The sequence below is a fragment of the Serratia sp. LTN-2 genome, assembly GCF_059740205.1.
The window spans coordinates 153,684-208,805 of record NZ_JCAXDO010000010.1; the positions used below are offsets into that span (position 1 = coordinate 153,684).

At 60.9% G+C, this 55,122-nt stretch carries 57 protein-coding genes (1 of these 57 cut by a window edge); 30 read left to right on the top strand and 27 right to left on the bottom strand.

Annotation, left to right across the window (positions count from 1 at the left end):
- Nucleotides 1–485: ATP-binding protein (locus tag AC6BYQ_RS18805; protein ID WP_498057349.1), on the top strand; the 485-nt coding region annotated here is incomplete at its 5' end.
- Between the two features lie 34 nt (nt 486–519).
- Here the strand turns inward: AC6BYQ_RS18805 and AC6BYQ_RS18810 are convergent.
- The 7 genes from AC6BYQ_RS18810 to AC6BYQ_RS18840 form a co-directional block, all read right to left on the bottom strand.
- Entirely contained in the window at nt 520–999 is a 480-nt protein-coding gene (locus AC6BYQ_RS18810; protein ID WP_019455155.1) for a type II toxin-antitoxin system VapC family toxin, read from the bottom strand.
- A complete protein-coding gene (locus AC6BYQ_RS18815; RefSeq protein ID WP_004930730.1) occupies nt 996–1,259 on the bottom strand; it encodes a FitA-like ribbon-helix-helix domain-containing protein in 264 nt (87 codons plus the stop codon). The genes AC6BYQ_RS18810 and AC6BYQ_RS18815 overlap by 4 nt, the downstream gene beginning before the upstream one ends.
- A 126-nt stretch (nt 1,260–1,385) precedes the next feature.
- A complete protein-coding gene (pckA, locus tag AC6BYQ_RS18820; protein ID WP_025159902.1) occupies nt 1,386–3,005 on the bottom strand; it encodes a phosphoenolpyruvate carboxykinase (ATP) in 1,620 nt (539 codons plus the stop codon).
- A gap of 194 nt (nt 3,006–3,199) precedes the next feature.
- Complete coding sequence (gene hslO / locus AC6BYQ_RS18825; protein ID WP_015379307.1) at nt 3,200–4,078, bottom strand: Hsp33 family molecular chaperone HslO; 879 nt, start codon at nt 4,076–4,078, stop codon at nt 3,200–3,202.
- 25 nt (nt 4,079–4,103) lie between these two features.
- A complete protein-coding gene (hslR, locus tag AC6BYQ_RS18830) occupies nt 4,104–4,511 on the bottom strand; it encodes a ribosome-associated heat shock protein Hsp15 (RefSeq protein ID WP_025304547.1) in 408 nt (135 codons plus the stop codon).
- Nucleotides 4,508–5,188: a GMP/IMP nucleotidase gene (yrfG, locus tag AC6BYQ_RS18835; RefSeq protein WP_019456170.1), complete on the bottom strand. Its 681-nt coding sequence runs from the start codon at nt 5,186–5,188 to the stop codon at nt 4,508–4,510. Before yrfG ends, hslR begins: the two co-directional genes overlap by 4 nt.
- A gap of 98 nt (nt 5,189–5,286) precedes the next feature.
- On the bottom strand, nt 5,287–7,422 hold the full coding sequence (locus AC6BYQ_RS18840) for an intracellular growth attenuator family protein (RefSeq protein WP_498057350.1): 2,136 nt from the start codon (nt 7,420–7,422) through the stop codon (nt 5,287–5,289).
- 446 nt (nt 7,423–7,868) lie between these two features.
- Between AC6BYQ_RS18840 and nudE the strand changes: the two genes are divergently transcribed.
- A complete protein-coding gene (gene nudE, locus AC6BYQ_RS18845; RefSeq protein ID WP_015379304.1) occupies nt 7,869–8,423 on the top strand; it encodes an ADP compounds hydrolase NudE in 555 nt (184 codons plus the stop codon).
- Nucleotides 8,424–8,474: 51 nt separating this feature from the next.
- Here the strand turns inward: nudE and mrcA are convergent, their stop codons facing one another.
- Nucleotides 8,475–11,033: a peptidoglycan glycosyltransferase/peptidoglycan DD-transpeptidase MrcA gene (gene mrcA, locus AC6BYQ_RS18850; protein WP_025159904.1), complete on the bottom strand. Its 2,559-nt coding sequence runs from the start codon at nt 11,031–11,033 to the stop codon at nt 8,475–8,477.
- Between the two features lie 121 nt (nt 11,034–11,154).
- On the opposite strand from mrcA, the gene pilM reads away from it, so the two are divergent.
- From pilM to trpS, 12 genes are all read left to right on the top strand, one after another.
- Nucleotides 11,155–11,988, top strand: coding sequence for a type IV pilus biogenesis protein PilM (gene pilM / locus AC6BYQ_RS18855; RefSeq protein WP_154747841.1), 834 nt, complete (start codon nt 11,155–11,157; stop codon nt 11,986–11,988).
- Nucleotides 11,988–12,527, top strand: coding sequence for a PilN domain-containing protein (locus AC6BYQ_RS18860; RefSeq protein WP_498057351.1), 540 nt, complete (start codon nt 11,988–11,990; stop codon nt 12,525–12,527). The genes pilM and AC6BYQ_RS18860 overlap by 1 nt, the downstream gene beginning before the upstream one ends.
- On the top strand, nt 12,520–13,020 hold the full coding sequence (locus AC6BYQ_RS18865; RefSeq protein WP_498057352.1) for a hypothetical protein: 501 nt from the start codon (nt 12,520–12,522) through the stop codon (nt 13,018–13,020). The genes AC6BYQ_RS18860 and AC6BYQ_RS18865 overlap by 8 nt, the downstream gene beginning before the upstream one ends.
- Nucleotides 13,013–13,375: a HofP DNA utilization family protein gene (locus tag AC6BYQ_RS18870; protein WP_025159905.1), complete on the top strand. Its 363-nt coding sequence runs from the start codon at nt 13,013–13,015 to the stop codon at nt 13,373–13,375. Before AC6BYQ_RS18865 ends, AC6BYQ_RS18870 begins: the two co-directional genes overlap by 8 nt.
- The gene (gene hofQ, locus AC6BYQ_RS18875) at nt 13,372–14,616 is read left to right on the top strand and encodes a DNA uptake porin HofQ (RefSeq protein WP_498057353.1); all 1,245 of its coding nucleotides are present in this window, start codon (nt 13,372–13,374) and stop codon (nt 14,614–14,616) included. Before AC6BYQ_RS18870 ends, hofQ begins: the two co-directional genes overlap by 4 nt.
- A 349-nt stretch (nt 14,617–14,965) precedes the next feature.
- Entirely contained in the window at nt 14,966–15,487 is a 522-nt protein-coding gene (gene aroK / locus AC6BYQ_RS18880) for a shikimate kinase AroK (RefSeq protein WP_004391482.1), read from the top strand.
- Nucleotides 15,488–15,593: 106 nt separating this feature from the next.
- The gene (gene aroB / locus AC6BYQ_RS18885; protein WP_019456162.1) at nt 15,594–16,694 is read left to right on the top strand and encodes a 3-dehydroquinate synthase; all 1,101 of its coding nucleotides are present in this window, start codon (nt 15,594–15,596) and stop codon (nt 16,692–16,694) included.
- A 156-nt stretch (nt 16,695–16,850) separates the two neighbouring features.
- Nucleotides 16,851–17,861 (top strand): SPOR domain-containing protein, encoded by a 1,011-nt coding sequence (locus AC6BYQ_RS18890; RefSeq protein ID WP_154747835.1) that lies wholly within the window; start codon nt 16,851–16,853, stop codon nt 17,859–17,861.
- Nucleotides 17,862–17,945: 84 nt separating this feature from the next.
- Nucleotides 17,946–18,758, top strand: a complete 813-nt coding sequence (gene dam, locus AC6BYQ_RS18895; protein ID WP_004930319.1) for an adenine-specific DNA-methyltransferase — start codon at nt 17,946–17,948, stop codon at nt 18,756–18,758.
- 50 nt (nt 18,759–18,808) lie between these two features.
- Nucleotides 18,809–19,486, top strand: coding sequence for a ribulose-phosphate 3-epimerase (gene rpe / locus AC6BYQ_RS18900; protein ID WP_019456160.1), 678 nt, complete (start codon nt 18,809–18,811; stop codon nt 19,484–19,486).
- A complete protein-coding gene (locus tag AC6BYQ_RS18905) occupies nt 19,479–20,177 on the top strand; it encodes a phosphoglycolate phosphatase (RefSeq protein WP_019456159.1) in 699 nt (232 codons plus the stop codon). Before rpe ends, AC6BYQ_RS18905 begins: the two co-directional genes overlap by 8 nt.
- 2 nt (nt 20,178–20,179) lie before the next feature.
- Complete coding sequence (gene trpS / locus AC6BYQ_RS18910) at nt 20,180–21,187, top strand: tryptophan--tRNA ligase (protein ID WP_063918397.1); 1,008 nt, start codon at nt 20,180–20,182, stop codon at nt 21,185–21,187.
- Nucleotides 21,188–21,237: 50 nt separating this feature from the next.
- Here the strand turns inward: trpS and cysG are convergent, their stop codons facing one another.
- The 4 genes from cysG to nirB are packed head-to-tail and all read right to left on the bottom strand — an operon-like array spanning nt 21,238 to nt 26,381.
- Nucleotides 21,238–22,641 carry a siroheme synthase CysG gene (gene cysG, locus AC6BYQ_RS18915; RefSeq protein ID WP_019456157.1) on the bottom strand — a complete coding sequence of 468 codons (1,404 nt, stop codon included), beginning with the start codon at nt 22,639–22,641 and terminating at the stop codon, nt 21,238–21,240.
- Nucleotides 22,642–22,691: 50 nt separating this feature from the next.
- The gene (gene nirC / locus AC6BYQ_RS18920; protein ID WP_498057354.1) at nt 22,692–23,492 is read right to left on the bottom strand and encodes a nitrite transporter NirC; all 801 of its coding nucleotides are present in this window, start codon (nt 23,490–23,492) and stop codon (nt 22,692–22,694) included.
- A gap of 16 nt (nt 23,493–23,508) precedes the next feature.
- A complete protein-coding gene (nirD, locus tag AC6BYQ_RS18925) occupies nt 23,509–23,835 on the bottom strand; it encodes a nitrite reductase small subunit NirD (RefSeq protein WP_019456155.1) in 327 nt (108 codons plus the stop codon).
- Nucleotides 23,832–26,381 carry a nitrite reductase large subunit NirB gene (gene nirB, locus AC6BYQ_RS18930; RefSeq protein ID WP_498057355.1) on the bottom strand — a complete coding sequence of 850 codons (2,550 nt, stop codon included), beginning with the start codon at nt 26,379–26,381 and terminating at the stop codon, nt 23,832–23,834. Before nirB ends, nirD begins: the two co-directional genes overlap by 4 nt.
- 303 nt (nt 26,382–26,684) lie before the next feature.
- Between nirB and AC6BYQ_RS18935 the strand changes: the two genes are divergently transcribed.
- Nucleotides 26,685–27,953 carry a cytosine deaminase gene (locus AC6BYQ_RS18935; RefSeq protein WP_275507223.1) on the top strand — a complete coding sequence of 423 codons (1,269 nt, stop codon included), beginning with the start codon at nt 26,685–26,687 and terminating at the stop codon, nt 27,951–27,953.
- On the opposite strand, the gene AC6BYQ_RS18940 is transcribed toward AC6BYQ_RS18935, so the two are convergent.
- The 7 genes from AC6BYQ_RS18940 to AC6BYQ_RS18970 all read right to left on the bottom strand — a co-directional run bounded on the left by AC6BYQ_RS18940 (nt 27,950) and on the right by AC6BYQ_RS18970 (nt 32,932).
- The gene (locus AC6BYQ_RS18940) at nt 27,950–28,300 is read right to left on the bottom strand and encodes a type II toxin-antitoxin system ChpB family toxin (protein ID WP_019456151.1); all 351 of its coding nucleotides are present in this window, start codon (nt 28,298–28,300) and stop codon (nt 27,950–27,952) included. The two genes, AC6BYQ_RS18935 and AC6BYQ_RS18940, sit on opposite strands and share 4 nt — an antisense overlap.
- Complete coding sequence (locus tag AC6BYQ_RS18945) at nt 28,294–28,542, bottom strand: AbrB/MazE/SpoVT family DNA-binding domain-containing protein (RefSeq protein WP_025159908.1); 249 nt, start codon at nt 28,540–28,542, stop codon at nt 28,294–28,296. Before AC6BYQ_RS18945 ends, AC6BYQ_RS18940 begins: the two co-directional genes overlap by 7 nt.
- Nucleotides 28,543–28,652: 110 nt before the next feature.
- The gene (gene tsgA, locus AC6BYQ_RS18950) at nt 28,653–29,837 is read right to left on the bottom strand and encodes an MFS transporter TsgA (protein ID WP_004930336.1); all 1,185 of its coding nucleotides are present in this window, start codon (nt 29,835–29,837) and stop codon (nt 28,653–28,655) included.
- A 188-nt stretch (nt 29,838–30,025) separates the two neighbouring features.
- Nucleotides 30,026–31,006, bottom strand: coding sequence for a LacI family DNA-binding transcriptional regulator (locus AC6BYQ_RS18955; RefSeq protein WP_019456149.1), 981 nt, complete (start codon nt 31,004–31,006; stop codon nt 30,026–30,028).
- Between the two features lie 72 nt (nt 31,007–31,078).
- Nucleotides 31,079–32,386, bottom strand: coding sequence for a 6-phospho-beta-glucosidase (locus AC6BYQ_RS18960; RefSeq protein WP_019456148.1), 1,308 nt, complete (start codon nt 32,384–32,386; stop codon nt 31,079–31,081).
- Nucleotides 32,383–32,721 carry a PTS lactose/cellobiose transporter subunit IIA gene (locus tag AC6BYQ_RS18965; RefSeq protein WP_019456147.1) on the bottom strand — a complete coding sequence of 113 codons (339 nt, stop codon included), beginning with the start codon at nt 32,719–32,721 and terminating at the stop codon, nt 32,383–32,385. Before AC6BYQ_RS18965 ends, AC6BYQ_RS18960 begins: the two co-directional genes overlap by 4 nt.
- 13 nt (nt 32,722–32,734) lie before the next feature.
- Nucleotides 32,735–32,932, bottom strand: coding sequence for a hypothetical protein (locus AC6BYQ_RS18970; protein ID WP_019456146.1), 198 nt, complete (start codon nt 32,930–32,932; stop codon nt 32,735–32,737).
- A gap of 142 nt (nt 32,933–33,074) precedes the next feature.
- Here AC6BYQ_RS18970 and ppiA point away from each other — a divergent pair, with 142 nt between their 5' ends.
- The 3 genes from ppiA (at nt 33,075) to btsR (ending at nt 36,211) form a co-directional block, all read left to right on the top strand.
- A complete protein-coding gene (gene ppiA, locus AC6BYQ_RS18975) occupies nt 33,075–33,644 on the top strand; it encodes a peptidylprolyl isomerase A (protein ID WP_019456145.1) in 570 nt (189 codons plus the stop codon).
- A gap of 156 nt (nt 33,645–33,800) precedes the next feature.
- Entirely contained in the window at nt 33,801–35,486 is a 1,686-nt protein-coding gene (locus tag AC6BYQ_RS18980) for a sensor histidine kinase (protein WP_019456144.1), read from the top strand.
- Nucleotides 35,486–36,211 carry a two-component system response regulator BtsR gene (btsR, locus tag AC6BYQ_RS18985; protein WP_019456143.1) on the top strand — a complete coding sequence of 242 codons (726 nt, stop codon included), beginning with the start codon at nt 35,486–35,488 and terminating at the stop codon, nt 36,209–36,211. The genes AC6BYQ_RS18980 and btsR overlap by 1 nt, the downstream gene beginning before the upstream one ends.
- Here btsR and AC6BYQ_RS18990 read toward each other — a convergent pair whose 3' ends face one another.
- A complete protein-coding gene (locus tag AC6BYQ_RS18990; protein WP_015379287.1) occupies nt 36,212–36,490 on the bottom strand; it encodes a type II toxin-antitoxin system RelE/ParE family toxin in 279 nt (92 codons plus the stop codon). It abuts the gene before it with no gap.
- A gap of 17 nt (nt 36,491–36,507) precedes the next feature.
- On the bottom strand, nt 36,508–36,777 hold the full coding sequence (locus AC6BYQ_RS18995) for a hypothetical protein (protein ID WP_004930356.1): 270 nt from the start codon (nt 36,775–36,777) through the stop codon (nt 36,508–36,510).
- 210 nt (nt 36,778–36,987) lie between these two features.
- Here AC6BYQ_RS18995 and AC6BYQ_RS19000 point away from each other — a divergent pair, with 210 nt between their 5' ends.
- The 3 genes from AC6BYQ_RS19000 (at nt 36,988) to argD (ending at nt 40,510) form a co-directional block, all read left to right on the top strand.
- Entirely contained in the window at nt 36,988–38,514 is a 1,527-nt protein-coding gene (locus tag AC6BYQ_RS19000; protein WP_019456142.1) for a helicase HerA-like domain-containing protein, read from the top strand.
- 72 nt (nt 38,515–38,586) lie between these two features.
- Nucleotides 38,587–39,162 carry an aminodeoxychorismate synthase component II gene (locus AC6BYQ_RS19005; protein WP_063918426.1) on the top strand — a complete coding sequence of 192 codons (576 nt, stop codon included), beginning with the start codon at nt 38,587–38,589 and terminating at the stop codon, nt 39,160–39,162.
- Between the two features lie 130 nt (nt 39,163–39,292).
- Nucleotides 39,293–40,510, top strand: a complete 1,218-nt coding sequence (gene argD / locus AC6BYQ_RS19010) for a bifunctional acetylornithine/succinyldiaminopimelate transaminase (RefSeq protein ID WP_498057356.1) — start codon at nt 39,293–39,295, stop codon at nt 40,508–40,510.
- 40 nt (nt 40,511–40,550) lie between these two features.
- Here argD and AC6BYQ_RS19015 read toward each other — a convergent pair whose 3' ends face one another.
- A complete protein-coding gene (locus AC6BYQ_RS19015) occupies nt 40,551–42,629 on the bottom strand; it encodes a YccS/YhfK family putative transporter (protein ID WP_498057357.1) in 2,079 nt (692 codons plus the stop codon).
- A 49-nt stretch (nt 42,630–42,678) separates the two neighbouring features.
- The gene (gene crp, locus AC6BYQ_RS19020; protein WP_004090925.1) at nt 42,679–43,311 is read right to left on the bottom strand and encodes a cAMP-activated global transcriptional regulator CRP; all 633 of its coding nucleotides are present in this window, start codon (nt 43,309–43,311) and stop codon (nt 42,679–42,681) included.
- 382 nt (nt 43,312–43,693) lie between these two features.
- Here crp and AC6BYQ_RS19025 point away from each other — a divergent pair, with 382 nt between their 5' ends.
- Nucleotides 43,694–44,101 (top strand): OsmC family protein, encoded by a 408-nt coding sequence (locus AC6BYQ_RS19025; RefSeq protein ID WP_004930372.1) that lies wholly within the window; start codon nt 43,694–43,696, stop codon nt 44,099–44,101.
- Nucleotides 44,102–44,139: 38 nt separating this feature from the next.
- Here the strand turns inward: AC6BYQ_RS19025 and AC6BYQ_RS19030 are convergent, their stop codons facing one another.
- From AC6BYQ_RS19030 to AC6BYQ_RS19040, 3 genes are all read right to left on the bottom strand, one after another.
- Nucleotides 44,140–45,009 (bottom strand): phosphoribulokinase, encoded by an 870-nt coding sequence (locus tag AC6BYQ_RS19030; RefSeq protein ID WP_004930374.1) that lies wholly within the window; start codon nt 45,007–45,009, stop codon nt 44,140–44,142.
- A gap of 151 nt (nt 45,010–45,160) precedes the next feature.
- The gene (locus AC6BYQ_RS19035) at nt 45,161–45,394 is read right to left on the bottom strand and encodes a YheU family protein (RefSeq protein ID WP_019456138.1); all 234 of its coding nucleotides are present in this window, start codon (nt 45,392–45,394) and stop codon (nt 45,161–45,163) included.
- Complete coding sequence (locus AC6BYQ_RS19040) at nt 45,391–46,371, bottom strand: hydrolase (RefSeq protein WP_498057358.1); 981 nt, start codon at nt 46,369–46,371, stop codon at nt 45,391–45,393. The genes AC6BYQ_RS19035 and AC6BYQ_RS19040 overlap by 4 nt, the downstream gene beginning before the upstream one ends.
- A gap of 119 nt (nt 46,372–46,490) precedes the next feature.
- Here AC6BYQ_RS19040 and AC6BYQ_RS19045 point away from each other — a divergent pair, with 119 nt between their 5' ends.
- The 6 genes from AC6BYQ_RS19045 (at nt 46,491) to tauD (ending at nt 51,451) form a co-directional block, all read left to right on the top strand.
- Nucleotides 46,491–47,093: a LysE family translocator gene (locus AC6BYQ_RS19045; protein WP_063918409.1), complete on the top strand. Its 603-nt coding sequence runs from the start codon at nt 46,491–46,493 to the stop codon at nt 47,091–47,093.
- 10 nt (nt 47,094–47,103) lie between these two features.
- A complete protein-coding gene (locus AC6BYQ_RS19050) occupies nt 47,104–47,886 on the top strand; it encodes a PhzF family phenazine biosynthesis protein (RefSeq protein ID WP_197668290.1) in 783 nt (260 codons plus the stop codon).
- A 114-nt stretch (nt 47,887–48,000) separates the two neighbouring features.
- A complete protein-coding gene (gene tauA, locus AC6BYQ_RS19055; protein WP_154747832.1) occupies nt 48,001–48,996 on the top strand; it encodes a taurine ABC transporter substrate-binding protein in 996 nt (331 codons plus the stop codon).
- A gap of 9 nt (nt 48,997–49,005) precedes the next feature.
- Complete coding sequence (gene tauB, locus AC6BYQ_RS19060; RefSeq protein WP_019456133.1) at nt 49,006–49,773, top strand: taurine ABC transporter ATP-binding subunit; 768 nt, start codon at nt 49,006–49,008, stop codon at nt 49,771–49,773.
- On the top strand, nt 49,770–50,606 hold the full coding sequence (gene tauC, locus AC6BYQ_RS19065; RefSeq protein WP_019456132.1) for a taurine ABC transporter permease TauC: 837 nt from the start codon (nt 49,770–49,772) through the stop codon (nt 50,604–50,606). Before tauB ends, tauC begins: the two co-directional genes overlap by 4 nt.
- A complete protein-coding gene (tauD, locus tag AC6BYQ_RS19070) occupies nt 50,603–51,451 on the top strand; it encodes a taurine dioxygenase (protein WP_063918410.1) in 849 nt (282 codons plus the stop codon). Before tauC ends, tauD begins: the two co-directional genes overlap by 4 nt.
- A 3-nt stretch (nt 51,452–51,454) precedes the next feature.
- Here tauD and AC6BYQ_RS19075 read toward each other — a convergent pair whose 3' ends face one another.
- Nucleotides 51,455–53,368: an ABC transporter ATP-binding protein gene (locus AC6BYQ_RS19075; protein WP_019456130.1), complete on the bottom strand. Its 1,914-nt coding sequence runs from the start codon at nt 53,366–53,368 to the stop codon at nt 51,455–51,457.
- A 129-nt stretch (nt 53,369–53,497) separates the two neighbouring features.
- Here AC6BYQ_RS19075 and kefG point away from each other — a divergent pair, with 129 nt between their 5' ends.
- A complete protein-coding gene (gene kefG, locus AC6BYQ_RS19080; RefSeq protein ID WP_025159909.1) occupies nt 53,498–54,049 on the top strand; it encodes a glutathione-regulated potassium-efflux system ancillary protein KefG in 552 nt (183 codons plus the stop codon).
- A gap of 2 nt (nt 54,050–54,051) precedes the next feature.
- A protein-coding gene (kefB, locus tag AC6BYQ_RS19085) for a glutathione-regulated potassium-efflux system protein KefB (RefSeq protein ID WP_019456128.1) crosses the window boundary here: on the top strand, nt 54,052–55,122 show its 5' portion. 738 nt of this gene lie beyond the right edge of the window; 1,071 of the gene's 1,809 nt are visible here — the first part of the coding sequence; the start codon lies at nt 54,052–54,054; its stop codon lies beyond the right edge, outside the window.

Sequence of the window (55,122 nt, forward strand, 5' to 3'; positions counted from 1 at the left end):
CCGAAAGCAGCGATCTGAACGCCATTTTGGGCGAGGTGGTCGCGGCGGAGAGCGGTTATGAGCGGGTGATTGAAACCGCGCTGTCGCCGGGCGAGCTGATGATGAACGTACACCCGCTGTCGATTAAGCGGGCGGCGGTGAATATGGTGGTGAATGCGGCGCGTTACGGCAACGGTTGGATCAAAGTCAGCAGCGGCCGCGAGCTGCAGCGCGGCTGGTTCCAGGTCGAGGATGACGGCCCGGGCATCAAGCCGGAAGAGTTGAAGCACCTGTTGCAGCCGTTCGTACGCGGCGACAGCGCGCGCAGTACCAGCGGCACCGGTCTGGGGCTGGCGATCGTGCAGCGTATTATCGATGCGCACGACGGGGCGCTGGATATCGGCACCAGCGAACGCGGCGGGTTGTTGATCCGCGCGTATATCCCGCTGCCGATGGAGAAAAAAGAGTCGGCCAACGGCCATCAAACGGCCAGGGAAAACGCCTGACCCTCCTGGCGCGGGCTGCCTCGCTGCGGCCCCGTCAGGACTTCCTGCTCATCACGTAATATTCCGCCGCATCCTCATGCAACCGACGGCCGGTCGGCGCCTGCCACGGATCGATGAGCTCGATGCCGCAGTGGAGGAAGGCTTTGGTATTGCGGGTGGCCAGGACGGCACCGTAATGCAGGCAGGTGGCGGCGATTTGGGTATCCGGCATGCTCATCGCTTTACCCAGAAGCCGATTCCTTGCCGTCAATTCCGCGTATTGCATCGCGCACAGCCCATCAAACGGCAATATCTGCCCCTCGAACTTCAATTCAATCGCGTCCGCCAATTTGAGCTTGAGATCCCGCTGGCGCTTGCCGTCAGGCATGCAGGCGACGCCGCTGAACAGTTCGGCCAGGACAATGGCGCTCAGATAGAGCTTGTCATTGTCCTTTTCATTTAACCAGTTAATGACGTTGTAGTACGGACTGGGGCGCAGCGTTTCTGAAATGACGTTGGTGTCGAGAATAATCATGCGTTGTCATCTTCATCGTCAAAGGTGACGATGCGCGGTGGCACGGCGTCACGTGGTGGGATCTCCAGCTCGACGCCACCGAACTCGGCGAAGTGCTGATGCATCCAGGTACCCAATCCATAGCGTGGCGGCTTTTTCACCAGCGCCTGCTTCAGGATCATGCGCGCTTCCTCTTCCATGGAATGGCCGTTTTTCGCCGCTGAAATACGCAGCAGTTCTTTGATTTCGTCGTCCAGATTTCTGACGGTGATAGTAGCCATTGAAACCTCCTTTGCTATCAATGATTGCATTGACTTATTTTCTCGTCTCACTGGTTAAAAAGCAATCACGAAAAATGAAAAAAGGCGCGGGATCCGCGCCTTAGCTGAAGAGGTAATGCTACCGAATTACAGCTTCGGGCCGGCGCTGACCAGCGCGGCGCCTGCCGGCGTATCGGTGTATTTGTCGAAGTTGGTGATGAAACGCTCGGCCAGATCCTGCGCTTTTTCCTGCCACTGCTCGAGGCTGGCGTAGGTATTGCGCGGATCGAGGATCTCTGGATTCACGCCAGGCAGCGCGGTCGGCATCGCCAGATCGAAGATCGGCAGGGTTACGGTTTCCGCCTTGTCGATCTCACCGCTCAGGATGGCGTCGATGATGCCACGCGTGTCTTTGATTGAGATGCGCTTGCCGGTGCCGTTCCAGCCGGTGTTGACCAGGTAAGCCTGGGCGCCGGCGGCCTGCATGCGTTTCACCAGCACTTCGGCGTACTGCGTCGGGTGCAGCGACAGGAACGCGGCGCCGAAGCAGGCGGAGAAGGTTGGCGTCGGCTCGGTCACGCCGCGCTCGGTGCCGGCCAGCTTGGCGGTGAAGCCGGACAGGAAGTGGTACTGCGTCTGGTTGGCGGTCAGGCGCGATACCGGCGGCAGCACGCCGAAGGCGTCGGCGGTCAGGAAGATCACCTTGGTGGCGTGACCTGCCTTGGACACCGGTTTGACGATGTTCTGGATATGGTAGATCGGGTAAGAAACGCGGGTGTTCTCGGTTTTCGAACCATCGTTGAAGTCGATGGTGCCATCGGCCAGCACGGTGACGTTTTCCAGCAGCGCATCGCGCTTGATGGCGTGATAGATATCCGGCTCGGCTTCTTCAGACAGTTTGATGGTCTTGGCGTAGCAGCCGCCTTCGAAGTTGAACACGCCATCGTCGTCCCAGCCGTGTTCGTCATCGCCGATCAGTTGGCGTTTAGGATCGGTGGAGAGGGTGGTCTTGCCGGTACCGGACAGGCCGAAGAACACCGCTACGTCGCCTTTCTCGCCCACGTTGGCCGAGCAGTGCATCGAGGCGATGCCTTTCAGCGGCAGCAGGTAGTTCATCATCGAGAACATGCCTTTCTTCATTTCGCCGCCGTACCAGGTGCCGCCGATCAGCTGCATGCGCTCGGTCAGGTTGAAGGCGACGAAGTTCTCCGAGTTCAGGCCTTGCTGCTGCCAGTTCGGGTTGGTGCATTTGGCGCCGTTCATCACCACGAAGTCCGGTTCGAAGTCAGCCAGCTCTTCGTCGCTTGGGCGGATGAACATGTTTTTCACGAAGTGCGCCTGCCAGGCCACCTCGGTGATGAAGCGCACTTTCAGGCGCGAGTCGGCGTTGGCGCCGCAGAAGGTATCCACCACGAACAGGCGCTTGCCGGACAGTTGCTCAGTGACCAGGTGTTTCAGATCGGCCCATACTTCCGGGCTGAGGGGTTTGTTGTCGTTTTTGCCTTTGCCCTGATCGGCCCACCACACGGTATCGCGGGTGATGTCGTCGCGGACGATGTATTTGTCTTTCGGCGAACGACCGGTGAAGATGCCGGTATCGACGGAGACGGCACCCAGCTTGGTGACTACCCCACGCTCAAAACCTTCCAGAGATGGGTCTGTTTCTTCCTTAAACAGCAGTTCATAGCTCGGGTTGTGAACGATTTCGCTAACGTCGTGAATGCCGTAAGCGGCCAGATCCTGAGGGGTTATACCTTTAACGCGCATGTTACTACTCCTTGGTCACAGAATTTCTGGCGGCAATTGTAGGGATCTAACGGTGCGTAACCGCGATGGGTATCAAATATTTAACGTTTTAGGCGGTATTTCGTTACGATCTGAGAGATAGCACACGGAAAAAAGCAAACGTGCAAACGGCGGGCGTTGGCGGGCGCCGGGCGCGCCCGCCGGGAGGGTGTAACTTAGTGCAACTGGTCGCTTTCGCCGGTGTTACCCGCATACAACGCGGCAACATCAACCGGGTCAAAGACATAGTGGCTGCCGCAATAGTCGCAGTGCATGTCGATATTGCCGTCCTGCTCCAGCATGTCCGCCACTTCGTCGGTCGGCAGGGTCAGCAGCGCGTCGGCGCAACGCTGGCGTGAACAGGTGCAACGGAACTGTACGTCCTGCGGTTCGTACAGGGTGACTTCTTCCTGGTGGTACAGACGGTACAGCACCTCGTTGGCCGGCAGGCCGAACAGCTCTTCGCTTTTGACCGTGTTGGTCAGTTGCACCAGGTGATCGAAATCATCGAGGTTGCCGTCCTGCGCCGGCAGCACCTGCAGCAGCATACCGGCCGCCGCGGCGTTGCCTTCCGCTTCGCCGGTGCGGATGAACAGGCGGGTTGGCAGCTGCTCAGACTGGCGGAAGTAGGCTTCCAGGCATTCGGCCAGGGTTTCGCCTTCCAGGCCGACCACGCCCTGATAGCGCTCGCCTTCCGTCGGGGAAATGGTGATGACCATGACGCCGTTGCCGATCATCTGATGCAAGGTGCTGTCGTCGGCGATAGGCGCCTGGGTGCGCGCAACGCCGCGCATCTCCTGACGGTTGTTGCCGTTGATCACCGCCAGCTTCAGCGGGCCGTCGCCTTGCAGCTGAACGGTAATGTCGCCGTCGAACTTCAGGGTGGCGGTCAACAGACTGGTGGCGACCAGCAGCTCGCCCAGCAGTTTTTGTACCGGCGCCGGGTAGTCGTGGTTATTCAGGATCTGCTGATAGGTTTCGCTGACGGTAACCAGCTCGCCGCGCACCGCGTAGTTTTCAAACAGGTAACGGTGCAATTGGTCATGGTTGGACATAATCTTCTCTCATTGCGGTGAGGGGTTATTCCGGCTCACCAAATTTAAATTTCATCAGGTCGCGCCGCTCCTTTTTGTCCGGACGGCGGTCCGGATGCGGCATGGTCAACGCGTTCATCTTGCGCGCCAGCGCCATTTTTTCGCGGTTGGCGATGCTGGCTTCGGTTTCCTGATACATTTGCTGCGCCTCGTTGGCGCCGCGGCGTTGGCTGGTCAGCGCCAGCACGATCACCGTACGTTCTTCGTTGCCCTGCCGCAGCTTGAGCTCGGCGTTGAGTTCGACAATCTTGCTCGGCTTGCCGCGCTGGCCGTTGTAATGCACCTTGCCGCCGTCGATCATTTCGCGCGCCAGTGCGCGGGTCTTATAGAAGCGTGCGGCCCACAGCCACTTATCCAGTCGGACCGCGTCGTCGCGCGTCGCTTTTTCCTTCATGCTTCCCCCTTGGCCAGCGCCGGTATCAGCAGGCGATAGTCGCGCATCGACGGATGGCGCTGGAAGCTTTTCTCCGCCGTGCTGGAGTCCGGGTTTTGCACGCCCAGGCAGTAACGAATGCCGAAAGTGCGCGCCGCGTCCAGGATCGGCTCGCCGTCGTCGACAAACAGCGTGCGCTGCGGATTGAATCCGGTGTGCTGCTGCACCGCCTGCCACAGACGCTGATCTTCTTTCGGATAACCAAATGTGTGGGTGGAAAACAATAAATCAAGGTGCCGATCGAGACCGGTATGCTCGATTTTGACTGCCAGGCTGTGCGGATGGGCGTTGGTCAACAGAATGGTTTGCAGGCCGGCGTCGCGCAGCGCCCGTAAAAACGGCTCGGTGTCTTCGCGCAGCCGGGCGCGGCTGCCCACTTCGCTGGTCATGCGGTAGATGTCCAGATCCAACCGCTCGCTCCAATAATCGAAGCAGTACCAGTTCATGGTGTGCTGCACCGCCTGATATTCCCGCTGAATGATATCACGGGCTTCGTCGAACGGAATGGCGCGCCTCTCGCTCAGTGCCTGCGGCACCAGGCTGAGCCAAAAGTGGCTGTCGAACTCCAGATCCAGCAAGGTGCCGTCCATATCCAGCAGCACGGTATCGATCTGCGGCCAGTCAAACTCAGGGACCATAAAAACTCCACGGGCGGACCGACGGACGGTCCGCAGATGAGAATAATAGCGTTAGCGTAGCATAAGCAGATGACAGGGCGGAGGCCCCGGAGTCAGGATCAGGCCATCGGCCGCATCGACATCGGATTGAGCTGCGGGTTGAAGCAGCTATCGTAGTAGCGCTGAATATCGGCGACGCGGTGCTGGTTGATGCGCCGACGCTGCACCAGCCGCCAGGCGTTATAACCCAGGCTGACGACCACCGCCAGCAACAGCAGGCTGGTGCCGAGATAGCGCCACAGGGTGATCATGTCCGGTTCGCTGTGCAGCGCCACGTGGCGAGTGCCGTTGGCATCAACGCTGAGGCTGGTGATAACGCCCTGCGCCTGGAACGGGGTGTGCAGCAGCAGATTGGAAAGGCGTTGCAGCTCGTTCCACTGGTCGAGGGCGTTGTATTCGCTCTGCGGCGTCTGCGGCTGCGGGTGACTGACCAACTGACGGCCTTCGTCGCTGCTGATCAGGAAACCGCCCGGCGGCGGGCTGTTGAGCGCCGCGGCGGCCAGCCGCGTTTCATTGAAGATGAACGATGACGTGGCCACCTTGGTCAAACTGTCCAGCGATTCGGCGCTTACCGGGCGCAGCAGGACGTTGACGCCCTGCAGCGCACCAGACTTGGCGCGTTTCACCAGGCCGTTCCAGTTTTTGGCGTTACCCAGATTGACCAGCGCGTTTTTCAGCCGCACGCAGTCGCTTTCAGCCTGGCACAGATCCTGCGTTTTCAGCACGATATCGGAGAAGTCGTCCAACAGGATCATGCCGGATTTCTCGATGGCGCTGGCCAGTTGCGGGTTGACCTTCTGATCGGCGCCGCTTGGATGCAGCTGGCTGTTGACCGTAGCCAACAGGGCCGTCGCTTTGTCGATGACTTCCGATTCCGGCGGCGGCAGTGGAGCGGCGTTGTTCCAGTAGATGCCGGAGCAGTCGAACGGCGCAAAGTTGACGGCGCCGCCACCGTTGGCCGGCGGCGGCACATAGCACATGCCGCTGCCGCGCACCTTCAGCGTATCGCCGATGCGCAGCGGCGTGGCTTCCAGCGCTTGCACGCTGGTCACTTCCACTTTTTGCGCGCCTTGCAGCCAGGCCATGCTGAGGGTCAATGGCAGGTTGAGCGGGATATAGACCAGCAGCAGCAGCAGCACCAGCGCCGAACTGGCGACCAGCACCGCATTGCGCCCCCACTGCTGAAGCGGGAAATTCTTCACTTCGTCATGCAGCGAGAGGAAGCGCCCCTGGCGCACCACCTGCCGATTGAGGTAGACATCCACATCGGTGGTTTTGCCCAGGTCCTGCGTCAGGTAAGGCTGCCAATGCGGCGGATAGATCAGATCGATAATGCCGAGCGAAATATTGCTGATCTGCCCTTGGCCGGATTCACCGAACAGGCCCCAGCGCTTTGGCGTGCCGCGCAGGCAGTGGATCTCTTTCAGTTCGCGCGGCGCCGGGCGGCGGAACAGGTTCCAGCAGCCCCAGGCGATCATCAGCACCGCCACGAAGATCATCCAGGGGATCACCAGCACCGGGCTGATCAGGCTAAAGAACAGCAACAACAGCGCGGCGGAGATGATGACGGCTTCACGGATGCCGTTCGGCCGATTCAGCGCATGCTCTTCCGGCGTTTCTTTGCGAATGTTCACCAGCTCGACATGTTCGCTCTCCTCCTTGCGGATAGAGGCGTTTTTAGTCGGTGCGGCGGTCACTACCGGCGGCTGCGGCCGATCGTGGATATGATCTTTCAGCGAGTGTCCGTTGAGCGAAATCACCAGCGGCAACGTCTGGGTCCTGATCACTTCCACATGGTTGTCTGCGGTGATATAAGGTTCCCAAAACGGCGGCAGGTGCACCTCTTCGGCGTCGAGATAGTAGCGCCATTTATTGGGATCGTCGCTGGCCAGGCCGTAGCGGGTGATGGCGTGCGTCACGGGATACACGCTATCGCTTTGCGGCGTGAGCGCCAGTTTGGCGTTGGGCTGCATCGCGCTGCCGCCGGGCAACAGTTTGTTGCTCAGCTTGTTTTGCTGATTGAGATAGAACTCGACTGCGGCGCGCTCTTCGTCGGTCAGCTTGCGATGGGCGGGTTTGATAAACGGCAACGTGTGCGTCAGCGCCGACGGGTGGCGGGCCTTGAACCACAGATACAGGCCGGCGGCGATCAGGCAGACAAGCACTAAGGCCAATATCAACACTATTGTGCTCATGCAATCCCCATCTCACACCCGTGAATTTCGCCAACCTGATGAAAAGCTGAATATTATACGGAGTAAACCGCCAGGAGGCACCCAGAACTAATGAGGGAACAAACAGATTCTCGCTTTGGATCTCATTCCTTCATGACGCAAGGCCATTTTATCACTGATTCTTGCCTGCGTGATACTAGCAGCCGGCCTGTGCCGTCGATATCGGTATTATCCTATTTTCATGCGTGCTGTTTGCTGAATCAGTACGGAAAATCGCCCGCCGCTGGCTACGCTTGTTAAAAGAAAGTAAATTACTGTTCATGCTCGTTGCGGCGAAGCTTGCCCTTAACGCACAATGTGATCAAGATCGAATTTGGTCAGCGTTTGAGCGCCAACGAGCCGTGCGCTACGCCAATCATTATTTCGGTTGCCCCCGTCTGCGCCTGGGTAACCTCTTTGAGGCAATCATGGATAAACACCTGCAAAAACCTAAAATTCTGAAAGTGGAAACGGTCGCGCGTTCGCGTTTGTTTAACGTCGAGTCGGTCGATTTGGAATTCAGCAACGGTGTTCGGCGGGTGTATGAGCGTATGCGGCCTTCGGATCGCGAAGCGGTAATGATCGTGCCGGTGATTGGCGATGACCTGCTGCTGATCCGCGAGTATGCGGTGGGCACTGAATCCTATGAGCTGGGTTTCCCGAAAGGGTTGATCGATCCCGGTGAAGGGGTGCTGGAGGCGGCCAACCGCGAGCTGATGGAAGAGGTGGGATACGGGGCGAAGCGCTTTGACTTCCTCAGCAAGCTGACGATGGCGCCATCCTACTTTTCCAGCAAAATGAATATCGTGCTGGCGCACGATCTCTATCCGCAGAGCCTGGAAGGGGACGAGCCGGAGCCGCTGCCGCAGGTGCGCTGGCCGATCGCCAACATGATGGCGCTGCTGGCAGAACCGGATTTCCGCGAGGCGCGCAACGTCAGCGCGCTGTTCCTCTCCGAGGCATTTCTGCGCGCTTCGCGCTGAGACGCTGCGCGCCGCATAAAAAAAGGGCCAGATTTCTCTGGCCCTTTTCGATCAGAACAGCTCGTGGCTTTCGCCGCCCGGATCGGTCAACGTGGTGCCGGTATCGCGCGATGGGTAGTCCGTCGGCTGCGTTCCTTCGATGAAGTACTCGGAACGGCTGCCGCCGCCACCGCCGGAGAGCTTGCCGCTGCTCTTGTCGATGGTGACGCTGATGATGCCCGGCGGCGGCGTGACTTTCTGCTCAGGAATGCCTTCCAGCGCGGTCTTCATGAAGTCGTCCCACGCCGGCTGGGCGCTCTTGGCCCCGCCTTCACCGCCGGAAATCTGATCCGGGATGGCGCCGGACACCGTCGAACGGCCCAGGTCGCGGCGGTGATCGTCGAAGCCGATCCACACCGACGTCACGGTATCCGGACCATAACCGGAGAACCAGGCGTCTTTGGAGCTGTTGGTGGTGCCGGTTTTGCCGCCGATATCATGACGTTTCAGATCGCGCCCGGCGCGCCAGGCGGTGCCCATCCAACCCGGTTCACCGAAGATGTTGCTGTTCAGCGCATCGTGGATCAGGAACGCCAGCTGTGTGCTGATCACGTGCGGCGCATACTGTTGATCGCCGTCCTGCTGTACCTGAGCCGGGGTGACCTGCTCCAGCTGCGGCATCGGCACCGTGCTGTTGTTGCCTTCCTGCGAAGTGGCGACGTTTTCGATGTTGTCATCGGACAGTACCGCCGAGCGGCGAGTGTCACCGTAGATAACCGGCAGATTACAGCTGCTGCACACCACTTTTGGCTTGGCTTCGAACACCGTATTGCCGTTATCGTCTTCGATCTTGGTGATGAAGTACGGGTCGACCAGGTAACCGCCGTTCGCCAGCACCGCATAGCCGCGCACCAACTGCATCGGCGTGAAGGAGGCGGAACCCAGCGCCAGCGATTCGGTATGCACGATGTTCTGCGCCGGGAAGCCGAAGCGCTGCAGATATTCCGCCGCGTAGTCGACGCCCATCGCGCGCATCGCGCGCACCATCACCACGTTCTTCGATTGCCCCAGCCCCTGACGCAGGCGGATCGGGCCGTCGTAGGTCGGCGGCGAGTTTTTCGGCCGCCAGTCGGTGCCGGCGCCGGCATCCCAACGGGTGATCGGCAAATCGTTCAGGATGGTGGCCAGCGTCAGGCCTTTATCCATCGCGGCGGTGTACAGGAACGGTTTGATGTTCGAGCCGACCTGACGCAGGGCCTGCGTGACGCGGTTGAACTTGCTCTGGTTGAAGTCGAAGCCGCCGACCAGCGCTTTTACCGCGCCGTCGTTCGGGTTGATGGAGACCAGCGCCGAGTTGACGTCCGGCACCTGCGACAGCCACCAGGCTTCGTTCACTTTACGCACCCACACTTGCTGGCCGGCCTGCACCACGTCGGTGACGCGTTTCGGCGTTGGGCCCTGCTGCGTGTCTGAACGGTATGGCCGCGCCCAGCGCATGGTGGCCATCGGCAAGGCAATGCTGCTGCCGTCGGCCAGCATCGCCGTCGCTTCCTGCGGGTTGGCGGCGGTGATCACTGCCGGCGCCAGCGGGCCGTAGTTCGGCAGGTTTTTCAGCGAATCGATAATCTGTTTGCGATCCCAGGCCGCTTCGCCGACTTTCCACAGCACGTTGGACGGGCCGCGATAGCCGTGGCGCATGTCATAGGCCAGCACGTTGTTGCGCACCGACTCCTGCGCCGCCAGCTGCAGCCGCTTGGTGACGGTAGTGTAAACCTTGTAGCCGTCGGTATAGGCGTTTTCACCGTAGCGCTTGATCATCTCCTGGCGCACCATCTCGGAGAGATACGGTGCGGAGAAGCTGATTTCCGGCGCATGGTAGTTGGCGACCAAATCTTCACTACGAGCCTGATCGTACTGCGCCTGCGTGATGTAATGCTCGTCCAGCATGCGCGACAGCACCACATTGCGACGGGCAACGGCGCGATCGTGCGAATAGAGCGGGTTAAAGGTGGACGGCGCTTTCGGCAGACCGGCGATGGTCGCCATTTCGCTCAGGGTGAGCTGGCTGACGTCTTTGCCGAAATAGACCTGCGCGGCGGCGCCCACGCCGTAGGCGCGGTAACCCAGATAGATCTTGTTCAGATACAGCTCAAGGATTTCATCCTTGGTGAGCATCTGCTCGATGCGCACCGCCAGGAAGGCTTCCTTGATTTTACGCATCAGGGTGCGTTCCGGGCTTAAGAAGAAGTTACGCGCCAGCTGTTGGGTAATGGTACTGGCCCCCTGTGAAGCGTGGCCGGAGACCAACGCGATGGAGGCGGCACGGAAGATACCGACCGGATCCACGCCGTGGTGATCATAGAAGCGGCTGTCTTCGGTGGCGATAAACGCGTGCACCATTACCGGCGGAATTTGATCCAGTTTCAGCGGAATGCGGCGCTTCTCGCCGTACTGGGCGATCAGTTCGCCATCGGCGCTGTAGACCTGCATCGGTATCTGCAGCCGCACGTCTTTCAGCGTTGCAACGTCGGGCAGCTGCGGCTCGACATATTTGTACAAGCCGAAAATCGAGGCTGCTCCCAGCACGATGCAACATACTGCAAGGATTAGTAAATACTTTACGAACTTCACCTGAGATTTCCCATTTCTTAGTCATTTGGGCAGTTTATAAACAACCGCGCGGTAGTATAAAGGCAAGCCTGCGACATGGATATGTTCTTTTATCATCTGATGTTATGGAGGCTTGCGAAACATGTTCCCTCAAGCATGGCAGGTGGGGCTGGATATACAAATCGACTGCGTGCGGGCGATGGCGGTTCAGCGTCGCCGCAATGGCTGGCAGTTGCGTCACTGGTGGCAACAGGCGCTGCCGCAGGCGGTTTTACGCGACGGCTGCCTGGCACCTTCAGAATTCCTTACCCGTGCGCTGCGGCAATGGCGCGTTCAACTGCCGCGACATATTTCCTTACGCATTGCCCTGCCGGCGCAACGAGTGTTGCAGCAGCGCATGGCGCAGCCGGACGCGCGACTGCGCGAGCCGGAGCGCAGCGACTATATCTGCGGCCACGGTTTAAAACAGTTTCCGCTCGATGGCCAGACGCTGGCGCTCGATTATCGCGCCGCGCCGGCGGATGAGGCGGCGTTGTTGTTGACCGCCGCGCGGCGGCAGGAGCTGCAGCAGTGGCTGCATTGTCTGCGCCAGGCTGGTCTGCATCCGCAAGCGGTCGATATCACGCCCTGCGCGCTGCGAATGATGGCGACGGCGGCGGGCGTGCCGATCGCTGCGGGGCTGATGCACCGTCTCGAACGAGAATGGCTGTGGGTGGCGCCGGCCGACGGCGCGTTCGCCTTTGGCCTGGCGCCGGGCGACGATGGCGCGCAGGCGTTGCGGGCGCTGCAATCCCAGTCGCCGCCAGGCGACGATCGGCCGATCTATGCCGGCGGCGTGCTGGCGGGATCTCTGCCCGCCGGCTGTCTTTCCTGGTCACCGCTCAGCGCCTTCACGCAGCTGCGTCCGCCGTTGCCTGCGCATCCCCCGGCGTTCGCGTTGGCCGGCGGTCTGGCGCTGCGCGAGGAGGACCGCTGATGTATCAGGTCAACTTTCTGCCCTGGCGGCAACGCCGTGACCGACAGCGCGGCTATTTCTGGCTGTGCGTGTTGCTGTTGCAGGTTACGGTGCTGCTGTTGGCGGGATTCCTCGTCACCGGCCAGCAGCGCCATCAACAGGCGCAGCGGCAAGAGCGATTGGCGACGTTGGATGAAGAGCTGGCGGCATTGACGCTGCTCGCCCGTCAACAGCAACAAGAGCGGGCTCAGCAGGCACGGCACCGCGCCCTCGCCGAACGGCAGGCGAACAATGCCCAACATAACCGGCGTTATTTACAGCTGCTGCAACATTTGTCCTCCTGCGTTCCCCCTCCGCTGTGGCTCACGACGTTGGACAGCGATGCGGCGAACGGCCTGCGGCTGCATGGGCTGAGCGGTTCTCCTGCGGCCATCTCGCAGTTCGAACGGCGATTGGCGAAGATGCCCGCGCTGCCGCGGCTGCGTTTGGCGGAGGTGGTGCAGCGCGAAGACGGCCTGTTCTCCTTTCATCTGGCGGCGCCATGGGGGCGTGATGGATAGCCGTTTATCATCCGGGCTGCACTTCTGGCTGGGCCTGTCGGGTTGGCAGTTGCTGGCCGCGCAATGGTTGGGCATCGGCACGTTGGCGCTACTGGCCGGCGGCTGGATGCTGCAAGACGAATGGCGCCAGCGGGAAAACGCGACGGAAAGGCAACAACGCTTGCTGCAACAGATCGCCATGGTGCGGAGCCAACTGGACGAGGCGCCGCAGGCCGTTATCCCCGCAGCGCCAGTTCCTCCATTCCCAACCGGCGATCTGGCGAGCGCGCTGCAACGGGCGGGGGGCGACTTGCTGCGCTGGCAGCAGCAGGAAAAACCGCTGCGGCAAACGCTGAGCTTGCGCATTGACTACGCCGGTTTACTGACGTTGCTGGAGGCGCTACCGGCCAATTTGCGCCTTGTACAACTGCGCGTGGAGACCCCGCCGCAGGGCATGACGGCGCGGTTGGTGCTGCAGGATGCCTCCGAGGAGCGAGCCGATGAGCATGAGTAGAAGACTACTCGGCCTTGGGTGGTGGTTGCTATGGCCGTGGGCCTTATGCGCTGAATCGCGCGATCCGTTTGCGCCACCTTCGCAGCCTGCTTGTGCCCAGGCGGCGGCATCGCCGGCAGGTTGGCGGCTGAAGGGCGTCATCGGGCAACCAACGCAGCGCTATGGCTGGGTGGTGACGCCGGCGGGTCAATGGCTGCGCCTGCGGCCGCAGCAGCGGGTGCTCGCCGAACGCTGGCAGGTAACGCAGGTGCAGGCGCGCAGCCTGACGTTAACGGCGCTGGCAGCCGAACCGGATTGCCCGGCAGATCACGGCGACGTATCGCTGACGATGGACAACAAGGATGGCAAATCATGAAAGGACGCGCTGGACTGGGTATGGCGCTGTGGTCTCTGATGCTCGGCGCCGCGCAGGCGCAGGATAAACAGGTTATTTCGCTGGAGTTTCAAGACGCGCCGGTCACGGTCATCCTGCAGGCGCTGGCGGATTATCGGCAGATGAACCTGATCGCCGCGCCCGGTGTGAGCGGCAACCTGACGCTGCGGCTGGAGAATGTGCCCTGGCCGCAGGCACTGGCGCTGACCTTGCGCATGGGCAAACTGGCGATGACGCGTGAGGGCAACGTGATGCTTGTCTCCCCGGAGCCGGACGAGCAGCAAAAAAAACAGCAGCGAGAGGCGCAGGCGCAAAGGCAACCGCTGCACAGCCTGACGCTGACGTTGCAAAACGGCGATGCGGCGGAGATTGCCGAAAGCCTCAACGCCCAACGCGGCGCCTTGCTTAGCGAGCGTGGCAGCGTGCTGGCGGATAAGCGCACCAATACGCTGCTGTTGCGTGACACCACGCCGATGTTGGCACAGTTGAAAAAGCGCGTAACGGAAATGGACGCGCCGCTGGCGCAGGTGCAGCTGGCGGCGCATATCGTGACCATCAACAGCGAAAGCCTGCGTGAACTCGGCGTGCGCTGGGGATTGGCGCCCGACGACAGGCCGGCACAGCCGCTGCGGCCGGGCAATCTCGGCGTCAACCTGCCGCTGGAGCGCAGCGCGGTGAACGCCGGTTTCCACCTGGCGCGCATCAGCGGGCGCTTGCTGAGCCTCGAGTTGACGGCGCTGGAGCAGGAGAATCAGGTGGAGATCATCGCCAGCCCGCGCCTGCTGACGGCGCACCTGCAAACCGCCAGCATCAAGCAGGGCACGGAGATCCCTTACGAAGTCTCAAGCGGCGCCAGCGGCGCGACCGCGATCGAGTTCAAAGAGGCGGTGCTGGGCATGGAGGTGACGCCGAAGGTGTTGCCGGACGGGCGCATCACGCTGACGCTGCACATCAGCCAAAATATGCCGGGGCGCGCCATCAGCCGGGGGGCGGGCGAAGCGCTGACCATCGATAAACAGGAGATTAAGACGCAGATCACGGTGAAAAACGGCGAAACCCTGGTGCTCGGCGGCATTTTTCAACGGCATCAAGGCAATACGGCGGACAAGGTGCCGGGGTTGGGAGACGCGCCGCTGCTGGGGGGCTTGTTCCGACAGAGCGGCGCACAGCAGAAAAAACGCGAGCTGGTGATCTTCATTACGCCGACGTTGATTAAGGGATAAGCGGCTGCCTGTCGGCCGGACGGCAAATCTCCTAAAGTTGATGAGCAGATACACTTTTTTATCCCCTTGGGGGGATCTGCGTTTGACGCTGCGGCCGATTTAGCTTACAAGGGTTACCGAATTGAGCACCGAGGTTTTTTGTTAGCGCCAAGACGCCGTTAAAAACATATGGTTTCCCTCCCGCGGCGTGGATTGCGATTTATTCGGTTGCCAAACTACCAAGAGTGTTGAGATAATTTTTCGTCTGATCTCGCACTATCGCTCATGAGGTTTCAGTTTAGGTCCCGCCGCTGATTTGATTGGCGGGGCGGGTTAACATTAACGAATTGTCTTAGTAATACCGAAAAACATGGCAGAGAAACGCAATATCTTTCTGGTTGGGCCTATGGGTGCCGGCAAAAGCACTATTGGCCGTCAGTTAGCTCAGCAACTCAATATGGAGTTCTTCGACTCCGATCAAGAAATTGAGCGACGTACCGGAGCTGACGTGGGCTGGGTATTCGACGTGGAAGGGGAAGAAGGTTTCCGCGATCGTGAAGAAAAAGTCATTAATGAACTGACGGAAAAACAAGGGATTGTGTTGGCGACCGGCGGCGGTTCGGTGAAGTCGCGCGAAACGCGCAACCGTCTGTCTGCGCGCGGCGTGGTGGTCTATTTGGAAACCACGATCGAGAAGCAGCTGGCTCGCACCCAGCGTGATAAAAAACGCCCGCTGCTGCAGGTCGACTCTCCGCCGCGCGAGGTGTTGGAAGCGTTGGCGAAAGAGCGCAATCCGTTGTATGAAGAGATTGCTGATGTCACCATCCGCACCGACGATCAGAGCGCTAAAGTGGTTGCCAACCAGATCATCAACATGCTGGAAAGCAACTGATTGCCGATTTTCGCGTTCGCCGTCGGCTAATGCGGAAAACTGATTTGTGTTCCCCGCCGCTGCGGGGAGCAACCACCGCCGCACCATACAGAGAACTGAGCGCGACATGGAGAGAATTACTGTAACGCTTGGGGAGCGCAGCTACCCGATTACCATCGCCGCCGGATTGTTTAACGATCCGGCTTCTTTTATGCCGTTAAAGGCGGGTGAGCAAGCGATGTTGGTCACCAACCAGACCCTGGCGCCGCTCTATCTGGAGCGTGTCCGGCAGGTGCTGGAGCAGGGCGGCGTCGTGGTGGATCAGGTGATCCTTCCCGATGGTGAACAGTACAAATCTCTGGCGGTGTTGGAGCAGGTGTTTTCGGCGCTGCTCGAAAAACCGCACGGGCGCGACACCACGTTGATCGCGCTTGGTGGCGGCGTTGTCGGCGATCTGACCGGCTTTGCCGCCGCGTGCTATCAACGCGGCGTGCGCTTTATTCAGGTTCCCACCACGCTGCTGTCGCAGGTGGACTCCTCCGTGGGCGGCAAGACCGCCGTCAACCACCCGCTCGGCAAAAACATGATCGGCGCTTTCTATCAACCCGCTTCGGTGGTGGTTGATCTGGATTGCCTGAAGACATTGCCGGCGCGTGAACTCTCTTCCGGCCTGGCTGAAGTCATCAAATACGGGATCATCCTCGATCGCGAATTCTTCGTCTGGTTGGAAAACAATATCGATGCGCTGATGGCGCTGGATATGCAGGCGTTGGCCTACTGTATTCGCCGCTGCTGCGAACTGAAGGCTGAGGTCGTGGCCGCCGATGAACGCGAAAGCGGTCTGCGCGCCTTGCTGAATTTGGGCCATACTTACGGCCACGCCATCGAAGCCGAAATGGGCTACGGCGTATGGCTGCACGGCGAAGCGGTGGCTGCGGGCATGGTGATGGCGGCGGAAACCGCATATCGTCTCGGCCAGTTCTCCGTTGAAGACATCGAACGCGTCAAAGCGCTGCTGTTGCGCGCCGGCTTGCCGGTCTGCGGGCCGCAGGAAATGACGCCGGCATCCTATCTGCCGCACATGCTGCGCGACAAGAAAGTGCTGGCGGGTGAACTGCGTCTGGTGCTGCCGACCGCGATCGGCGCGGCGGAAGTGCGCGGCGGCATAGGGCATGAGCTGGTGTTGGCGTCGATCGCCGCCTGCCTGCCTGAGCAGAAGCGTAATTAAATCGGACTAAGTAACAGTGGCTTAGCCGCCATTTGCATCTATATTAATACAGTGAGCAGAGCACGACGGGTGTCGCTTTGCCATCATCGGGTTAATCTGCCCGTGCCACGGTAGGTCTACGGTGGTGGGCTTTTGCCTCTAGTTGGAGGGTTTCAGATGGACGAGTTTAAACCGGAAGACGATCTCAGACCTGATAGCAGCGATCGTCGTCCTACGCGTTCGCGCAAGCCGGCCGCTGCGCCGCGCTTCGCCGTTTCGCGCCAGCATTTGATGATTGGCATCGGCATTTTGGTGTTGCTGCTGCTGATTATCGGCATCGGTTCCGCCCTGAAGGCGCCGACCAAACATGAGGCGGCTCAGGAGAGCGGCGCGCAAAACGGCGCTGCCCGCGATATCAATCTGTCCGGTTCTTCGTCGCTGACCACCGCCAATAACGGCGTGCCGGGCGGCACGACAGATACCCACGACAACAGCGGCGTAAGCGCGACTCAGCCGCAGCAACCGCAGAACGTCAGCGTTCCGCCGATCTCTGGCACGCCGACCGAAGCGCAAACTCAGCCTCAGCAGGGCGGTGCGCAGCAGCGCGTCGACTTGCCGGGCAACATGGCGGATGCGCTGTCGCAGCAGCAGGGGCAGGTGGATGCCGCGACCCAGGGCATGACCGGCGCAGCGTCGACGTTGCCGACCGCACCGGCGACGGTGATGAGCGGCGCCGCGGCGCGCGAAGCGACACGTCCTGTGCAGGGCACCGCGCAGCAGCATAAAACGCCGGCGAAAACCGCCGTGACTAAACCGAACGCTACGCAGCATAAATCACCGACTACGGTGTATACGCCGCCGGCCAAGCCGTCTTCCACCGCGAAAGCGGAGGCGGTCAGCAGCAGCGGCAGTTCTCTGCAGTCTGCGCCGGGCAGCCACTATACCTTGCAGCTGAGCAGCGCTTCGCGCTCCGATACGCTGAACGCCTACGCCAAGCAACAGAAGCTGCAGAATTACCTGGTGTACGCCACTAAGCGCGACGGTAAGCCGTGGTACGTGCTGGTGAGCGGCAACTACGCGTCTTCTGCGGAAGCGAAGCGCGCCATCGCTTCGTTGCCGGCGGATGTGCAGGCGAAAAAACCATGGGTCCGACCTGTACACCAAGTGCAGCAAGATCTTAAAAAATAAATCATTTAAATTTGTGCGCTGATGTGCTGTCTGAAACAGAGTACAATCCGCCGCTCTGAATTGTATAAGTAGCTAATTGACGGCATGAAGAAAAACCGCGCTTTTTTAAAATGGGCTGGTGGAAAATACCCGCTGGTAGATGAGATTCGTCGCCATCTGCCGGCGGGAGACTGCTTAATCGAGCCCTTCGTGGGTGCGGGATCCGTCTTTCTGAATACGGATTACGACGCCTACATTCTCGCCGACATCAATAGCGATCTTATCAACCTGTATAACATCGTTAAGCTGCGCACGGATGACTTCGTGCGCGATGCCCGCACGCTTTTCGCCGATGAATTCAATAACTCGGATCAGTTTTACCTGCTGCGAGAAGAGTTCAATACTAGCACCGAGCCTTACCGCCGGGCGCTGCTGTTCCTGTATCTGAACCGTCACTGCTATAACGGCCTGTGCCGCTATAACCTGCGCGGCGAGTTCAACGTGCCGTTTGGCCGCTACAAGAAACCGTACTTCCCGGAAGAAGAGCTCTACTGGTTTGCCGAAAAATCGCGCAATGCCACTTTTGTCTGCGAGCATTACCGCGATACCATGGCGAAGGCCGTGGCCGGCGCCGTGGTGTATTGTGATCCGCCTTACGCGCCGCTGTCGGCGACGGCGAATTTCACCGCTTACCACACCAACAGCTTCAGCATCGCCGATCAGCAGAGCCTGGCGCATCTGGCGCACCAGCTCTCGGTAGAGAGCCAGGTGCCGGTATTGATCTCCAATCACGATACCGAGCTGACGCGCGACTGGTATCAGCATGCTGCGCTGTATGTGGTGAAAGCGCGCCGCACGATCAGCCGCAATATTCTCGGCCGCAGCAAAGTGAACGAGCTTTTGGCGCTGTATCGCTAAGCCGGGGCTCCCCGGCGCATAACAACTCGACCCTACGTTTGGAGAAGCGGATGAAAAAGTTTTTGATTGCCCCGTCCATTCTGTCGGCAGATTTTGCCCGGTTAGGTGAAGATACCGCTAACGTGCTGGCCGCTGGCGGCGACGTGGTGCACTTCGACGTGATGGACAACCACTACGTGCCCAATCTGACCATCGGTCCGATGGTGTGCGAAGCGCTGCGTAACTACGGCATTACCGCGCCGATTGACGTGCACTTGATGGTCAAGCCGGTGGATCGCATCGTGCCTGATTTCGCCAAGGCCGGCGCATCCTATATCTCTTTCCACCCCGAAGCGTCCGAACATGTCGATCGCACCATCCAGCTGATCAAAGAACACGGTTGCAAAGCCGGCCTGGTGTTCAATCCGGCCACGCCGCTGAGCTATCTCGATTACGTGATGGATAAAATCGACGTGATCCTGCTGATGTCGGTCAACCCGGGCTTCGGCGGCCAGTCGTTCATTCACGGTACCCTCGACAAGCTGCGTCAGGTGCGCAAGCTGATCGACGACAGCGGCCGCGATATCCGTCTGGAAGTCGACGGCGGGGTTAAAGTGGACAACATCGCCGAAATCGCCGCCGCGGGCGCCGATATGTTTGTCGCCGGTTCCGCCATCTTTGGCCAGCCGGACTACCGCAAGGTGATCGACGAGATGCGCAGCGAGCTGGCGAAGGTTTCCCATGGCTGATTTCGGCGCGATCCGCGCACTGGCCTTCGATCTGGACGGCACGCTGGTCGACAGCGCGCCGGGCCTGGCGGCCGCCATCGATATGGCGCTGGAAGAGATGAACCTGCCGCAAGCGGGTGAGGAGCGGGTCGGCACCTGGATCGGCAACGGCGCCGACGTGCTGGTGCAGCGCGCGCTGCGCTGGGCGGAAGCGGAAGGCACGCCGGAGCAGTGCGGCCGGCTGCGTGAACGCTTCGACCATTTCTATGCGCAGACCGTCGACAGCGGCAGCCGCCTGTTCCCGCAGGTGCAAGAGACGCTGGCCCGACTGGCGGCGCACGGTTACCCGATGGCGCTGGTGACCAATAAGCCGACGCCGTTCGTGGCGCCGCTGCTGGCGTCGTTGGGCATTGGCGACTATTTCTCGCTGGTGATCGGCGGCGACGACGTGACGGAAAAGAAACCGCATCCTGCGCCGTTGTACCTGGTGCTCGGCAAGCTTGGCCTGCGCGCGCATGAACTGCTGTTCGTCGGCGACTCACGCAACGATATTCAAGCCGCACAGGGCGCCGGTTGCCCGAGTGTCGGTTTCACCTACGGTTATAACTACGGCGAATCGATCGCCCTGAGCCACCCCGATCGGGTGTTGGAGCGCTTCGCCGATTTGTTGCCCGCTCTTGGGCTGTCATCTTTAGAGAATCAGGAAATTTAAACATGAGTAAGCCCATCGTATTTAGCGGCGCGCAGCCGTCCGGCGAACTGACCATCGGCAACTACATGGGTGCGCTGCGTCAGTGGGTTCAGATGCAGGACGACTACGACTGCATCTATTGCATCGTCGATCTGCATGCCATCACCGTGCGCCAGGACGCCGAGAAGTTGCGCAAGGCCACGCTGGATACGCTGGCACTGTACCTGGCCTGCGGCATCGATCCGGAAAAAAGCACCATCTTCGTGCAGTCGCACGTGCCTGAGCACACGCAGCTGAGCTGGGTGCTGAACTGCTACACCTATTTCGGCGAGCTGAGCCGCATGACGCAGTTCAAGGACAAATCCGCACGCTATGCGGAGAACATCAACGCCGGGTTGTTCAGCTATCCGGTGCTGATGGCGGCGGACATCCTGCTGTATCAAACCAACCAGGTGCCGGTGGGCGAAGACCAGAAACAGCACCTGGAGCTGAGCCGCGACGTGGGCCAGCGTTTCAACGCGCTGTACGGCGACGTGTTCAAAGTGCCGGAGCCGTTTATCCCTAAATCCGGCGCGCGCGTAATGTCGCTGCAGGAACCGACCAAGAAGATGTCCAAGTCGGACGACAACCGCAACAACGTGATCGGTCTGCTGGAAGATCCGAAAGCGGTGAGCAAGAAGATCAAACGCGCAATGACCGACTCGGAAGAGCCGCCTGTCGTGCGTTACGACGTGGCCAACAAGGCGGGTGTCTCCAACCTGCTGGATATCCTCGCCGGCGTGAGCGGCAAGAGCATCGCACAGCTGGAAGCCGAGTTCGAGGGCCAAATGTACGGCCATCTGAAAGGCGCGGTGGCGGACGCCGTCTCCGGCATGTTGGGCGAGCTGCAGGAGCGTTACTATCGCTTCCGCAACGATGAAGCCTACCTGCAGCAGGTGATGCGCGATGGCGCGGCCAAAGCGCGTGCGCGGGCGCAGGAAACCCTGGCGAAGGTCTATCAGGCCGTCGGTTTCGTACCGCCGCAGGCGTAACGCCGGCACAAATAGAAAAAGCGGCCTAGGCCGCTTTTTTTACGTCGCTATCACGCCATTTGCGCCAGACTGGCGGGCGCTGCCTCGCTGGCGAACCAATTGAGCTTGCCGCGCAGGCTGACCACGCTGCCGACGATGATCAGGCTGGGGCTGGCGGCCTGCAGGGCCAAGGCGCCCAGTTGGCCGAGCTCGCCTTCGATCACTCGCTGACGGCAGGAGGTGCCGTTTTCCACCAGCGCCACCGGCGTGGCGGCCGGCAGGCCGTTAGCGATCAGCTGGCGTTGGATCTCCGCCGCTTGCGACAGCCCCATATAAAACACCAGCGTCTGTTGCCCGGCAGCCAGCGTCGCCCAGTCCAATCCACCGTCGGCTTTGGCGTGGCCGGTCACAAGGCGCACGCTCTGCGCGTGGTCGCGGTGGGTGAGCGGGATGCCGCTGTAGGCGGAACAGCCAGAGGCGGCGGTAATGCCTGGCACCACCGAGAATGGCACGTTAGCGTCCGCCAGCGTCTCCAGCTCTTCGCCGCCGCGGCCGAAGATAAAGGGATCGCCCCCTTTCAGGCGCACCACGCGTTTGCCTTGCAACGCCTGCTGCAGCAGGATTTGGTTGATCTGCTCCTGCGGCACGCAGTGGTGGCCGGCGCGTTTGCCGACGAAGATGCGCTCGGCGTCGCGGCGCACCAGCGTCATGATATCTTCAGAGACCAGCCGGTCATAAACCACCACGTCGGCCTGCTGGATCTGCTGCAGCCCTTTCAGCGTCAGCAAGCCGGCATCGCCTGGCCCGGCGCCCACCAGTACCACTTCACCGCGATCTTCCGGCTGTTCGCTGAACAGCTGCTCGAGCTGGCGTTCAGCCAGTGCGGCGTCGTCGTTGGCCAGCGACTGCGCTAGCCGATCGTGGGCGAACAACCGTTCCCAAAAGCGACGACGCGCGCCGAGGCTGCTGAAGCGTCGTTTTACCCGCTGCCGCAGCGAACCGCCTAACTGGGCCAGTTTTCCGAGGTGCTGCGGCAACATCGCCTCCAGCTTCTCGCGCAGCAGCCGTGCTAATACCGGCGCTTTGCCACCGGAGGATACCGCCACCATGATCGGCGAACGATCGATGATCGACGGCATGATAAAGCTGGCGCGTTTCGGGTCATCGACCACGTTGCAGAATACCCGCTGCTGGTTGGCGCATTGGTACACCAGCGCGTTGACTTCCAGCCGATCGGTGGCGGCGATCACCAGCCATTTTTCCGCCAACAGGCTTGGGTTGAATTCGCCTTCGGTCAGCGTCACCAGGCCTTCTTCCGCCCATTGGCGGAACTGCGGGGTGAACTCCAGGGCGTTGACGGTCAGCGCCGCGCCGGCGTCCAGCAGCAGGCGCGCTTTGCGTTCGGCTATCTCGCCGCCGCCGACCAGCAGGCAGGCTTTATGTTGCAGTTGGCAGAAAATCGGCAGGTAGTCCATCGGCACTCCTCGGGATAATCAGTGCGGGGGCGAAAGGCGCCCCCGAAAACTCAGGCGGTCTGACGTGCGGCGGCTTTCGCCGCATGCGGGCGTTCGGCGCGCGGTGTGGCGTACCAATAACCCAGGCCCATCAGCACCGAGCCGGACAGGATATTGCCCAGCGTCACCCACAGCAGGTTGTGGCCGATGCCGGCGAGGGTATAGGCTTCGCTGTGGTTGCCGAACCAGGAGAGGGCGAACAGCGTCATATTGGCGACGGAGTGCTCATAACCCGAGGCGATGAAGGCCAGCAGGCACCACCAGATGGCGATGAACCTGGCGGCGCCTTCAACGCGGATCGCCATCCAAATCGCCAGGCAAACCAGCCAGTTGCACAGTACGCCCTTGAAGAACAGCACTTCGGCTGGCGCGGTGGTTTTCGCCAGCGCGGCGCTGTGCACCAGGCTGGTATCCACCGGCAGCAGGCTGCCGCCGCCGTAGTAATACATCAGCGCCACCAGCACCGAGCCGAGCAGGTTGCCGAGCCAGGTTTGCGGCAGCACCGCCCACATCTGGCTCTGGCGGATGGTGCCGGCCTTGACGCCGAGCGTCAGGAACATCGTATGGCCGGTGAACAGCTCGGAACCGGCGATGATCACCAGCGTCAGCGCGATGCCGAAAGTGGCACCCATCACCAGCGGCCGCACGCCTGGATCGACCAGATTGCCGAGGGTGAAGATCAGGATGATGCCGAGGCCGACGTAGGCGCCGGCCATCGCTGAGCTGATCCAGAAACCGAGCGGGCTCTCCTTCGCCAGGCGGACGATGCGCGCCGCGTTGACGGCGCATTTGTTGAGGGTGTCGGTAAACATGTGGCCTCCCGAAAGGTTATGCCGCGACTTGCACGATGCCGTCGACCACCCGGCTGGCGAAGCTGGCGACGGAACGGCTGTCATCTTCCAGGCAGTGGCCGTCGTACAGGCGGAAATGCTGCTTCTTCAGCGGGCTGGCGACCCACAACTCGCCCTGATGTTCGGCGATCAGCCCGCGCGACAGCACGCTGGCCTGGGCGAAGGGGTCGATATTGCTGATGGCGAACACCTGTTCGTCGGCATAGGGGCGGAACACCGCCACCTGCCGATCGCCGATCAGGGCGCACACGCCGGTGCCTGGCAGGATGTCGGCGACGGGACAAACGGTAATCCACTGGCTCATGCGTGGCTCTCCTCGGTATCGATCAGGGTGACGGGAATACGCTCGTCCGGGCGCGCCGGGCGGTGCTGGTCGCGTTCGGCCACCACCTGCACGTTCGGATCGCGCAGCGGGCTGTTGATGAAGTGGGCGAAGCGCAGCTGCGTTTCCGGATGCTCGACGGTCTCTTTCCACTCGCAGATCACTGCGTCGCGCAGGCGGGCGATCTCCGCTTCCAATTGATCGTTGATGCCGAGCTTGTCGTCGACGATCACCTTGCGCAGGTAATCGATGCCGCCTTCCAGGCTTTCCAGCCACACCGAGGTGCGCTGCAGCTTATCGGCGGTGCGGATATAGAACATCATGAAGCGGTCGAGGTAACGCACCAGGGTCTCGCGATCGAGGTCGGCAGCCAGCAGGTCGGCGTGGCGCGGTTTCATGCCGCCGTTGCCGCAGACATACAGGTTCCAGCCGTTCTCGGTGGCGATGATGCCGACGTCCTTGCCCTGCGCTTCGGCGCATTCACGGGTGCAGCCCGAGACGCCGAACTTCATTTTGTGCGGGGTGCGGATGCCTTTGTAACGGTGCTCCAGCGTGACGCCGAAGCCGACGCTGTCGCCGACGCCGTAGCGGCACCAGGTGCTGCCGACGCAGGTTTTCGCCATGCGCAGCGCCTTGGCGTATGCGTGGCCGGTTTCAAAGCCGGCGGCGAGCAGCTTGCTCCAGATGGCAGGCAGGTCGTCTTTCTGCGCGCCGAACATGCCGATGCGCTGCGAGCCGGTCATTTTGGTGTAGAGGTTGTACTCCTTGGCGATTTGGCCGATGGCCAGCAGGCCGTCCGGGGTGATTTCGCCGCCGGCGGAGCGCGGGATCACCGAATAGGTGCCGTCTTTCTGGATATTGCCGAGGAAGTTGTCGTTGGTATCCTGCAGCGGCGTATGCTGCGGCTTGAGAACGTATTCGTTCCAGCACGAGGCCAACAGCGAGCCGACGGTCGGCTTACAGACTTCGCAGCCGTAGCCTTTGCCGTATTTGGCCAGCAACGCCTCGAACGATTTGATGCCTTCGACGCGGATCAGGTGGAACAGCTCCTGGCGTGAATAGGCGAAGTGTTCGCACAGGTGGTGGTTGACCTCGATGCCTTGCTTGCTCAGCTCGGCGTTCAGCACCTGGGTGAGCAGCGGGATGCAGCCGCCGCAGCCGGTGCCGGCCTTGGTTTCGGCTTTCAGCGCCGCCACGGTGTGGCAACCTTTGTTGACCGCCTGAATGATGTCGCCTTTGCTGACGTCGAAGCAGGAGCAGATCTGCGCGCTTTCCGGCAGCGAATCCACGCCGATGGCCGGTTTGCTGCCCGCATGGGCCGGCAGGATCAGGCCGTCCGGGTTCTCCGGCAGTTCGATGCTGTTCAGCGCCAGCTGCAGCAGGTTGCCGTAGTCGCTGGTGTCGCCCACCAGCACCGCGCCGAGCAGGGTTTTGCTGTCGGCGCTGACGATGAGGCGTTTGTAGACTTCTTTGTTTTCATCCAGATAAACGTAGCTGCGGGCGCCTTCGGTGCGGCCATGGGCATCGCCGATGCCGCCGACGTCCACGCCCAGCAGCTTCAGCTTGGCGCTCATGTCGGCGCCCTGGAAGCCATTTTCGCGGCCCAGCAGGTGATCGGCGGCCACTTGCGCCATTTTGTAACCCGGCGCTACCAGGCCGAAGGTGCGATCGCGCCAGGCGGCGCACTCACCGATGGCGTAGACGTTCGGATCCGACGTCTGGCAGCTGTCGTTGATGGCGATGCCGCCGCGGCGGCCGATCTCCAGCCCGCACTGGCGCGCCAGCTTGTCCTGGGCGCGGATGCCGGTGGAGAACACGATGAAATCCACTTCCAGCAGGCTGCCGTCGGCGAAATGCAGGGTTTTACGCGCCGTGCCGCCGCCGTTGACGATCTCCTGGGTATTCTTGCCGGTGTGCACCTTGACGCCCATGCGTTCGATCTTGCGGCGCAGCTGGTCGCCGCCCATCGGGTCGAGCTGTTCGGCCATCAGCACCGAAGCGAACTCGATCACGTGCGTTTCCACCCCCAGGCTTTTCAGCGCGCCGGCGGCCTCCAGCCCCAGCAGCCCGCCGCCGACCACCGCGCCGCGTTTGCTGCGGCGCGCGCAGGCTTCGATGGCATTCAGGTCTTCGATGGTGCGGTAAACGAAGCAGTCCTGGCTATCCGAGCCTTTAATCGGCGGGATCCACGGGTAAGAGCCGGTGGCCATGATCAGCTTGTCGTAATAGACGGTGCGGCCGGTGTTGGAGTGGATGACCTTCTCGTCGCGATTGATGGTGATGGCGCGCTCGCCGATCAGCACCTTCACGCCGTGTTTTTCGTAAAAGCCTTCGCGCACCAGCGACAGCTCTTCGGCGGTGTGGTGCGAGAAGTAGGAAGAGAGATGCACGCGATCGTAAGCGATGCGCGGCTCTTCGCAAAATACGGTGATTTCGAACTGGTCTTTGTCTGCTTTATCCAACAGATCTTCGATGAACCGGTGGCCGACCATGCCATTGCCGACGACGGCAAGTTTGACTCTGCTCATTATTGCCTCAAAATTCTGGTTTCCTAGGCTTACCTTATCTCTCCCGATGGGCAATTTATTGATGCAAATCAATCACACTCTTATATACCTCTAACGTGGTATATAGATGATTTTTCACGATTTTTGATAAGTTGCGGATTTTATTCACCTTTAGCTGAAGCGAGTCAGTTTGCATGCCAATTACCCCGCAGGGGGTAGCCGCAGGAGGTAGGAGCGAAACGGCGACTTTGTCAGCGCGATCCGCTGCCAGTATGATGAAGAAAACCAGCGCAACGGCAGAGGTGAAGGGTGGCGAAACGTCCATTGAAGTTTATCGACAACCTGCGTTTAAGCGGGCATGAAGGATTGTGGCAACTGGCGATTGAGCAGGGGCGCATTGCGCATCTGGTGCCGCAGCCGGAAGGGCAGGAGTGGCGCAGCGACGTGCTGGATGCGCAGGGCGGGCTGGCGCTGCCGGCGTTCGTCGAACCGCATATTCACCTGGATACCACGCAAACCGCCGGCCAGCCGGCCTGGAACCAGTCCGGCACGCTGTTCGAAGGCATCGAGCGCTGGGCCGAACGCAAAGCGCTGTTGACCCATGAAGACGTCAAGCAGCGCGCCTGGCAAACCCTCAAGTGGCAGATTGCCAACGGCGTGCAGTATGTGCGCACCCACGTCGACGTCTCCGATCCCACGCTGACTGCGCTGCGCGCCATGCTGGAGGTGAAACGGGAGGTGGCGCCCTGGGTGACGCTGCAGATCGTCGCCTTCCCGCAGGAGGGGATCCTCTCTTATCCCAACGGCGAAGCGCTGCTGGAAGAAGCGCTGCGGTTGGGGGCCGACGTGGTGGGCGCCATTCCGCATTTCGAATTCACCCGCGAGTACGGCGTGGAGTCGCTGCACAAGGCGTTCGCGCTGGCGCAAAAATACGATCGGCTGGTGGACGTGCACTGCGATGAGATCGACGACGAGCAATCGCGCTTCGTCGAGACCGTGGCGGCGCTGGCACTGAAGCTGGAGATGGGGGCGAAAGTCACCGCCAGCCACACCACGGCGATGCACTCTTACAACGGCGCTTACGCCTCGCGACTATTCCGTCTGCTGAAAATGTCCGGCATCAACTTCGTCGCCAACCCGCTGGTGAATATTCACCTGCAGGGGCGTTTCGACAGCTACCCGAAACGGCGCGGCGTAACGCGGGTGAAGGAGATGCTGGAGGCGGAGATCAACGTCTGCTTTGGCCACGACGACGTGTTCGATCCCTGGTACCCGCTCGGCACTGCCAACATGCTGCAGGTGCTGCATATGGGGCTGCACGTGTGTCAGCTGATGGGTTATGGCCAGATCGACGACGGGTTGAAGCTGATCACCAGCCACAGCGCGCGCACCCTTAACCTGAGCGACTACGGTCTGGCGGCCGGCAACAGCGCCAACCTGGTGATCCTGCCGGCGGAAAGCGGCTTCGATGCGGTGCGCCGCCAGACGCCGGTGCGTTATTCGATCCGCCAGGGGGCGGTGATCGCCGAGACGCGGCCGGCGGAAACTACGCTGCATCTGCAGCAGGATGAGACGGTGGATTTTCGGCGTTAGTCGATGATCGCCTGAAGCCGCGCCAGTGCATCGGCGATGACTTCGCCGGGGGCATGCTCGACGAATTGCGCGCTGCGCCCGGCCAGATCCATCATGCGAACCTGATTGATCAAGATGACGCCCTGCGTTGCGGTGCCACTGCCGCTCAGGCTGACGGTGAAACCCGCTGTACGGGCAAAATTCGCCCCTTGGGAAATGGGGGCGACCAATACCATGCCCAGCGCATTGAACTCGCGGGGAGACAGCACCAGTGCCGGACGAAAGTCGCCTTGTTGCTCACGGCCAACCACGGGATTCAGGCTGACCCGGATAAGATCTCCGCGCTGAAAAACGGGGCGCTTCACCATACTTCTTTCCCCGCCGGCGGCATGTGTTCCCAGCTGTCATCTGCGGCGGCCGGCGCTTCACCGTCGCAGCCATCGAGCAATTGCTGCAGTGAATAGCGTTTCTTAACCGGCTTAATGACCAAGGCTCCATCGATAACCTGCATGTCCATTTCCTGACCTACCTGTAGTTCCAGCTCGTTCATTAGCGCTGAGGGCACCAGCATTCCCGCGCTGTTGCCCCATTTTTTGATAGAGACTTTCATGAGCAATCCCTCTCCATTGTTCATGTATAAACAATGTATAATCAAGTGTGAAAAATGTACATAAAAAAGGGCGCCTTGCGGGCGCCCTGGGTGCATCTGATGCGAAGACGTTAGTGCGTCACATGACCGTGGCTGCGGTGCTTGGTCACGAAGCCCAGCAGCAGACACATCACGAACACCGCCAGGTACAGGCCGTTGGCGGTGGTCAGCGCCGCGTGCGCGCCACCTTTCGCGACGATCGGGCCGGTGACCACGAAGGTCAGCATGGTACCGATGGTGCCGCAGGTCAGGATAAAGTTGACCAGCTTCGGTGAGGAGACCTTGGTCTGCAGCGAGCCGAGGGTGATCAGCGTGGTGTAGATGGCGCTGGAAACGAAGCCCAGAGCCATGATGTAGTAGCCCAGGTGCTCCGGATTGTCGGTGCTGACGAACAGGTACATCGCGCCGGTAGCCAGTGCGGCCAACACGGTGACGATGCGCTGCAGATCGAAGAAGCGCAGGATGAAGCTGAACACCCACATGCCGACCATGTAAGAGGTCCAGAAGTCGCTCACCAGCTTACCGGCCTGGCCGATGTCCATGTTGAAGGACTTGGTGGCGTACTCAGGCACCCACTGAATGAAGCCCAACTGGCCGAGGATGTAGCACAGCGCGGCGATCGACAGGAACAGCACGCCGATACCCCACTTTTCTTTCTCGACCGGCTGACCGGCGTCGGCGCCTTTCTTGCCCAGCACCGGGAATTCGGAGCACAGGGTCAGCACGAAGATCGCCACGTACAGCAGGCCGATGCAGGCATAAACCCAGTACCAGCCGATATGGCGGGCCAGCAGCATCGCGGCGACGATCGGGAAGATCATACCGGCCATGCTGAAGAAGGAGTCGGTGAACAGCAGGCGCGAGCCGCGCTGGCGGCCGGCATACATGTGGGTGATCAGGAAGGTGCCGATCGACATGGTGATACCGCTAACCACGCCGAGGATAAACATGCACAGCGAGAACATGGTCAGGCTCTTGCCGAGCATCAGGCCTGCGACCGCCAGCACCATCAGGACAAAGCCGAAGATCAGCTGACGCTTCAGCGGGATGATTTCCATCAGCCAGGCATTGAGGAAGATCGAAATCAAAATGCCGGCGTTGAGGAAAGTAAAGGTGTTACTCATGCTGGAAACCGGCAGATTAAAGTACTCTGCAATGTTTCCCATCACCATCCCTGTGACGATCACTAAAGCACCGGTCAGCGCGTATGAAAAGAAGCTGATCCAGGTAAGCCGTATGCGGTTACTGTCATTCATTGTATAGGCCTGAATATGTCTGTTAGAGGTTTTAACGCTGGCATAAGGCCGCTGGCTTTTCCCGGCAAAGCAGAAAAGTCCCGATCAGGCCGCCAGGGGGCGGATCCTAGCACAGACAACGGGATTTTTTGTGATGGCTGTCGATTTTTTGATGCAATTTATGAAAGGCTGATGCCTGTTGTTGTGATCTATTTGCGCGCAGTCACAATAGAATCGCGGTTGATAATCGCCGGCTCAAAACGGCGCGCCGGAGTGGCGGGATCGATCAACAGCCGCGCAGCGTATTGCGCCATCTCGCTGATGGGAAAATGAACGCTGCTCAGCGCCGGGCGCACGAAAGGCGCGCGTTCGCCGCTGTCGTAGCAGATCAACGAGATATCCTGCGGCACCCGCAAACGGTGCTCGTTGATCGCCAGCAGGGCGCCGATCGCCATCTCTTCGTTGCAGCAGTAGATGGCGCTGGGCCGCGCGTCTTGCCGCAGCAGCCGATCGGCGCAGCGGTAACCGCTTTCCAGATCGTAGACGCCTTCCAGGCAGGCCAACGGTTCGATGTTTGCCGCCTGCATGGCTTCCTCAAACCCCTGCAGCCGCAGGCGGCTCGACGGGCGCTCGCGCGGGCCGCTGATGCAGGCGATGCGCCGGTGCCCGGCATCGAGCAGCTGTTGCGTCGCCATGCGGCTGGCGAGCGGGTGATCGAAGGTGACGCAGCGGGCCTCCAGCCCAGGCACCAGGCGATCGAGCAACACGAAATGACGTTGCTCCGCCGCCAGCTGACGCAGCCTGTCGTCGCTGAGAAAGCGCACGTGCAGGATCACGCCGTCGCAGCGCAGGCTAAATAACCGCTGCACCGCCTGCCATTCGTTTTCGGCGCTGTTGCGGCCCTGGGTCACCAACAGCTGCTTGCCGTGGGATTCGGCCTCGGTCTGTACGAAGTCCATCAGCGCGCCGAAGAAACCGCCGCGATACGAGGTGGTGACCAGCCCGAGGGTATTGCTGTGACTGGAGGCGAGCGCGCGGGCCGCCGGATTGGGGGTGTAACCGAGCTGGGCGACGGCGCGTTCAACCTTCTCGCGGGTCGGCGCCTTGACGTTGCTGTCGCCGTTCACCACGCGCGATACGGTGGCGCGCGATACGCCCGCCAACGCCGCGACATCTTCCAGTGTCACCATCGTCCAACTCCTGATTACGGCTAAAAAAAGGGGCTCGGCGCGCCGAACCCTTGTCTGGCTGCGCTTAAGCGCTTACCTGAACTGCGGCAAATACGGCGCGTTGATCGCCAACACTTCGTCCAGCAGCGGCTGCGCCAGATTGGCGTTGCCCACCAGCGGATTAGCGATCAGCGCCAGCAACCCGCTGCGGCGATCGCCGTGCACCGCAGCTTCGATGGTCAGGCGTTCGTAGGCTTTTACCTGCTGCGTCAGCGCCTGCATCGGTTCCGGCAGCGGGCCGAAAGTCAGCGGATGCGCGCCCTGGGCATCGACGATACAGTTGATTTCTATCACAGCATCGTCCGGCAGGCCATGGATTGCGCCGCGGTTTGCGGTGTTGACCACTAATTGCGTGCCGAGATTATTATGGATAGCACGAATCAGCTCCAGCGCAACTTCGGAATAGAAAGAACCGCCGCGGAAGCTGAGCTGCTCCGGTTTCGTGTTCAGCTGCGGATCGGCATACAGCTCGAACAGCTCTTTTTCCACCTGCATCACCTGTTCCGCGCGGGTGCCGCGCTCGCCGGCGGCGGCCATCTCTTCCGCCAGCATCTCGCGGGTCTGGTAAAAATAGCGATGATACGGGCAGGGGATGGCGCCGAGCGCGCGCAGGAAGTCCGGCTGCCAGGGCTCTTCCTTGATGTTGTTCATGGTCAGCGCCGCGCCGTCGCACAGCATGTCGATCACCTTGGCGGTGACGTCGCGTCCCTGCTGCGTGACCTGATGCACCCAGACCATGTGGTTCAGACCGGCGAATCGCAGCTGCACATCGGCGTAGGGCGCCTGCAGCATGTTGGCGATCATGTGGTGCATGCTGATCGGTACGTTGCACAGGCCGATGATCTTCGCCTTGGTGAAGCGGGATACCGCCTCGGTGACGATGCCGGCCGGGTTGGTGAAGTTGATGATCCAGGCGTCCGGCGCCAGTTTTTCCACCCGGCGGGCAATATCCAGCATCACCGGGATGGTGCGCAGCGCTTTGGCGAAGCCGCCGACGCCGGTGGTCTCCTGACCGAGCAGCTGGTATTTCAGGCCCAGCCGTTCGTCGGCGGCGCGCGCCGGTAGTTGCCCGACGCGGAACTGGGTCAGCACGAAAGCGGCGCCGCGAATCGCCTCGTCCAGCGCGAAGTGCACGCTGACCTTCACCTGCTCCAGCCCGTGGCGCGCCAGCATGCGGCGGGTCAGGGCGGCGATGATTTCCACTTTTTGCCGGCCCGGTTCGACGTCCACCAACGCCAGTTCGGTGACCGGCAGTTCCTCGATGCGTTGGATCAGCCCATCGACCAGCTCGGGGGTATAGCTGCTGCCGCCGCCGATCACGGCGATTTTGAGCGCGTTCATGGGCGGCCCTCCATCTGCGACTGGCGGCGATAGAGCTCGATCATGTCCTCGGCCAGATCCTGGATCACCATGGCGTTCATCAGATGATCCTGCGCATGCACGGTGATCAGGTTGATCGCCAACTTGCCGCAGCCTTCGTCCAGACCGATCAGCTCAGTCTGGATCAGGTGCGCCTTCTTCACCCACTCTTTGGATTCGGCCATGTGTTTGGCTGCGGCGGCGAAGTCGCCGGCGCGCGCTTGTCGCAACGCCGTCAGCGCATTGCTGCGCGCGCTGCCGGAGAACACCAGCAGTTCCATGATGGTGCTTTCAAACTCGGGGCTGATTTCAGTCATCAATTCACTCACGTCATTTCTCCAGGGGTTGCGCGGCGACGCCGTCGTGGAATGCCTCAGTATCCGTTCTTTTTAAAATGAGAGCGCTCTCATTTATATAGAGTAACGACAATACGTGTGCAAACTGAGAGGTGGATCGCAAAAACCGCCCCAGGGCGGCGCTGGGCAAAAAATGCGTGATGCGGTTGGCAAAAAAGTCTTCTGCGCCCATACTTTCCGCAGCAAAATTCAGGGCCGCCTAGGATATGTCCCGTAATTGGGTAAATATAGGTAAATGGCTGGCACTTGCCGATACAGCTCTTTAGAATCAAAGCGCTTTTCCGTTGTTTGTCTCTCAGAGAAAGGACCCGTTAATGTTCAAACGTACTTTAGTGACCTTCGTCGCGCTGTGTTCCCTGACCGCAGTGGCGCCAGCCGCACTCGCCGCCGGTGAGACCCACGTCATGCTGACGACCTCGGCGGGGAATATCGAATTGGCGCTCGACAGCAAGAAGGCACCGGTTTCTACCCAGAACTTCGTCGATTACGTGAACAGCGGGTACTACAACAACACCATTTTCCACCGCGTGATCCCGGGCTTCATGATCCAGGGCGGCGGTTTCACCGCTGACATGCAGCAGAAATCCACCAAGGCGCCAATCAAGAACGAAGCCGACAACGGCTTGCGCAACCTGCGCGGCACCATCTCGATGGCGCGCACCGCCGACAAGGACAGCGCCACCAGCCAGTTCTTCCTCAACGTGGCGGATAACGCCTTCCTGGATCACGGCCAGCGCGACTTCGGTTACGCGGTGTTCGGCAAAGTGGTGAAAGGCATGGACGTGGTGGACAAGATTGCTCAGGTGCCAACCGGCAACGTCGGCCCATACCAGAATGTGCCGACCAAACCGGTGGTGATTCTGTCGGCCAAGGTGCTGCCGTAAATTTTTTGGCCGATCCCGCCGGGGTCGGCCGCTCCTTCCTCGTGAAGCCTTGCCTTCATCACTGTTTTCTCCCGCGCCTCATGCTCTAATCGGCAGACAATAACCAGACCGGAAATCCGGCGTTCGCCCTTTGTTGTCTCTGGATGAGTTGCTGCCATGTATGAATTTAACCAGGTGCTGTTGCTGTTGCAGCAGATGTGCGTCTATCTCGTTATCGCCTATCTGCTGAGCAAAACCCCGCTGTTTATCCCGCTGATGCAGGTGACCATTCGCCTGCCGCACAAGCTGCTGTGCTATGTGATCTTCTCGGTGTTCTGCATCATGGGCACCTATTTCGGGCTGCACATTCAGGATTCGATCGCCAACACCCGTGCGATAGGCGCGGTTCTGGGCGGGCTGCTGGGCGGGCCGTCGGTGGGCTTTCTGGTCGGGCTGACCGGCGGCCTGCATCGCTATACGCTCGGCGGCATGACCGACGTGGCCTGTGCGATCTCCACGGTGTCGGAAGGTCTGGTCGGCGGCATCGTACACAGCATCGCCATGCGCCGCGGGCGCATCGAGCTGCTGTTTAACCCGCTGTTCGTCGGCGGCGTGGCGCTGGTGGCGGAGGTGCTGCAGATGGCGATCATTCTGGCGGTGGCACGCCCTTACGACGAGGCGTTGCAGCTGGTGGAACACATCGCGCTGCCGATGATGATCGCCAATACCGTCGGCGCGGCGATGTTTATGCAAATCCTGCTGGACAGGCGCGCCATGTTCGAGAAGTACACCAGCGCCTTTTCGTCCAAGGCGTTGAAGATCGCCGAGCGCACCGAGGGCATTCTGCGGCAGGGGTTCGATCAGGAAAACAGCATGAAGGTCGCCCGGGTGATTTATCAGGAGCTGGGCATCGGCGCGGTGGCGATCACCGATCGCGACAAGCTGCTGGCGTTCATCGGCATCGGCGACGATCACCACCTGCCGGGCACGCCGATCGCCTCGGTGCATTCGCATCGCGCCATCGACAACAACGAGGTGGTCTATGCCGACGGTAATCAGCTCTCTTACTGCTGCTCGATCAATCCGGCCTGCAAACTGGGATCGACGCTGGTGATCCCGCTGCGCGGCGAAAACCAGCGGGTCATCGGTACCATCAAGCTGTATGAACCGAAAAGCCAGCTGTTCAGCACCATCAACCGGACGCTGGGCGAAGGCATCGCCAGCCTGCTGTCGGCGCAGATCATGGCCGGACAGTACGAGCGCCACAAGCAGCTGCTGGCGCAGTCGGAGATCAAGCTGCTGCATGCGCAGGTCAACCCGCATTTCCTGTTTAATGCGCTGAATACCCTGGTGGCGGTGATCCGTCGCGACGGCGAGCGCGCCTGCGAGCTGGTGCAGTCCCTCTCGACGTTCTTTCGCAAAAACCTCAAACGCTCGGATGACGAAGTCAGCCTGGCGGACGAGATTGAACATGTGAACGCCTATCTGCAGATCGAGAAAGCGCGCTTCGCCGATCGGCTGGAGATCGCGGTATCGCTGCCGGAGGCGCTGTTGGCGGTGCGGCTGCCGGCGTTCTCGCTGCAACCGATCGTCGAGAACGCCATCAAGCACGGCACCTCGCACCTGTTGGGCGTGGGACGCATCGAAATCGGTGCCTGCTGTGAGGGTGAGCATCTGCTGCTGCAGGTGACGGACAACGCCGGGCTGTTCCAGCCGAAACCGAACTGCAGCGGGCTGGGGATGAACCTGGTGGATAAGCGCATTCGCGTGCGCTACGGCGAGGGCTATGGCGTACGGGTGGATTGCCGGCCGGACGCCTACACCCGCATTACGCTCAATGTTCCCATGGAGAGGGCCGCCTGATGTTAAACGCACTGATTGTTGACGATGAACCTTCCGCGCGCGACAACCTGCGCCATCTGCTGGAGGCCGAGGCGGAGATTGCGATTATCGGCGAATGCGCCAACGCCATCGAAGCCATCAGCCAGATCCACCGGCTGCAGCCGGACGTGGTGTTTCTCGATATCCAAATGCCGCGCATCAGCGGGCTGGAAATGGTCGGCATGCTGGATCCCAATCGCATGCCGCACATCGTGTTTCTGACCGCCTACGACGAATACGCGGTGCAGGCGTTCGAGGAGCATGCCTTCGACTATCTGCTGAAGCCGGCGGAGCCGAAGCGGTTGAGCAAAACGCTGCAACGCCTGCGGCAGCGTAGTGCGCCGCAGGACGTGGCGGTGCTGGATGAGAGCGCCGGTTACCTGAAATACATTCCCTGTACCGGCCACAGCCGCATCTATCTGCTGCGGTTCGACGAGGTGCTGGCGATCCGTTCCAAACTGAGCGGGGTATTTGTGGTGCGTAGCGACGGCATGGAGTGTTTCACCGAATTGACGCTGCGCACGCTGGAAAGCCGCACCCCGCTGGTGCGCTGCCATCGGCAGTATCTGGTCAATCTGGAGCAGGTGCGCGAGATCCGCTTCGAAGAGGGCGGCGCGGCGGAGATGATCATGTCGGCCGGCGATCCGGTTCCGGTCAGCCGGCGCTATTTGAAGGCGCTGAAGGAACAACTGGGGCTGCGGGGGTGACTATGCCGGCGGCCACCGGCGGCGAGTATGCACGATGGCCAATATGATGACGCGTTGAGCCGCCAATTCATAGACCAGCAGATAGGACGGGGAGATGACCAGCTCGCGCGTGCCGGCTATCCGACCCGTTTTCCCGCTGGTGGGATGATGCACGAGGCGTGCCGCCGCGTCAGCGATTTTTGCATCATTTTCTGCGGCGGCGGCCGGATTTTTAAGTTCCAACCATTCATAAATCGCCAGACGATCGGCGATGGCGGGTACCGTCCATGTCAGTTTCACAAAAGTCCTTTTGTGTTTTATTGCGTTGATTTAGCTCTGCGTTCGGCGAAATAAGCGGCCACCTCTTCATCGTCGGCGAACTTGCCTTCACGCAACGCCTTGCGGCTCACCTCGACCTTTTCCTTTAACCACTGGTCGTACTCTTCCTGCTGCGCCTGGCGGCTGACAAACTCGCGCATGAAATCGCGCAACAGTTGCGAAGCCGTGCGATCGGCGGCCTTTGCCGCGCTGGCGAAAGCGGTTTTTAACTCGTCATCCACGCGGATTACCACGGTAGATTCAGACATGGTATTTACCTCGTATATACAGCGTAATGCTCACTATAGCACTGGTGCTTTATTGTTCAAGCAAAGACGCTCTGACGTTAAGCGCAATCTGAATTCATCAGGCCCCGACGGCGCTCATTTTGTTTGTCCTTGACGGGGTTACGCGGCACTTATAGCTTTATTGCATCCACAGGCGCGTTTCGCGCCGCGTCAGCGTCAAAGGAACAGAAAATGAGTGAACCACGGATTATCGCCAAAGCGATGAAAGACGGAAAACCGGAACAGGATCTGGTGATTTTGCCGGCGTTGGCCAACCGCCACGGCTTGATCACCGGGGCAACCGGCACCGGCAAGACGGTGACGCTGCAGAAAATGGCCGAACAGTTCTCACGCATCGGCGTGCCGGTGTTCCTGTCGGATGTGAAGGGCGATCTGTCCGGCATCGGCGCCGAGGGCGTGCCTTCCGAAAAACTGCAGGCGCGTCTGGCGGCGATCGGCGTTACCGACTGGCAACCGCAGGCTTGCACCATTATCCCGTGGGATATTTACGGCGAAAAAGGCCACCCGATCCGCGCCACGATTTCCGATCTCGGGCCGTTGCTGCTGGGGCGCCTGCTGGATCTGAACGAGGTGCAAAGCGGCGTGCTGCAGCTGGTGTTCAAAATCGCCGATGACAATGCGCTGCTGCTGCTGGATATGAAAGACCTGCGCGCCATGGTGCAGTTCGTCGGCGATAACGCCAAACAATTCCAGACCCAGTACGGCAATATCTCTACCGCGTCGATCGGCGCCATCCAGCGTGGATTGCTGACGCTGGAAGAACAGGGTGCCAACCAGTTCTTCGGCGAGCCGATGCTGGACATCAACGATCTGATGAAAACCGACGCCAACGGTCACGGCGTGATCAACCTGCTGGCGGCGGACAAGCTGATCAATCAGCCGAAGCTGTATTCGGTGTTCCTGCTATGGCTGCTGGCCGAGCTGTTTGAACACCTGCCGGAAGTGGGCGATCCCGAACAGCCGAAGCTGGTGTTCTTCTTCGATGAAGCGCACCTGCTGTTCAACGACGCGCCGGCGGCGCTGCTGACCAAGATCGAACAAGTGGTGCGCCTGATCCGCTCCAAAGGCGTCGGCATTTACTTCGTCACCCAGAACCCGCTGGACATTCCGGACAGCGTATTGGGCCAATTGGGCAACCGCGTACAGCATGCTTTGCGCGCCTTTACCCCGCGCGATCAGAAAGCGGTGAAGACGGCGGCGCAAACCCTGCGCGCCAACCCGGCCTTCGATGCCGAAACGGCGATCACCGAGCTGGGCGTGGGCGAAGCGCTGGTGTCGTTCCTCGACGAGAAGGGCCGCCCGAACGTGGTGGAGCGGGCGATGGTGATCGCGCCGGAATCCAAGATGGGCATGCTTGGCGCGGAAGGGCTGAACAGCGCAATCAACAAGTCGCCGCTGTATGGCCGCTATGAGGATATGATCGATCGCGAGTCCGCCTACGAGAAGCTGTCGTCGGGTGGATTTGCCACCGTCGGCACCCCGCAGCAGGGGCAGCAACCGCAGGCGCAACAGCAACAACAGCAGGCGGGCGGCGGCCTGATGGACGGCCTGAACGAGCTGCTGTTCGGTTCCACCGGCCCGCGCGGCGGCAAGCGCGACGGCATCGTCCAGACCGCCGCCAAGAGCATGGCGCGCGATCTCGGCCGCCAGATCCTGCGCGGCGTGCTGGGGTCGATCACCGGCGGCCGTAAAAAGTAAGCGGAAATTATCGTCGGCAGCGGCGGGTTAAATCAGTAAACTGTGGCGGCATTTTTCTCTGCCGGACCTAACATGCTGCTGCTGATCGATAACTACGACTCCTTTACCTATAACCTTTACCAGTACTTCTGCGAATTGGGCGCCGAGGTGCTGGTGAAGCGCAACGATGAGCTGCAGCTGGCCGATATCGAGCGGCTGGCGCCGCAGCATCTGGTGATTTCCCCTGGCCCCTGTACCCCGAACGAAGCGGGTATCTCGCTGGCCGCCATTCGACATTTCGCCGGCAAACTGCCGATCCTCGGCGTGTGCCTGGGGCATCAGGCGCTGGGGCAGGCGTTCGGCGCCGAGGTGGTGCGCGCCCGTGCGGTGATGCACGGCAAAACCTCGGCCATTCGTCACCTGGGCGTCGGCGTGTTTCGCGGCCTGAGCGATCCATTGACCGTGACCCGTTACCACTCGCTGGTGCTGAAAGCCGAGACGCTGCCGGACTGTTTTGAAGTGACCGCCTGGAGCGAGCGCGACGGCGTGCGTGATGAGATCATGGGCATTCGCCACCGCACTTTGGCGTTGGAAGGCGTGCAGTTCCATCCGGAAAGCGTGCTCAGCGAGCAGGGCCACCAGCTGCTGGATAATTTCCTCAAGCGTTAATACTTTCGCGTTTTTTCGCCCGTCAGGCGTTTTGCGTTTGCGCTTGATTGGTTTTTTATGCATATTTCGTGATTATGTTTTCAATCTGACATCGAAATAGCGCTGAAAAACCTTCGGGGTGGAGCCGAAAATGACTGACAAATTCGCAGTGAGCCGCAGCACCTTTGACCAGGTTATCCTGCCTGTTTATGCACCTGCCCAGTTCGTGCCGGTGCGCGGCAAAGGCAGCCGGGTCTGGGATCAGCAGGGAAAAGAGTACATCGATTTTTCCGGCGGCATCGCGGTAACGGCGCTGGGACATTGTCACCCGGCGCTGGTCGACGCGCTCAAACGTCAGGGGGAAACCCTGTGGCATACCAGCAACGTCTTCACCAATGAACCGGCGCTGCGTCTGGCGAGTAAACTGATCGACGCCACCTTCGCCGATCGGGTGTTCTTCGCCAACTCCGGCGCGGAGGCCAACGAGGCGGCGTTCAAGCTGGCGCGCCATTACGCCATCACCCGCCACAGCCCATACAAAACCAAAATCATCGCCTTCTATAACGCGTTTCACGGCCGCACGCTGTTCACCGTTTCGGTGGGCGGGCAGGCTAAATACTCCGACGGGTTCGGGCCGAAGCCGGCCGACATTGTGCACGTGCCGTTTAACGATCTGGCGGCGGTGAAAGCGGTGATGGACGACCATACCTGCGCGGTGGTGATGGAGCCGATTCAGGGTGAGGGCGGCATTACGCCGGTCGACGCCGGCTTCCTCAAAGGCGTGCGCGAGCTGTGCGACCAACATCAGGCGCTGCTGGTGTTCGACGAAGTGCAGAGCGGCATGGGGCGCAGCGGCAAGCTGTTCGCCTACATGCATTATGGCGTGACGCCGGACATTCTCACCACCGCCAAGGCGCTGGGCGGCGGTTTCCCGGTCAGCGCCATGCTGACCACCGAAGAGATCGCGTCGGTGATGCAGGTGGGCACTCATGGCACTACCTACGGCGGCAACCCGCTGGCCTGCGCGGTGGCGGAGGCGGCGCTGGATGTGATCAATACGCCGGAGGTGTTGAGCGGCATTGAGCAGCGCCATGCGCTGTATGTGCAGGCTTTGCAGAATATCGGCGATAAATACGGTATTTTCACCGCCATTCGCGGTATGGGGTTGCTGATTGGCGCCGAACTGACGCCGCATTATCACGGCAGAGCGCGTGACTTCCTCACCGCCGCCGCTGCGCGTGGGCTGATGATCCTCAACGCCGGGCCGAACGTGATTCGTTTCGCGCCGTCGCTGGTGGTGGAGCTGCAGGATATCGAAGCCGGCATGGTGCTGTTCGAGCTGGCGGTGCAGGACGTGATCAACGCCTGAAGCCCGTGCGGCGAATAACGGGGCGCGGCATGCCGCGCCCTTATTGATCGCGCAGTTTGCGCTTGAGCCAGATGCCGTGGTGCGGGCGCTGGCGCCAGGCCAGCGACGAAATGGTATGCATCACGCTCAGGTGCGACAAAATGCGCCGCAAATGACGTTCCATCTCGGTGACGGGCATGTCCGGATGCAGATCTGGCGGCTGCATGATGCCGCTGTTGTCGCTGCTCGGGCCGTCGTATTCCAACCGCTGCTGGCAGCTTTGCAGCGCAATTTCACAGGTTTGCAGATAGGCTTCCGCCAGTTTCGGCGTCAGCATGTAGTGCTCGCGCGCCAAAATGGTCATGGCGTTCAGGTGTTCGACGATGAACTGGCTGTGCGTGACCCACAGCCGCATGTCCGCCAGATAGTTCGACGCGAACCCCGGCTCCTGCATCGCCTGATTGAGCGAGGTGAACAGCGCGTTGTGCGCCTGGTTGACCTGCATGCGGGTATAGGCCAATGCGGTGGCGTCCGGTTCCGGTTGCTTCAGCATCAGTCGCAGCGCGGCCTGATCGTTCTCCAGTGCCTGATGGGCATTCTTGCGCAGCAGCCCGCTTTGCCACTGCGGCCACAGCCAAATGGTGCCGCCGAACGCCAGCACGCAGCCTATCAGCGTATCGATCAGACGCGGCACCAGAAAATGCGAGCCGTTCAGCGCCAGCAGCTGCAGGGTGTAAACCGCCGTGACCGTAAAGCCAATCACCGACAGCCCGTAATTCTTGCGCGAAACCAGGTAGGCCAGCAGCGTGATCACCAGCATGATGCTCAGCGTTTCTCCTTCCGGCAGCTGCAGCTGCAACAGCCCGGCCGCCAGCAATAGCCCGGCAATCGTGCCCAGCGCACGGTGCTGAATACGCACCCGGGTGGCGTTATAGCCGTTTTGACTCACCAGCATGATGGTGAGCAGGATCCAGTAAGGCTTCGGCAGGTTGAAAACCGCACCCAGGCTGCTGCCGACCGCCAGCGTCACCCCCAGCCGCGCGGCGTTGCGCAGGGCGGTGGATTTGAACGACAGGTAGCTGGCCAGCGCCGGCCAAAACGGCAGGCGGTGCTGGCCGGGCATCAGGTCGCGGCGGTACAGCGGATGCTGGGTGCGCAGCAGGCGAGCGATGCGGCTGAAGTGGTAATAACAAAACTGGCCGACCGGGTTATCGGGATGCTGCGCCGCCATTTTTTCCAGCGCCGCCAGTTCGTGGCTCATGGAGAAGCGCTTCGAATGTTGATGGTAGAGAATATCGTGCGCCACCACGCGCAGCCGGCCGGCGATCACCTGAGCGTTGCGGCGAATGATCGCTTCGGCCTGGCTCTGCTCCACCAGTTTTTGCACCTCCTCCGGCAGATGCAGGCTGACGGTGATGTGCTCCTGCAGATCCATCGCCACCTGAAAGGCGCGCTGCAGGCGCTTTTGTTCGAGGTTGTTGGCGTGCGGCAGGAAATTGAGCTGTTGGTATAAAAGGCTGATCAGATCCATCACCTTTTGCTGGCGCACCAGCAGCGGCGGCAGCGCGGTTTGCGGGTCGGTGTGTTGGGTCAGCAGCGAATACTTGGCTTCGAAGTAGTCCGCCAGTTCCAGATAAAGCTGGCTCAACGTCTCGCGCATCGGCTGCTCTTTCCACAGTTTGAACCAGAACCAGGTGAATAAGCCGTACCAGGCGGTGCCGATCGCGTACAGCAGCGGCGCCTGCCAGATTGGTACCGTGCCAGCCATGCTGAGAGCGAAGATGGCGGCCACCAGCGCCGCCGGCAACAGCCGGGCGTGCAGCGGGCTGATTTCGCCAGTGACGCCGAGCAACAGCGCCAGACCCAGCATCAGTGCCGGCAGCGGCAGATGCCACAGCAGGGCCTGTTGCAGCAGCAGGCTGCTGAGGGCGAACAGCGCACCGCCGACGATCAGCCGTTTAAAGAAGCGCTTATGCGGCGTGTCGAGACCGGCGATATTGCAGCAGGCGGGCACCAGAGAGAACATCAGGCCGAGCTGCAGTTGGCCGATCAGCAGGCCGAACAGCACCGGCAAGCACAACACCAGCGTTTGTCGCAGTGCGTAATTGACTTCCGGGTGGTAGATCAGACGACGCCACATGGCAGCGAGCAGATAAAAAACGGCGCAGATTGCGCCGTTTTTTCAGGGATTAACGGGTGCCGTAGACGACAATGGTTTTGCCGTGGGCGGAAATCAGATTTTGGTCTTCCAGCATTTTCAGAATACGGCCAACGGTTTCGCGCGAGCAGCCGACGATCTGGCCGATTTCCTGACGGGTGATTTTGATCTGCATGCCGTCCGGGTGAGTCATGGCGTCGGGTTGCTTCGCCAGATTCAGCAAGGTTTGCGCGATGCGGCCGGTAACGTCCAGGAAGGCGAGGTTGCCCACTTTTTCGGAAGTGACCTGCAGGCGGCTCGCCATTTGGGCGGACAGACGCATCAGGATGTCCGGGTTCACCTGGATCAGCTGGCGGAATTTCTTGTAGGAAATTTCGGCCACTTCACAGGCGGTTTTCGCGCGAACCCAGGCGCTGCGCTCCTGGCCCTCTTCGAACAATCCGAGCTCGCCGATGAAATCCCCCTGGTTGAGGTAGGACAAGATCATCTCTTTACCTTCTTCATCCTTGATCAGCACCGCGACGGAGCCTTTCACGATGTAGTAAAGCGTTTCGGCCTTTTCACCTTGGTGAATCAGCGTACTCTTCGATGGATATTTGTGGATATGGCAATGAGACAGGAACCATTCGAGAGTAGGGTCTGTTTGCGGTTTGCCGAGAACCATTCGCTGTTATCCTCTGTTGTTATCGCTGCCTTGTGTCACAGGGGTCAGAGTTCCCTGTAAAACCCGCCTGTAGCCGCTGTTATGAGCGAGGGCTACCGGCAAGTTTTGAGGCGTGTCATAAAAATACGCTGTCGCTCTAGCATATTAACTTGCCGTAAGCGCTGCAAGCTACATTCTGTTAACATACCGGTAAAGGAGCCTTTCTCTGGGCGTTTCCCTGAAATGCAGTGTCCCGGAAAGATTTATTGCGGCTCTGTTTGTAGCACAGAGTAAGGCGGGTGTCTCGTGTTGTCTCGCTTCAGCATGATTAGCATCAGGTTACGTTGCCTGTTTCTATGCGAAAGCGTACTCTGATTTTAAGAAATCAACCGGAGTGACCAGAATGCAGGCAAGAGTTAAATGGGTGGAAGGGTTAACGTTTTTGGGTGAATCGGCCTCCGGCCATCAGGTACTGATGGACGGCAACGCCGGCGATAAAGCGCCCAGCCCGATGGAGATGGTGCTGATGTCGGTAGGCGGCTGCAGCGCGATCGACGTGGTGTCCATCCTGCAAAAAGGGCGCAATGACGTGCGCGATTGCGAGGTGAAGCTGACCTCCGAGCGCCGCGAAGAAGCCCCGCGGCTGTTCACCCATATCAACCTGCACTTCATCGTCACCGGTCAGGATCTGACCGACAAGATCGTAGAGCGAGCGGTGAACCTGTCGGCGGAGAAATACTGCTCGGTGGCGCTGATGCTCAACAAAGCCGCTACGGTGACCCACAGCTTCGAGATCCGCCAGCCGGCGTAATCGAGACGGAGCGCGGCCAGCCGCCGCGCTCAATGCGCTTATTCGATCTTCTTGCCTTCCAGCAGCCGCTGCACCAGCGGCGCCATGATCAGCTCCATCGCCAACCCCATCTTGCCGCCCGGCACCACCAGCGTATTGATGTGCGAAATAAACGATCCTTGCAGCATCGCCAGCAAATAGGGGAAGTCTATCTGATCCAGCCCGCGGAAGTGGATCACCACGAAGCTTTCATCCAGTGACGGAATGGCCTTGGCGGCGAACGGGTTGGAGGTGTCCACCGTCGGCACGCGCTGGAAGTTGATGTGGGTGCGCGAGAACTGCGGCGTGATGTAGTTGATGTAGTCTTCCATCGAACGCACCACCGAATCCATTACCGCTTCGCGGGAGTGGCCGCGCTCGCCGGTATCGCGGATCAGCTTCTGGATCCATTCCAGGTTGACGATCGGCACCACGCCGACCAGCAGATCGACATGTTTGGCCACGTCATGGTGCTCGGTGACCACGCCGCCGTGCAGCCCCTCGTAGAACAGCACGTCGGTCGGCGCCGGCAGCGGCTCCCACGGGGTGAAGGTGCCCGGCACCTGATTGTATGGCACCGCTTCGTCGTAGGTGTGCAGGTACTTGCGCGAACGGCCGGTGCCGTTCTTGCCGTAGTCGATAAAGCTTTGCTGCAGCAGGCCGAAGTCGTTGGCCTCGGGGCCGAAATAGCTGATGTGTCTGCCCAGATCGCGCGCCTTGCGGATCGCCGCGTCCATCTCCGGCCGGGTATAGCGGTGGAAACTGTCGCCCTCCAGCTCGGCGGCGCGAATGTTGAGCTGCTGGAAGATTTTGCGGAACGCCACGCTGGTGGTGGTGGTGCCGGCGCCGCTGGAACCGGTCACCGCGATAACGGGATGTTTGGCAGACATGGTGGTTGTCACTCCGTGTTGAATGCGCCGGCGTCAGGGGATTATTGTGGCTCTTGTTGACGCTCTCTATGTCAGGAAAAAATGGTGCGCGCTGGTTTGCAATGCCCCATTGTTACCTGATTTTTTCCGTCAGTCATAGAACCGAGCGCCACTAAATTTCTTCCTGCCCGGCGCGGAACTGGCCGCGCGGCATGATGTTGACGCTCTCGTGCAGTTCCGACCACACCAGCACCACGTCGCCGTTTTTCAGCTGGCGGCGCACGTCCTCCACCTTCTGCTCCAGCGAGCGCTCGTGCTCGCCATAATCGGTGCCTTCGCGCAGTACAAAGGATTCGATCAGGCTATTCAGGGTATCGGTTGTCAGCTCTTGCCAGGGAATGATCACGTCGGGATGTCCAGATAAGGGGAAAGCCAGGCCGGAATGCGATGCTCCAGCCACATGTGCGGTTTTTTCAGCGTGCCGCCGACGAAGCCGACGTGGCCGCCGTACTCGGTCAACTGGTATTCGATATTGCGCGGCAGGCCGGCGACGTCGGGGATCACCTCATGGGTCATGAAGGGATCGTCCTTCGCATGGATGATCAGCAGCGGCGTCTGGACAGCCGGCAACAGCGGCAGGGCGCTGCAGCGGCGATAATAGTCGATAGCGTCGCTGAAGCCGTGAATGCGCGAGGTGATGGCGTCGTCGAATTCGCGGATGCGCCGCAGGCCGTTAAGCTGTGACAGCTTGAGCGGCAGGGTGTCCGGGTAGTGCAACAACTTACGGGTGGCGTTTTGTTTCAACTGCCCCAGCAGGTAGCGCTGATAAACGCGAGAGAAGCCTTGCTCCATGCGATAGGCGCAGGGCTCCAGCATCAGCGGTGCCGAGACCACCACCGCCGCCTGCAGCAGGCTGTCGGCGCCTTGCTGCGCCAGATAGCAGGCCAGCATGTTGCCGCCGAGCGAAACGCCTACCGCCGCGGTCGGCACCTCGCCGTAGCTGTCGCGCAGCCAGCGCAGGAAGAAGCGCGCGTCTTCGGTTTCACCGGAGTGGTAGATGCGCTGCTTGCGGTTGGGCACGCCGCTGCAGCCGCGAAAGTGCATCACCACGCCGAGCCAGCTGCGCTCGCGCCAGGCGTTGAGCAGGCCGTGCGCGTAGGGGCTGTAGAAGCTGCCTTCCAGGCCATGAAACAGCACTGCGCGCGGTTTGTCGCGCGCCTGCGCCGGATCCTCGCTCCAGGCGAGATCGACGAAATCGCCGTCGGGCAATTCCAGCCGTTGCCAATGCGGTTTCAATAACACGCGGCGGCGCACCAGCCGCGGCAACAGCGTTTGCAGGTGCGGATTACTGGCCCCGGTCAGGGGGCGAAAGACGTCATGCATAGGCTGAGTAAAAATGTTGTTGGCGACTATTGTGAGATCCCAGACGCACTGTTAGCTTCAATACCAATAACTAACAATGATACTGCAAAAAAGCGCCTTGGGTGAGGAGCACCCGTGCCATGGAACCGAGTTTATTCCTGTCGATGCTGGGCTTCCTGTGGGTGGCCGCCATCACGCCTGGCCCCAATAACCTGCTGCTGACTACCTCCGGCGCGAACTTTGGCTTTATGCGATCGCTGGGGCTGATGATCGGCATCATGCTCGGCATGCAAAGCATTTTGCTGTTGGTGGCCTTCGGCGTCGGCAGCCTGATCCTGGTCTATCCGTCGCTGCACCTGATCCTGAAAATCCTCGGCAGCCTGTACCTGCTGTGGCTGGCGTGGAAAGTGGCCACCGCCGCCTATGAAAAGCTGGAAACCGAGGTGGCGCCGCCGCAGCCGGTGCGGCTTTATCAGGGCTGGCTGCTGCAGTTCCTCAACCCGAAAGCCTGGCTGATGGCGTTGGGCGCGGTGGCGAGTTTCAGCCTGGCGGGCGACAGGTATAACGGTTCCATTGCGGCGATTGCGCTGGGCATTTTGGCGGTGAACATCGTCGCCGGCATTATCTGGCTGGCGTTCGGCACCGTGATCGGCCGCCTGCTGCACAGCAAAAAAGCCTGGGTTATCTTCAACGTTTCCATGGGGTTGTTGACTGCAGCCTGTGTGTTACTGATCTGGCATTAAGGAGCGAACGATGGCGGAAAACTATTATCACGTGGTCGCCTTTACCGGCGAAGGGCTGCGCGGCAACCCGGCCGGGGTCTGTCTGCTGACGCAGCCGCTGCCGACGGAGCGGCTGCAGGCGATCGCCAACGAGATCGGTCTGCCGGAAACCAGCTTTGTCTGGGATGATGGCGACATGACTGCCATTCGCTGGTTTACCCCGGAACGCGAGGTCGATCTTTGCGGCCACGGCACGCTGGCGGCGGCGCATGTGATGTTCAGCGCGGTTAACCCGGCGCTGCAGGATATTCGCTTCCGTTCGGCCAGCGGCGAGCTGTTCGTCAAGCGCGATGCGCAGGACCGGGAGCGGCTGGTGCTTGATTTCCCCGCCCGGCCGCCGCAGAAAGTCGCCGAGCCGGCGGGCCTTTCGGCGCTGTTGGGCGTGCAGCCGCAAGAAGTGTGGCAGGCGAAAGCGCTGCTGGTGGTGGTGGAAAACGAGGCGCAGGTGCGCGCGCTGCGGCCGGACATTCCCGCGCTGATCGCACTGGCCGGGCGGGCGGTGATCGTCACCGCGCCGGGTAACGTCGTGGACTTTGTTTCGCGCTATTTCACCCTCGACGGCGGCGAGGATCCGGTCACCGGCTCCGCACATTGCACGCTGATGCCTTACTGGACGGCGCGTCTCGGCCGCCATCGCTTGCATGCCCGGCAGATCTCGGCGCGCGGCGGTGAGCTGTTCTGCGAACTGCAAGGGGACCGCACGCTGCTTGGGGGCTATGCTCACGTGTTCTTGCGCGGGACGATCGCGCTGTAATTTACTCTAATATTACTTAAGGTAATAAAGAAGACTTTTTTATTCTTTTATCGCCCGTCATCGCTCAGATAAAACTGTCAGCAACTGAACAGATTTTTATCAACGGAGCGGAACATGGCGGGCAAACTCTTTTCCTTACGCAACGCGGCGCTGTTGGCGTTGTCGCTCAGCGCGGCCAGCGCCTACGCGGTGGACGTGACCGTGGCGTATCAGACGTCGGCGGAACCGGCCAAGGTGGCGCAGGCGGAAAACAGCTTCGCCAAACAATCCGGCGCGACCGTCGACTGGCGTAAGTTCGACAGCGGCTCCAGCGTGCTGCGCGCGCTGGCCTCCGGCGACGTGCAGATCGGCAATATCGGCTCCAGCCCACTGGCGGTGGCCGCCAGCCAAAAACTCCCCATCGAAGTGTTCCTCATCGCCTCGCAGCTCGGCAGCTCCGAAGCGCTGGTGGTGAAGAATGACATCAAAAGCCCGCAGGATCTGATCGGCAAGCGCATCGCGGTGCCGTTTATCTCCACCACCCATTACAGCCTGCTGGCTTCGCTCAAACATTGGGGCATCAAGCCTGAGCAGGTGAAGATCCTCAATCTGCAGCCGCCGGCCATCGCCGCCGCCTGGCAGCGCGGCGACATCGACGGCGCGTACGTCTGGGCGCCGGTGGTCAATGAACTGGCCAAGCAGGGCAAGGTGCTGACCGACTCCGCGCAGGTAGGTGAATGGGGCTCGCCGACGCTGGACGTGTGGGTGGTGCGCAAGGACTTCGCCGAGAAACATCCCGACGTGGTGACCGCCTTTGCTGCCAGCGCGCTGCAGGCGCAACAGGCCTACCTGGCGGCGCCGGAACAGTGGCTGAAAGATCCGAACCATCTCAGCACGCTGGCGCGCCTGAGCGGCGTGCCGCAAGCGCAGGTGCCGGAGTTGGTGAAGGGGAACCGTTATCTGCCGGTGGCGGATCAGGTTGCCCAGCTCGGCCAGCCGGTGGATAAGGCGATCCGCGATACCGCCGAATTCCTCAAGCAGCAGGGCAAGATCCCGCAGGTCGACAGCGACTACAGCGCGTATGTGACCGACCGTTTTGTGAAACAGGTGCAGGCTGCGCCGCAGTCGTAAGGAAGCAGGATGCTAAACGTCAATCATCTTTCAGCAGAGTATCAGGGGCGGCCGGCGCTGCGCGACGTGTCGTTCCAGATCGCCGCCGGGCAACTGGTGGTGGTGCTCGGCCCGTCGGGCTGCGGCAAGACCACGCTGCTGAATTTGATCGCCGGGTTTATCGAGCCTTCAGCTGGCAGCATCACGCTGGATGGAACGCCCGTTCACGGCCCGAGCGCCGAGCGGGGCGTGGTGTTCCAGCATGAGGGCTTACTGCCGTGGCGCAACGTGGTGGACAACGTCGAATTCGGCCTGCAGTTGGCTGGCGTCGGCAAGGCGCAGCGTCGCCAGGTAGCAGAGCAGATGCTGCAGCGCGTGGGGCTGGCCGGTTACGAACGGCATTTTATCTGGCAGCTTTCCGGCGGCATGCGTCAACGCGTCGGCATCGCCCGCGCCCTGGCCGCCGATCCGCGCCTGCTGTTGCTGGACGAGCCGTTCGGCGCGCTGGACGCGTTCACCCGCGAGCAGATGCAGGAGCTGTTGTTGACCATCTGGCGCGACACCGGCAAGCAGGTGCTGCTGATCACCCACGATATCGAAGAGGCGGTGTTCCTCGCCAGCGAGCTGCTGCTGTTGTCGCCGGGGCCGGGGCAGGTGGTGGAGCGGCTGTCGCTGAACTTCGGCCAACGCTATGCCGACGGCGAAGCCTGCCGCGCGATTAAGTCCGACCCTGAATTTATCGCGCAGCGCGAATACGTGCTGGGCAAAGTTTTCCAACAGCGCGAGGCCTTGCTATGAGCCTGCATTCCACTCTGAAGGCCGCGGCGCAGCCGCAGGACAAGCCGGTACGCCGTTTCAGCGTACCGCGCAACGTTTGGCTGAGCGGCGCCACGCTGTTGACGGTATTGATCGTCTGGTGGGGCGTGACGGCGCTGCAGCTGATCAGCCCGCTGTTTTTGCCGGCGCCGCAGCAGGTGCTGCACCAGCTGATCACCATCGCCAGCCCGCAGGGCTTTATGGACGCCACGCTGTGGCAGCATCTGGCGGCCAGCCTGGGACGCATTTTGGTGGCGCTGTTGGCAGCGGTGATCGTCGGCATTCCGGTGGGCATCGCCATGGGGCTGAACGACACGGTGCGCGGCATCCTCGATCCGCTGATTGAGATCTATCGTCCGGTGCCGCCGCTGGCCTATCTGCCGCTGATGGTGATTTGGTTCGGCATCGGCGAAACCTCGAAGATCTTGCTGATTTATCTGGCTATCTTCGCACCGGTGACGCTCTCCGCCGTGGCCGGTGTGCGCAGCGTGGCGCAGGTGCGGGTGCGCGCCGCCCGCGCGTTGGGCGCTACGCGCTGGCAGGTGCTGCGTTTCGTGGTGTTGCCGAGCGCGCTGCCGGAGATCCTGACCGGCATTCGCATCGGGCTGGGCGTCGGTTGGTCGACGCTGGTGGCCGCCGAACTGATCGCCGCCACGCGCGGCCTGGGATTTATGGTGCAATCCGCCGGTGAGTTTCTGGCGACCGACGTAGTGTTGGCCGGCATCGGCGTGATTGCGGTGATTGCTTTTGGTCTGGAGCTGGGGCTGCGCGCCCTGCAGCGTCGATTGACCCCGTGGCATGGAGTACAGCAATGAACGAACGTCTGAATATCACCCCGCTGGGGCCTTACATCGGGGCGCTGGTGGAAAACGTTGAATTAGCCCGGCCGCTGGGCGACGGCCAGTTTGAACAGCTCTATCATGCGCTGCTGAAGCATCAGGTGCTGTTCTTCCGCAATCAGCCGATCACGCCGCTGCAGCAGCGCGATCTGGCCGGCCGCTTCGGCGATCTGCATATCCATCCGGTCTATCCGCACGCTACCGACGTGGAAGAGATCATCGTGCTCGATACCCACGACGACAACCCGCCGGACAACGATAACTGGCACACCGACGTGACCTTTATCGAAAACCCGCCGCTGGGGGCGATCCTGGCGGCCAAGACCTTGCCTTCCACCGGTGGCGATACGCTGTGGGCCAGCGGCATCGCCGCCTACGAGGCGCTGTCGACGCCGTTCAGAACGCTGTTGGCGGGGCTGCGCGCGGAGCATGACTTCACCAAGTCGTTCCCGGAGCACAAGCATCGCGGCAGTGACGAGGAACATCAGCGCTGGCAACAGGCGGTGCAGAAAAACCCGCCGCTGCTGCATCCGGTGGTGCGCACCCACCCGGTCAGCGGCCGGCAGGCGCTGTTCGTCAATGAAGGATTCACTACGCGAATCGTCGATCTGGCGCCGAAGGAGAGCGACGCTTTACTGAATTTCCTGTTTGCTCACATCACCAAACCGGAGTTTCAGGTGCGCTGGCGCTGGCAGGAGAATGACGTGGCGATCTGGGATAACCGCGTGACGCAACACTACGCCAACGCGGATTATCTGCCGCAGCGGCGCATCATGCACCGCGCGACCATTCTGGGGGATAAACCTTTTTACAAGGCCTGAGGCTTAGGCGTCGAACGCCTGCGTTAGCTGCTCCAGCTGTTCCTGCGCATCCAGCCAGGTCATTTCCGTCTCTTCCAGCGCGGATTTGGCCTGGCTTTGCTTTTGCAGGCAGTCGGTCAGCTCGGCCTTGCGGCTGATGTCGTACAGCGCGGAGTCCGCCAACTGCTCTTCCACCGCCGCCAGTTCGGCGCCCAGTTTTTCCATCTGCTGTTCCAGCTTGGCGATCTGCTTGCGCAGCGGTTGGGTTTGCGTACGGAACTCCGCCTCGCGGCGTTTTTGATCCTTGCGCGCCTGCGCGCTGTTGCCGCCGCTCTCTTTTTCCGGTGCGTCCTGCTGGCTTTCCTGACGCTGCAGATCGATCAGCCACTGCTGGTAGTCGTCGAGGTCGCCCTCGAAAGGCTCGACCTGGCCGTCGTGCACCAGATACAGATCGTCGGTGGTGGAGCGCAGCAGATGACGGTCGTGCGATACCACCACCAACGCGCCTTCGAAATCGATCAGTGCCTCGGTCAGCGCCTGGCGCATGTCGAGATCCAGGTGGTTGGTTGGTTCATCGAGCAGCAGCAGGTTCGGGCGCTGCCAGACGATCAGCGCCAGCACCAGCCGCGCCTTCTCGCCGCCAGAGAACCGCTCGGTCATTTCGCTGACCTTGTCGCCCTGGAAGCCGAAACCGCCCAGATAGTCGCGCAGCTGCTGCTCCAGCACCCTTGGGGCGATGCGGCTCAGATGTTGCAGCGGCGATTCGTCGGCGCGCAGGAATTCCAGCTGGTGCTGGGCGAAGTAACCCAGCTTGATGCCTTTCGCCAGGCCGATCTCGCCGCTCAGCGGTTCCAGGGTGCCGGCCAGCAGTTTGATCAGCGTCGATTTACCGGCGCCGTTGCGGCCGAGCAGACCGATGCGCGATCCGGGCACCAGGTTCAGCTTGATTGACTTCAGGATCACTTTCTCGCCATAGCCGGCGCTGACCTTTTCCATGCGCAGCAGCGGGTTCGGCAGGCTTTCCGGCGGACGGAAGCTGAAGGTGAACGGATTGTCGACGTGCGCCGGGGCGATCAGCTCCATGCGCTCCAGCATCTTGATACGGCTCTGCGCCTGCTTGGCCTTGGTGGCCTGCGCGCGGAAACGGTCGATATAGCTTTGCAGGTGCGCCACTTTCTCTTGCTGGTGCTGATACAGCGACTGCTGCTGCGCCAGTTTGGTGGCGCGCTGGCGTTCGAACGAAGAATAGTTGCCGGTGTACTCGTTCATCGTCTGCTGTTCGATATGCAGGATCTTGTCGACGATCGGATCGAGGAAGTCGCGGTCGTGCGAGATCAGCACCAGCGTGCCGGGATAGCTTTTCAGCCAGCGCTCCAGCCAGATCACCGCGTCGAGATCCAGGTGGTTGGTCGGTTCGTCGAGCAGCAGCAGGTCCGAACGGCACACCAGCGCCTGTGCCAGGTTAAGGCGCATGCGCCAGCCGCCAGAGAAGTCGCGTACCGGGCTTTGCAGCTGTTCGTTGGAGAAGCCGAGGCCGTGCAGCAGACTGGCGGCGCGGGAACGGATGGTCCAGGCGTCGATGGCGTCCAGCTTGCCGTGCAGGGTGGCGATGGCGTGGCCGTCGTTGCGGTCGTTGGCCGCCTGCAGTTCGGCTTCAAGCTGGCGAAACTCGCGGTCGCCGTCGATAACATACTCGATCGCCGGCACGTCCAGCGCCGGCGTCTCCTGGTTAACCCAAGCCAGCGCCCAGTTGCCGGGGAAGGTGAAACTGCCTCCGTCCGCCGCGATCTCGCCCTTCAGCAGCGACAGCAGCGTGGATTTGCCGCAGCCGTTTTTGCCCACCAGGCCGACCTTCTGACCGGGATTAACCGTCGCCGTGGCGTTGTCCAGCAGGACGCGAATGCCGCGTCGGATTTGTAGCGAGGAGAATACAATCATAAAGCGCCGTATGTTCAGAGTATGTTAAATTATCATTAAGGTAACAGAACGCGCACCGCGCGCTGTTTTTGTCTTTGCGATGCATGGTAACGGAAAACCGCTACCCTGACGACGCTTTGGAGGGGAATGATGTCGCAGCCGCCCAAGGTCTTGCTGCTGTATGCCCATCCGGAATCCCATGACTCGGTGGCGAACCGGGTTTTGCTTCGACCGGCGCAGCAGTTGGAACATGTCACCGTGCACGATCTCTACGCGCACTATCCTGATTTTTTTATCGATATCCATCACGAACAACAGCTGCTGCGTGAGCATCAGGTCATCGTGTTTCAGCATCCTCTCTATACCTACAGCTGCCCGGCGCTGCTGAAGGAGTGGCTGGATCGAGTCTTGTCGCGCGGCTTCGCCAGCGGGGTGGGCGGCAATGCGCTGGCGGGCAAATACTGGCGCTCGGTGATCACCACCGGCGAGCCGGAAGGCGCCTATCGCACCGGCGGTTATAACCATTATCCGATGGAAGATATCCTGCGGCCGTTCGAGTTGACCGCCGGAATGTGCCATATGCACTGGTTGACGCCGTTCGTGGTGTATTGGGCGCGGCGGCAGAAGCCGGAGGTGCTGCGCAGCCATGCGGACGCCTACGGCGAGTGGCTGAGCCACCCGCTGCCGCACGGAGGGCGGTGAGCATGGAAGGATCAACCTTACTGACCGCTATTTTACTGTTCCTGTTCGCCGCGGTGGTGACGGTGCCCATCGCTCGTCGCCTGGGGATCGGCGCGGTGCTGGGCTATCTGATCGCCGGCATCGCCATCGGCCCCTGGGGATTGGGCTTCATTCGCGACGTTGACGAGATCCTGCACTTCTCCGAACTGGGGGTGGTGTTCCTGATGTTCATCATCGGCCTGGAGCTGAACCCAAGCAAGCTGTGGGAACTGCGGCGCTCGATCTTCGGCGCCGGCGCCGGCCAGGTGTTGATCACCGCGGCGGTGCTGGGCGCGTTGCTGTACCTGACGCACTTTGCCTGGCAGGCGGCGGTGATCGGCGGCGTCGGTCTGGCGATGTCTTCCACCGCGATGGCGCTGCAGCTGATGCGCGAGAAGGGCATGAACCGCAACGAAGGGGGGCAGCTCGGCTTCTCGGTGCTGCTGTTCCAGGATATGGCGGTGATCCCGGCGCTGGCGTTGATCCCGATTCTGGCCGGCGCGGGCGGCACCAGCGACGACTGGGCGAAAATCGCGCTCAAGGTGGCGGCGTTCGGCGGCATGCTGATCGGCGGCCGCTTCCTGCTGCGCCCGCTGTTCCGCTATATCGCCGCTTCCGGCGTGCGCGAAATCTTCACCGCCGCGGCGCTGTTGTTGGTGCTCGGCTCGGCGCTGTTTATGGAGACGCTCGGCCTGTCGATGGCGCTCGGCACCTTCATTGCCGGCGTGCTGCTGGCGGAGAGCGAATACCGCCACGAGTTGGAAATTTCCATCGAGCCGTTTAAAGGGCTGCTGCTGGGGTTATTCTTTATCTCGGTGGGTATGGTGTTGAATATCGGCGTGCTCTACACCCACCTGGCCGAAGTGTTGATCGGCGTGCTGGCGCTGGTGGCGGTCAAATCCGGCGTGCTCTACGGCGTGTCGCGCCTGTTCGGCCTGCGCAGCTCGGTGCGCCTGCAGTTCGCCGGCGTGCTCAGCCAGGGCGGTGAGTTTGCCTTCGTGTTGTTTTCTGCGGCGGGCGCCCAAAAGGTGCTGCAGCCGGATCAACTCTCTTTA

Excerpts from the sequence above, each read along its gene's own strand:
- dam (WP_004930319.1), top strand. The coding sequence starts at position 17,946 with ATGAAGAAAAACCGCGCTTTTTTAAAATGGGCTGGTGGAAAATACCCG.
- AC6BYQ_RS19030 (WP_004930374.1), bottom strand. The coding sequence starts at position 45,009 with ATGTCTGCCAAACATCCCGTTATCGCGGTGACCGGTTCCAGCGGCGCC.
- AC6BYQ_RS19005 (WP_063918426.1), top strand. The coding sequence starts at position 38,587 with ATGCTGCTGCTGATCGATAACTACGACTCCTTTACCTATAACCTTTAC.
- AC6BYQ_RS18995 (WP_004930356.1), bottom strand. The coding sequence starts at position 36,777 with ATGTCTGAATCTACCGTGGTAATCCGCGTGGATGACGAGTTAAAAACC.
- btsR (WP_019456143.1), top strand. The coding sequence starts at position 35,486 with ATGTTAAACGCACTGATTGTTGACGATGAACCTTCCGCGCGCGACAAC.
- AC6BYQ_RS19040 (WP_498057358.1), bottom strand. The coding sequence starts at position 46,371 with ATGCATGACGTCTTTCGCCCCCTGACCGGGGCCAGTAATCCGCACCTG.
- AC6BYQ_RS18965 (WP_019456147.1), bottom strand. The coding sequence starts at position 32,721 with ATGACTGAAATCAGCCCCGAGTTTGAAAGCACCATCATGGAACTGCTG.
- AC6BYQ_RS18960 (WP_019456148.1), bottom strand. The coding sequence starts at position 32,386 with ATGAACGCGCTCAAAATCGCCGTGATCGGCGGCGGCAGCAGCTATACC.
- AC6BYQ_RS19000 (WP_019456142.1), top strand. The coding sequence starts at position 36,988 with ATGAGTGAACCACGGATTATCGCCAAAGCGATGAAAGACGGAAAACCG.
- AC6BYQ_RS18980 (WP_019456144.1), top strand. The coding sequence starts at position 33,801 with ATGTATGAATTTAACCAGGTGCTGTTGCTGTTGCAGCAGATGTGCGTC.
- nirD (WP_019456155.1), bottom strand. The coding sequence starts at position 23,835 with ATGAGCCAGTGGATTACCGTTTGTCCCGTCGCCGACATCCTGCCAGGC.
- hslR (WP_025304547.1), bottom strand. The coding sequence starts at position 4,511 with ATGAAGGAAAAAGCGACGCGCGACGACGCGGTCCGACTGGATAAGTGG.
- hslO (WP_015379307.1), bottom strand. The coding sequence starts at position 4,078 with ATGTCCAACCATGACCAATTGCACCGTTACCTGTTTGAAAACTACGCG.
- aroB (WP_019456162.1), top strand. The coding sequence starts at position 15,594 with ATGGAGAGAATTACTGTAACGCTTGGGGAGCGCAGCTACCCGATTACC.
- crp (WP_004090925.1), bottom strand. The coding sequence starts at position 43,311 with ATGGTTCTCGGCAAACCGCAAACAGACCCTACTCTCGAATGGTTCCTG.
- AC6BYQ_RS18865 (WP_498057352.1), top strand. The coding sequence starts at position 12,520 with ATGGATAGCCGTTTATCATCCGGGCTGCACTTCTGGCTGGGCCTGTCG.
- tsgA (WP_004930336.1), bottom strand. The coding sequence starts at position 29,837 with ATGAATGACAGTAACCGCATACGGCTTACCTGGATCAGCTTCTTTTCA.
- AC6BYQ_RS19075 (WP_019456130.1), bottom strand. The coding sequence starts at position 53,368 with ATGATTGTATTCTCCTCGCTACAAATCCGACGCGGCATTCGCGTCCTG.
- AC6BYQ_RS18940 (WP_019456151.1), bottom strand. The coding sequence starts at position 28,300 with ATGGTGAAGCGCCCCGTTTTTCAGCGCGGAGATCTTATCCGGGTCAGC.
- AC6BYQ_RS18840 (WP_498057350.1), bottom strand. The coding sequence starts at position 7,422 with ATGAGCACAATAGTGTTGATATTGGCCTTAGTGCTTGTCTGCCTGATC.
- AC6BYQ_RS18810 (WP_019455155.1), bottom strand. The coding sequence starts at position 999 with ATGATTATTCTCGACACCAACGTCATTTCAGAAACGCTGCGCCCCAGT.
- tauD (WP_063918410.1), top strand. The coding sequence starts at position 50,603 with ATGAACGAACGTCTGAATATCACCCCGCTGGGGCCTTACATCGGGGCG.
- tauC (WP_019456132.1), top strand. The coding sequence starts at position 49,770 with ATGAGCCTGCATTCCACTCTGAAGGCCGCGGCGCAGCCGCAGGACAAG.
- AC6BYQ_RS18945 (WP_025159908.1), bottom strand. The coding sequence starts at position 28,542 with ATGAAAGTCTCTATCAAAAAATGGGGCAACAGCGCGGGAATGCTGGTG.
- AC6BYQ_RS18970 (WP_019456146.1), bottom strand. The coding sequence starts at position 32,932 with ATGGGCGCAGAAGACTTTTTTGCCAACCGCATCACGCATTTTTTGCCC.
- nudE (WP_015379304.1), top strand. The coding sequence starts at position 7,869 with ATGGATAAACACCTGCAAAAACCTAAAATTCTGAAAGTGGAAACGGTC.
- yrfG (WP_019456170.1), bottom strand. The coding sequence starts at position 5,188 with ATGGTCCCTGAGTTTGACTGGCCGCAGATCGATACCGTGCTGCTGGAT.
- pilM (WP_154747841.1), top strand. The coding sequence starts at position 11,155 with ATGTTCCCTCAAGCATGGCAGGTGGGGCTGGATATACAAATCGACTGC.
- AC6BYQ_RS18815 (WP_004930730.1), bottom strand. The coding sequence starts at position 1,259 with ATGGCTACTATCACCGTCAGAAATCTGGACGACGAAATCAAAGAACTG.
- ppiA (WP_019456145.1), top strand. The coding sequence starts at position 33,075 with ATGTTCAAACGTACTTTAGTGACCTTCGTCGCGCTGTGTTCCCTGACC.
- AC6BYQ_RS18870 (WP_025159905.1), top strand. The coding sequence starts at position 13,013 with ATGAGTAGAAGACTACTCGGCCTTGGGTGGTGGTTGCTATGGCCGTGG.
- nirB (WP_498057355.1), bottom strand. The coding sequence starts at position 26,381 with ATGAGCAGAGTCAAACTTGCCGTCGTCGGCAATGGCATGGTCGGCCAC.
- cysG (WP_019456157.1), bottom strand. The coding sequence starts at position 22,641 with ATGGACTACCTGCCGATTTTCTGCCAACTGCAACATAAAGCCTGCCTG.
- AC6BYQ_RS18955 (WP_019456149.1), bottom strand. The coding sequence starts at position 31,006 with ATGGTGACACTGGAAGATGTCGCGGCGTTGGCGGGCGTATCGCGCGCC.
- AC6BYQ_RS19045 (WP_063918409.1), top strand. The coding sequence starts at position 46,491 with ATGGAACCGAGTTTATTCCTGTCGATGCTGGGCTTCCTGTGGGTGGCC.
- rpe (WP_019456160.1), top strand. The coding sequence starts at position 18,809 with ATGAAAAAGTTTTTGATTGCCCCGTCCATTCTGTCGGCAGATTTTGCC.
- AC6BYQ_RS19025 (WP_004930372.1), top strand. The coding sequence starts at position 43,694 with ATGCAGGCAAGAGTTAAATGGGTGGAAGGGTTAACGTTTTTGGGTGAA.
- pckA (WP_025159902.1), bottom strand. The coding sequence starts at position 3,005 with ATGCGCGTTAAAGGTATAACCCCTCAGGATCTGGCCGCTTACGGCATT.
- kefG (WP_025159909.1), top strand. The coding sequence starts at position 53,498 with ATGTCGCAGCCGCCCAAGGTCTTGCTGCTGTATGCCCATCCGGAATCC.
- AC6BYQ_RS19015 (WP_498057357.1), bottom strand. The coding sequence starts at position 42,629 with ATGTGGCGTCGTCTGATCTACCACCCGGAAGTCAATTACGCACTGCGA.
- trpS (WP_063918397.1), top strand. The coding sequence starts at position 20,180 with ATGAGTAAGCCCATCGTATTTAGCGGCGCGCAGCCGTCCGGCGAACTG.
- AC6BYQ_RS18905 (WP_019456159.1), top strand. The coding sequence starts at position 19,479 with ATGGCTGATTTCGGCGCGATCCGCGCACTGGCCTTCGATCTGGACGGC.
- nirC (WP_498057354.1), bottom strand. The coding sequence starts at position 23,492 with ATGTTTACCGACACCCTCAACAAATGCGCCGTCAACGCGGCGCGCATC.
- hofQ (WP_498057353.1), top strand. The coding sequence starts at position 13,372 with ATGAAAGGACGCGCTGGACTGGGTATGGCGCTGTGGTCTCTGATGCTC.
- AC6BYQ_RS19050 (WP_197668290.1), top strand. The coding sequence starts at position 47,104 with ATGGCGGAAAACTATTATCACGTGGTCGCCTTTACCGGCGAAGGGCTG.
- tauA (WP_154747832.1), top strand. The coding sequence starts at position 48,001 with ATGGCGGGCAAACTCTTTTCCTTACGCAACGCGGCGCTGTTGGCGTTG.
- AC6BYQ_RS18860 (WP_498057351.1), top strand. The coding sequence starts at position 11,988 with ATGTATCAGGTCAACTTTCTGCCCTGGCGGCAACGCCGTGACCGACAG.
- AC6BYQ_RS18890 (WP_154747835.1), top strand. The coding sequence starts at position 16,851 with ATGGACGAGTTTAAACCGGAAGACGATCTCAGACCTGATAGCAGCGAT.
- argD (WP_498057356.1), top strand. The coding sequence starts at position 39,293 with ATGACTGACAAATTCGCAGTGAGCCGCAGCACCTTTGACCAGGTTATC.
- tauB (WP_019456133.1), top strand. The coding sequence starts at position 49,006 with ATGCTAAACGTCAATCATCTTTCAGCAGAGTATCAGGGGCGGCCGGCG.
- aroK (WP_004391482.1), top strand. The coding sequence starts at position 14,966 with ATGGCAGAGAAACGCAATATCTTTCTGGTTGGGCCTATGGGTGCCGGC.